General features: G+C 37.2%; 58 protein-coding genes, 2 tRNA genes, 2 rRNA genes and 1 riboswitch (1 of these 63 only partly in view). Of the genes, 13 read left to right on the forward strand and 49 right to left on the reverse strand.

What is annotated here, in order from left to right; translation table 11 throughout:
- Nucleotides 1–284 precede the first annotated feature (284 nt).
- Genes ilvD through ilvA form a run of 9 tightly spaced genes read left to right on the forward strand, consistent with a single transcriptional unit; the run spans nt 285 to nt 11124 of the window.
- Complete coding sequence (ilvD, locus tag CNQ82_RS09690; protein ID WP_123145092.1) at nt 285–1979, forward strand: dihydroxy-acid dehydratase; 1695 nt, start codon at nt 285–287, stop codon at nt 1977–1979.
- A 6-nt stretch (nt 1980–1985) separates the two neighbouring features.
- A complete protein-coding gene (gene ilvB / locus CNQ82_RS09695) occupies nt 1986–3746 on the forward strand; it encodes a biosynthetic-type acetolactate synthase large subunit (protein WP_123145093.1) in 1761 nt (586 codons plus the stop codon).
- Entirely contained in the window at nt 3743–4216 is a 474-nt protein-coding gene (gene ilvN / locus CNQ82_RS09700) for an acetolactate synthase small subunit (RefSeq protein ID WP_123145094.1), read from the forward strand. Before ilvB ends, ilvN begins: the two co-directional genes overlap by 4 nt.
- A 55-nt stretch (nt 4217–4271) precedes the next feature.
- Nucleotides 4272–5276: a ketol-acid reductoisomerase gene (ilvC, locus tag CNQ82_RS09705; protein ID WP_123145095.1), complete on the forward strand. Its 1005-nt coding sequence runs from the start codon at nt 4272–4274 to the stop codon at nt 5274–5276.
- A 22-nt stretch (nt 5277–5298) separates the two neighbouring features.
- Nucleotides 5299–6834 (forward strand): 2-isopropylmalate synthase, encoded by a 1536-nt coding sequence (locus CNQ82_RS09710; protein ID WP_123145668.1) that lies wholly within the window; start codon nt 5299–5301, stop codon nt 6832–6834.
- Nucleotides 6831–7871 carry a 3-isopropylmalate dehydrogenase gene (gene leuB / locus CNQ82_RS09715; RefSeq protein ID WP_123145096.1) on the forward strand — a complete coding sequence of 347 codons (1041 nt, stop codon included), beginning with the start codon at nt 6831–6833 and terminating at the stop codon, nt 7869–7871. The genes CNQ82_RS09710 and leuB overlap by 4 nt, the downstream gene beginning before the upstream one ends.
- A 14-nt stretch (nt 7872–7885) precedes the next feature.
- On the forward strand, nt 7886–9268 hold the full coding sequence (gene leuC / locus CNQ82_RS09720; protein WP_123145097.1) for a 3-isopropylmalate dehydratase large subunit: 1383 nt from the start codon (nt 7886–7888) through the stop codon (nt 9266–9268).
- On the forward strand, nt 9261–9836 hold the full coding sequence (gene leuD / locus CNQ82_RS09725; RefSeq protein ID WP_123145098.1) for a 3-isopropylmalate dehydratase small subunit: 576 nt from the start codon (nt 9261–9263) through the stop codon (nt 9834–9836). The genes leuC and leuD overlap by 8 nt, the downstream gene beginning before the upstream one ends.
- Before the next feature lie 19 nt (nt 9837–9855).
- Nucleotides 9856–11124 carry a threonine ammonia-lyase IlvA gene (ilvA, locus tag CNQ82_RS09730; RefSeq protein ID WP_123145099.1) on the forward strand — a complete coding sequence of 423 codons (1269 nt, stop codon included), beginning with the start codon at nt 9856–9858 and terminating at the stop codon, nt 11122–11124.
- A 222-nt stretch (nt 11125–11346) separates the two neighbouring features.
- On the opposite strand, the gene CNQ82_RS09735 is transcribed toward ilvA, so the two are convergent.
- The 20 genes from CNQ82_RS09735 to CNQ82_RS09830 form a co-directional block, all read right to left on the reverse strand.
- A 23S ribosomal RNA gene (locus CNQ82_RS09735) occupies nt 11347–14271 on the reverse strand.
- A 244-nt stretch (nt 14272–14515) separates the two neighbouring features.
- A 16S ribosomal RNA gene (locus tag CNQ82_RS09740) occupies nt 14516–16067 on the reverse strand.
- The 16S and 23S rRNA genes sit together here with 2 tRNA genes alongside, the layout of an rRNA operon.
- A gap of 126 nt (nt 16068–16193) precedes the next feature.
- Nucleotides 16194–16267: transfer RNA gene (locus tag CNQ82_RS09745), tRNA-Gly, on the reverse strand.
- Nucleotides 16268–16294: 27 nt separating this feature from the next.
- Nucleotides 16295–16377 (reverse strand) — tRNA-Leu (locus CNQ82_RS09750).
- 295 nt (nt 16378–16672) lie between these two features.
- On the reverse strand, nt 16673–17128 hold the full coding sequence (locus CNQ82_RS09755) for a SprT family protein (protein WP_123145669.1): 456 nt from the start codon (nt 17126–17128) through the stop codon (nt 16673–16675).
- Nucleotides 17129–17138: 10 nt separating this feature from the next.
- Complete coding sequence (locus CNQ82_RS09760; protein WP_123145100.1) at nt 17139–19289, reverse strand: Tex family protein; 2151 nt, start codon at nt 19287–19289, stop codon at nt 17139–17141.
- 96 nt (nt 19290–19385) lie between these two features.
- The gene (gene sigB, locus CNQ82_RS09765) at nt 19386–20156 is read right to left on the reverse strand and encodes an RNA polymerase sigma factor SigB (RefSeq protein ID WP_047133044.1); all 771 of its coding nucleotides are present in this window, start codon (nt 20154–20156) and stop codon (nt 19386–19388) included.
- Nucleotides 20131–20610: an anti-sigma B factor RsbW gene (gene rsbW, locus CNQ82_RS09770; protein ID WP_095104352.1), complete on the reverse strand. Its 480-nt coding sequence runs from the start codon at nt 20608–20610 to the stop codon at nt 20131–20133. The genes sigB and rsbW overlap by 26 nt, the downstream gene beginning before the upstream one ends.
- A 1-nt stretch (nt 20611) precedes the next feature.
- On the reverse strand, nt 20612–20938 hold the full coding sequence (locus CNQ82_RS09775) for an anti-sigma factor antagonist (protein ID WP_123145101.1): 327 nt from the start codon (nt 20936–20938) through the stop codon (nt 20612–20614).
- Between the two features lie 75 nt (nt 20939–21013).
- Nucleotides 21014–22015, reverse strand: a complete 1002-nt coding sequence (locus CNQ82_RS09780; protein ID WP_123145102.1) for a PP2C family protein-serine/threonine phosphatase — start codon at nt 22013–22015, stop codon at nt 21014–21016.
- A gap of 312 nt (nt 22016–22327) precedes the next feature.
- Nucleotides 22328–22678, reverse strand: a complete 351-nt coding sequence (locus tag CNQ82_RS09785; RefSeq protein ID WP_075140914.1) for a type II toxin-antitoxin system PemK/MazF family toxin — start codon at nt 22676–22678, stop codon at nt 22328–22330.
- Nucleotides 22675–22842 carry a type II toxin-antitoxin system antitoxin MazE gene (gene mazE, locus CNQ82_RS09790; RefSeq protein WP_015900820.1) on the reverse strand — a complete coding sequence of 56 codons (168 nt, stop codon included), beginning with the start codon at nt 22840–22842 and terminating at the stop codon, nt 22675–22677. The genes CNQ82_RS09785 and mazE overlap by 4 nt, the downstream gene beginning before the upstream one ends.
- A gap of 80 nt (nt 22843–22922) precedes the next feature.
- Nucleotides 22923–24077 carry an alanine racemase gene (alr, locus tag CNQ82_RS09795; RefSeq protein ID WP_123145103.1) on the reverse strand — a complete coding sequence of 385 codons (1155 nt, stop codon included), beginning with the start codon at nt 24075–24077 and terminating at the stop codon, nt 22923–22925.
- A gap of 62 nt (nt 24078–24139) precedes the next feature.
- Nucleotides 24140–24493: a holo-ACP synthase gene (gene acpS / locus CNQ82_RS09800; RefSeq protein WP_123145104.1), complete on the reverse strand. Its 354-nt coding sequence runs from the start codon at nt 24491–24493 to the stop codon at nt 24140–24142.
- Nucleotide 24494: 1 nt separating this feature from the next.
- Complete coding sequence (locus CNQ82_RS09805) at nt 24495–24995, reverse strand: PH domain-containing protein (RefSeq protein WP_240624880.1); 501 nt, start codon at nt 24993–24995, stop codon at nt 24495–24497.
- On the reverse strand, nt 24985–26466 hold the full coding sequence (locus tag CNQ82_RS09810) for a PH domain-containing protein (protein WP_123145105.1): 1482 nt from the start codon (nt 26464–26466) through the stop codon (nt 24985–24987). Before CNQ82_RS09810 ends, CNQ82_RS09805 begins: the two co-directional genes overlap by 11 nt.
- Nucleotides 26459–26929 carry a PH domain-containing protein gene (locus CNQ82_RS09815; RefSeq protein WP_123145106.1) on the reverse strand — a complete coding sequence of 157 codons (471 nt, stop codon included), beginning with the start codon at nt 26927–26929 and terminating at the stop codon, nt 26459–26461. The genes CNQ82_RS09810 and CNQ82_RS09815 overlap by 8 nt, the downstream gene beginning before the upstream one ends.
- Nucleotides 26930–27079: 150 nt before the next feature.
- A complete protein-coding gene (cshA, locus tag CNQ82_RS09820; protein ID WP_123145107.1) occupies nt 27080–28591 on the reverse strand; it encodes a degradosome RNA helicase CshA in 1512 nt (503 codons plus the stop codon).
- A 339-nt stretch (nt 28592–28930) separates the two neighbouring features.
- A complete protein-coding gene (locus tag CNQ82_RS09825; RefSeq protein ID WP_123145108.1) occupies nt 28931–30295 on the reverse strand; it encodes a UDP-N-acetylmuramoyl-tripeptide--D-alanyl-D-alanine ligase in 1365 nt (454 codons plus the stop codon).
- 12 nt (nt 30296–30307) lie between these two features.
- Complete coding sequence (locus CNQ82_RS09830) at nt 30308–31378, reverse strand: D-alanine--D-alanine ligase (protein WP_123145109.1); 1071 nt, start codon at nt 31376–31378, stop codon at nt 30308–30310.
- 257 nt (nt 31379–31635) lie between these two features.
- Here CNQ82_RS09830 and CNQ82_RS09835 point away from each other — a divergent pair, with 257 nt between their 5' ends.
- A complete protein-coding gene (locus CNQ82_RS09835) occupies nt 31636–32853 on the forward strand; it encodes an FtsW/RodA/SpoVE family cell cycle protein (RefSeq protein WP_123145110.1) in 1218 nt (405 codons plus the stop codon).
- Between the two features lie 71 nt (nt 32854–32924).
- Here CNQ82_RS09835 and CNQ82_RS13170 read toward each other — a convergent pair whose 3' ends face one another.
- The 5 genes from CNQ82_RS13170 to csoR form a co-directional block, all read right to left on the reverse strand.
- Nucleotides 32925–33065, reverse strand: coding sequence for an Lmo0850 family protein (locus CNQ82_RS13170; RefSeq protein WP_095104330.1), 141 nt, complete (start codon nt 33063–33065; stop codon nt 32925–32927).
- 75 nt (nt 33066–33140) lie between these two features.
- The gene (locus tag CNQ82_RS09840) at nt 33141–35339 is read right to left on the reverse strand and encodes a heavy metal translocating P-type ATPase (protein ID WP_123145111.1); all 2199 of its coding nucleotides are present in this window, start codon (nt 35337–35339) and stop codon (nt 33141–33143) included.
- 144 nt (nt 35340–35483) lie between these two features.
- The gene (locus CNQ82_RS09845) at nt 35484–35693 is read right to left on the reverse strand and encodes a copper ion binding protein (RefSeq protein ID WP_123145112.1); all 210 of its coding nucleotides are present in this window, start codon (nt 35691–35693) and stop codon (nt 35484–35486) included.
- 14 nt (nt 35694–35707) lie between these two features.
- Complete coding sequence (gene csoZ / locus CNQ82_RS09850) at nt 35708–35926, reverse strand: putative copper chaperone CsoZ (protein ID WP_240624881.1); 219 nt, start codon at nt 35924–35926, stop codon at nt 35708–35710.
- Nucleotides 35927–36220: a copper-sensing transcriptional repressor CsoR gene (gene csoR / locus CNQ82_RS09855; protein ID WP_095104322.1), complete on the reverse strand. Its 294-nt coding sequence runs from the start codon at nt 36218–36220 to the stop codon at nt 35927–35929.
- Nucleotides 36221–36383: 163 nt separating this feature from the next.
- On the opposite strand from csoR, the gene cls reads away from it, so the two are divergent.
- Both cls and CNQ82_RS09865 read left to right on the forward strand, forming a co-directional pair.
- Nucleotides 36384–37865 carry a cardiolipin synthase gene (cls, locus tag CNQ82_RS09860; RefSeq protein WP_123145114.1) on the forward strand — a complete coding sequence of 494 codons (1482 nt, stop codon included), beginning with the start codon at nt 36384–36386 and terminating at the stop codon, nt 37863–37865.
- Nucleotides 37866–37889: 24 nt separating this feature from the next.
- Nucleotides 37890–38537 (forward strand): HD domain-containing protein, encoded by a 648-nt coding sequence (locus tag CNQ82_RS09865; protein WP_420876455.1) that lies wholly within the window; start codon nt 37890–37892, stop codon nt 38535–38537.
- A 68-nt stretch (nt 38538–38605) separates the two neighbouring features.
- Here the strand turns inward: CNQ82_RS09865 and CNQ82_RS09870 are convergent, their stop codons facing one another.
- The 10 genes from CNQ82_RS09870 to CNQ82_RS09915 all read right to left on the reverse strand — a co-directional run bounded on the left by CNQ82_RS09870 (nt 38606) and on the right by CNQ82_RS09915 (nt 47080).
- Nucleotides 38606–39118, reverse strand: a complete 513-nt coding sequence (locus CNQ82_RS09870) for a GNAT family N-acetyltransferase (protein ID WP_123145115.1) — start codon at nt 39116–39118, stop codon at nt 38606–38608.
- Between the two features lie 114 nt (nt 39119–39232).
- The gene (gene yidC / locus CNQ82_RS09875; protein ID WP_123145116.1) at nt 39233–40108 is read right to left on the reverse strand and encodes a membrane protein insertase YidC; all 876 of its coding nucleotides are present in this window, start codon (nt 40106–40108) and stop codon (nt 39233–39235) included.
- A gap of 89 nt (nt 40109–40197) precedes the next feature.
- Nucleotides 40198–40836 (reverse strand): thiamine phosphate synthase, encoded by a 639-nt coding sequence (thiE, locus tag CNQ82_RS09880; protein WP_123145117.1) that lies wholly within the window; start codon nt 40834–40836, stop codon nt 40198–40200.
- Nucleotides 40837–41631, reverse strand: coding sequence for a hydroxyethylthiazole kinase (gene thiM / locus CNQ82_RS09885; protein ID WP_123145118.1), 795 nt, complete (start codon nt 41629–41631; stop codon nt 40837–40839).
- On the reverse strand, nt 41624–42445 hold the full coding sequence (gene thiD, locus CNQ82_RS09890) for a bifunctional hydroxymethylpyrimidine kinase/phosphomethylpyrimidine kinase (protein WP_123145119.1): 822 nt from the start codon (nt 42443–42445) through the stop codon (nt 41624–41626). Before thiD ends, thiM begins: the two co-directional genes overlap by 8 nt.
- Nucleotides 42442–43128, reverse strand: coding sequence for a thiaminase II (gene tenA, locus CNQ82_RS09895; protein WP_123145120.1), 687 nt, complete (start codon nt 43126–43128; stop codon nt 42442–42444). The genes thiD and tenA overlap by 4 nt, the downstream gene beginning before the upstream one ends.
- A gap of 66 nt (nt 43129–43194) precedes the next feature.
- Nucleotides 43195–43292, reverse strand: a riboswitch (TPP riboswitch).
- A gap of 113 nt (nt 43293–43405) precedes the next feature.
- Nucleotides 43406–44104 carry a transglycosylase family protein gene (locus CNQ82_RS09900; RefSeq protein ID WP_123145121.1) on the reverse strand — a complete coding sequence of 233 codons (699 nt, stop codon included), beginning with the start codon at nt 44102–44104 and terminating at the stop codon, nt 43406–43408.
- Between the two features lie 221 nt (nt 44105–44325).
- Nucleotides 44326–45024: an aggregation-promoting factor C-terminal-like domain-containing protein gene (locus CNQ82_RS09905; protein ID WP_123145122.1), complete on the reverse strand. Its 699-nt coding sequence runs from the start codon at nt 45022–45024 to the stop codon at nt 44326–44328.
- Between the two features lie 211 nt (nt 45025–45235).
- Nucleotides 45236–46006: a transglycosylase family protein gene (locus tag CNQ82_RS09910; protein ID WP_123145123.1), complete on the reverse strand. Its 771-nt coding sequence runs from the start codon at nt 46004–46006 to the stop codon at nt 45236–45238.
- A 636-nt stretch (nt 46007–46642) separates the two neighbouring features.
- Nucleotides 46643–47080 carry a single-stranded DNA-binding protein gene (locus CNQ82_RS09915; RefSeq protein ID WP_123145124.1) on the reverse strand — a complete coding sequence of 146 codons (438 nt, stop codon included), beginning with the start codon at nt 47078–47080 and terminating at the stop codon, nt 46643–46645.
- Nucleotides 47081–47269: 189 nt separating this feature from the next.
- Here CNQ82_RS09915 and CNQ82_RS09920 point away from each other — a divergent pair, with 189 nt between their 5' ends.
- Nucleotides 47270–47713 carry a YwpF family protein gene (locus tag CNQ82_RS09920; protein ID WP_095104284.1) on the forward strand — a complete coding sequence of 148 codons (444 nt, stop codon included), beginning with the start codon at nt 47270–47272 and terminating at the stop codon, nt 47711–47713.
- 51 nt (nt 47714–47764) lie between these two features.
- On the opposite strand, the gene fabZ is transcribed toward CNQ82_RS09920, so the two are convergent.
- The 14 genes from fabZ to wecB form a co-directional block, all read right to left on the reverse strand.
- The gene (gene fabZ, locus CNQ82_RS09925; RefSeq protein ID WP_123145125.1) at nt 47765–48202 is read right to left on the reverse strand and encodes a 3-hydroxyacyl-ACP dehydratase FabZ; all 438 of its coding nucleotides are present in this window, start codon (nt 48200–48202) and stop codon (nt 47765–47767) included.
- A 3-nt stretch (nt 48203–48205) separates the two neighbouring features.
- Complete coding sequence (locus CNQ82_RS09930) at nt 48206–48394, reverse strand: DNA-directed RNA polymerase subunit beta (protein WP_123145126.1); 189 nt, start codon at nt 48392–48394, stop codon at nt 48206–48208.
- Between the two features lie 10 nt (nt 48395–48404).
- Nucleotides 48405–49676, reverse strand: coding sequence for a UDP-N-acetylglucosamine 1-carboxyvinyltransferase (gene murA, locus CNQ82_RS09935; protein WP_123145127.1), 1272 nt, complete (start codon nt 49674–49676; stop codon nt 48405–48407).
- Nucleotides 49677–49789: 113 nt separating this feature from the next.
- Nucleotides 49790–50023 (reverse strand): DUF1146 family protein, encoded by a 234-nt coding sequence (locus CNQ82_RS09940; RefSeq protein ID WP_095104274.1) that lies wholly within the window; start codon nt 50021–50023, stop codon nt 49790–49792.
- 182 nt (nt 50024–50205) lie between these two features.
- Complete coding sequence (locus CNQ82_RS09945; RefSeq protein WP_095104272.1) at nt 50206–50610, reverse strand: F0F1 ATP synthase subunit epsilon; 405 nt, start codon at nt 50608–50610, stop codon at nt 50206–50208.
- A 20-nt stretch (nt 50611–50630) separates the two neighbouring features.
- On the reverse strand, nt 50631–52046 hold the full coding sequence (gene atpD, locus CNQ82_RS09950; protein ID WP_123145128.1) for a F0F1 ATP synthase subunit beta: 1416 nt from the start codon (nt 52044–52046) through the stop codon (nt 50631–50633).
- A gap of 22 nt (nt 52047–52068) precedes the next feature.
- The gene (gene atpG / locus CNQ82_RS09955; protein WP_123145129.1) at nt 52069–52932 is read right to left on the reverse strand and encodes an ATP synthase F1 subunit gamma; all 864 of its coding nucleotides are present in this window, start codon (nt 52930–52932) and stop codon (nt 52069–52071) included.
- A 35-nt stretch (nt 52933–52967) separates the two neighbouring features.
- Nucleotides 52968–54476 (reverse strand): F0F1 ATP synthase subunit alpha, encoded by a 1509-nt coding sequence (gene atpA / locus CNQ82_RS09960; RefSeq protein ID WP_123145130.1) that lies wholly within the window; start codon nt 54474–54476, stop codon nt 52968–52970.
- A 23-nt stretch (nt 54477–54499) separates the two neighbouring features.
- On the reverse strand, nt 54500–55039 hold the full coding sequence (locus tag CNQ82_RS09965) for a F0F1 ATP synthase subunit delta (RefSeq protein WP_123145131.1): 540 nt from the start codon (nt 55037–55039) through the stop codon (nt 54500–54502).
- Entirely contained in the window at nt 55039–55563 is a 525-nt protein-coding gene (locus CNQ82_RS09970) for a F0F1 ATP synthase subunit B (RefSeq protein WP_095104262.1), read from the reverse strand. The genes CNQ82_RS09965 and CNQ82_RS09970 overlap by 1 nt, the downstream gene beginning before the upstream one ends.
- A gap of 115 nt (nt 55564–55678) precedes the next feature.
- Nucleotides 55679–55891, reverse strand: a complete 213-nt coding sequence (gene atpE, locus CNQ82_RS09975) for a F0F1 ATP synthase subunit C (RefSeq protein WP_015900858.1) — start codon at nt 55889–55891, stop codon at nt 55679–55681.
- Nucleotides 55892–55934: 43 nt separating this feature from the next.
- The gene (atpB, locus tag CNQ82_RS09980) at nt 55935–56660 is read right to left on the reverse strand and encodes a F0F1 ATP synthase subunit A (RefSeq protein WP_095104260.1); all 726 of its coding nucleotides are present in this window, start codon (nt 56658–56660) and stop codon (nt 55935–55937) included.
- 33 nt (nt 56661–56693) lie between these two features.
- The gene (locus CNQ82_RS09985) at nt 56694–57044 is read right to left on the reverse strand and encodes an ATP synthase subunit I (protein WP_095104258.1); all 351 of its coding nucleotides are present in this window, start codon (nt 57042–57044) and stop codon (nt 56694–56696) included.
- Nucleotides 57045–57204: 160 nt separating this feature from the next.
- Nucleotides 57205–57671, reverse strand: partial view of a non-hydrolyzing UDP-N-acetylglucosamine 2-epimerase gene (gene wecB / locus CNQ82_RS09990; RefSeq protein WP_123145132.1) — the 3' portion only. It continues 685 nt past the right edge of the window; 467 of the gene's 1152 nt are visible here — the last part of the coding sequence; its start codon lies beyond the right edge, outside the window — the gene reads right to left on this strand; it ends in the stop codon at nt 57205–57207.

A 57671-nucleotide genomic window follows, 5' to 3' on the forward strand; every position in this document is an offset into this window, starting at 1 on the left:
ATCATATCTCGCATGTAGTAAATTAAATTTATCAAATTTTTAGACAATTCAAATTAATGATATAAACCATTCGAAAGGAGCAAATTAAAATGACTAATACCACATCAGTAAATACTCGACCGACAACAACAAATATTTTAGTCATTTTAATTATTTGCTAGGACTCGAACTTTAGTAATTGTAACTACTAAATGTTTAAGTCCTATTTCCGATTGAATGGGACTTATGAACGTCCCAATTATTGTTGGGACGTTTTTTTATTTGAATCTACGGGGGGAATCTTTGTGAGAAGCGACCAAATCAAAAAAGGAGATCAACAAGCTCCAGCAAGAAGTTTACTTCATGCTACAGGACAAATTAAAGAACCAACAGATATGAATAAGCCATTCGTTGCAATTTGCAACTCTTATATCGATATCGTTCCAGGACATGTTCATCTCAGAGAATTAGCGGATATCGCTAAGGAAGCCATTAGAGAAGCGGGTGCTATCCCCTTTGAATTCAATACAATCGGCGTAGATGACGGTATCGCTATGGGACACATCGGAATGCGTTATTCATTACCATCCAGAGAAATCATTGCAGATGCAGCTGAAACTGTCATCAATGCCCACTGGTTTGACGGTGTCTTCTACATTCCGAACTGCGACAAAATCACACCGGGCATGATAATGGCAGCAGTCAGAACGAACGTCCCTGCTATCTTCTGCTCAGGCGGACCTATGAAAGCAGGCTTATCTACACAAGGTAAAGCACTCACACTTTCATCCATGTTTGAAGCGGTCGGCGCATTTAAAGGTGGTTCTATGACACAAGAAGAATTCTTGGATATGGAACAAAATGCCTGCCCGACTTGCGGATCATGCGCCGGAATGTTTACCGCTAATTCAATGAACTGTTTAATGGAAGTGCTTGGACTAGCCTTACCATATAACGGTACAGCACTAGCGGTTTCAGACCAAAGACGTGAAATGATTCGACAAGCTGCTTTCCAATTAGTAGACAATATCAAGAATGATTTGAAACCAAGAGATATCGTGACGAGAGAAGCATTAGATGATGCCTTTGCTTTAGATATGGCAATGGGTGGTTCAACGAATACAGTATTGCATACGTTAGCCATCGCAAATGAGGCCGGTGTCGATTATGATTTACAACGTATCAATGAAATTGCAAAACGTACACCTTATCTTTCTAAAATAGCACCAAGCTCATCTTACTCTATGCATGATGTACATGAAGCTGGCGGCGTACCTGCTATCATCAATGAATTAATGAAAAAAGAAGGCACATTACATCCAGATAGAATCACAGCTACAGGAAAAACCTTACGAGAGAACAATGAAGGCAAAGAAATTAAAAATGAAGACGTTATCCATCCATTAGATAATCCTTATGATAAAGAAGGCGGACTATCAATCTTATACGGTAACTTAGCACCTAAAGGCGCAGTCATTAAAGTCGGCGGAGTTGATCCTGAAATCAAAGTCTTCAAAGGCAAAGCAATTTGTTTCGATTCACATGATGAAGCAGTCGAAGCTATCGATAATCATACTGTAAAAGAAGGACATGTCGTAGTTATCCGCTACGAAGGCCCTAAAGGCGGACCAGGAATGCCAGAGATGCTCGCTCCTACTTCATCCATCGTAGGACGCGGTCTCGGCAAAGATGTTGCTTTAATCACAGACGGCCGTTTCTCAGGTGCGACTCGCGGTATTGCTGTAGGACATGTTTCACCGGAAGCTGCTTCAGGCGGTCCAATCGGATTAATTCACGATGGAGACGATATTACTATCGACTTAACAAACAGAACATTAGATGTTGAAGTTTCAGATGAAGTATTAGAACAACGCAAAGCAGAAAGAAAACCATTTAAAGCGAAAGTTAAAACAGGTTATCTTGCACGTTACACAGCACTTGTAACCAGCGCCAATACAGGCGGCGTTATGAAAGTACCTGAATATTTAATCGAGGAGTGATGCTTTATGTCTAACCCACAAATGACAGAACATACAAATGATACACAAAGCACTCAAGCAGAACGACTGAACACTGAAACCGCACCTACTAAAAGAAGCGGTTCTGAGTTATTAGTCGAAGCGTTATTGAAGGAAGGAACTGAACAAATCTTCGGTTATCCAGGCGGTGCTGTTCTTCCTTTATACGATACATTTTATGATGGCAAAATCAGACATATCTTAACAAGACATGAGCAAGGCGCAGTACACGCTGCTGAAGGTTATGCTCGTGTTTCTGGCAAACCTGGTGTTGTGGTAGTAACTAGCGGTCCTGGTTCTACCAACGTTATCACTGGAATTGCAGATGCATACAGCGATTCATTACCGCTCGTGGTGTTTACAGGCCAAGTTGCTACGCCAGGTATCGGTAAAGATGCATTCCAAGAAGCGGATTTACTTTCAATGACTACACCGATTACTAAACACAACTTCCAAGTGAAACATCCAGATGAAATTCCAAGTGTAGTCCATCAAGCTTTCCATATTGCAAATACAGGGCGTAAAGGTCCTGTAGTCATTGACTTCCCTAAAGATGTAGGTATTTTGAAATCAGAAGCTGAGGTTACAGATGAACTTGATTTACCGGGCTATCATTTACCAGATGCGCCTGAACCTTCAGATATCGATTACGTATTAGCAAAATTAAAAGATGCCAAAAAACCAGTACTATTAGTCGGTGCCGGTGTCAGACATTCTCAATCAGGGCCGCAACTTACTGAATTTGCTGAAAGGCATCAAATTCCTGTAGTAACAACTTTACATGGTTTAGGTACAATTCCTTTTGAAAACCCCCTATTCTTAGGAATGGGCGGTATGCACGGATCATATGCAGCCAACATGGCATTATCAGATTGCGATTTATTGATTAACTTGGGTAGTCGTTTCGATGACAGACTCGCAAGTAACCCAAATGAATTTGCAAAGCATGCAACCATCGTACACGTAGATATCGATCCTTCTGAAATTGATAAAATCATCAAAACAGACTTAGGCATTGTAGCTGATTGCAAACTTGTCCTCGAATCATTCTTGCAGGACAGTAATCATTATACTGACCATGAAGCTTTTGTTGACTATTGCTTGAAAAATAAAAAAGACCATCCTTTCGCTTACACAGACGAAGAAGCTGATGTTTTTAATAAACCTCAAAAGGCGATTGAATATATCGGCGAACTCACAAATGGAGAAGCCATTGTGACAACAGATGTAGGTCAACATCAAATGTGGGCAGCTCAATTCTATCCATTTAAAGATCATAACCAATTTGTGACAAGCGGCGGATTAGGTACTATGGGATTCGGTATTCCGTCAGCAATCGGCGCTAAACTAGCATCACCAGATAAAACGGTTGTTTGTTTCGTCGGTGACGGCGGTTTCCAAATGACCAATCAAGAAATGGCCATCCTTAATGAATACGAATTAGACATCAAGATTGTACTCATCAACAACGGTACACTCGGCATGGTAAAGCAATGGCAAGATAAATTCTTTAATCAACGCTTTTCACATTCCGTATTCAACGGACAACCAGATTTCCAAAAATTATCTGAGGCCTATGGCGTTAAAAGTTTCTTAATAGATGATCCGGCACAATTAGAGTCAGAACTCGATGCAGCATTCGCCTATAAAGGCCCAGCACTCATTGAAGTCAGAATTTCACCGAAAGAACCTGTATTGCCTATGGTTCCTAGTGGAAAAGCTAACCACGAAATGGAGGGTGTACTATGAGACGCACATTCAAAACACAAGTATTAGATAAATCAGGTACTTTAAATCGTTTAACCAGTACGTTTTTACGCAGACAATTCAATATTGTAACGCTGAGTGTAACGCCAAGTACACAACCCGGCATTTCAGATTTGACTTTTGTAGCCGAACTTGATGAAGTCAACCATGTTCAATCTCTTATCCGTCATTTAGAGAAACAAGTGAATGTATTAACGGTACAAGACGTTACAGATACAAGTACTTATAGCGTAGAATTATTACTAGTCAAAGTAGCAACACCTTCTAATAACGAAGTTTTATACGATTTAATCCAAAACAGTGATGCGCTAGTGTCAGTATTGAAAGAAGAAGATGGATTTACCTACTTGCAAGCAGCAGGCAACGAAGCTTCTTTAAATCAATTGCTTGAACAACTATCATCATTAGAAATTGAACAAGTTTCTCGCACAGGAACTGCAGCATTACTATAATTTGAAAATTCAAAATATTAAAAATTAAAAACAACAAAACTTGGAGGAATTTATTATGACAACAGTTTATTATGACGAAACAGTAAAAGAAGATGCTTTAAAAGGTAAAAAAATTGCAGTAGTTGGTTATGGTTCACAAGGCCATGCTCATGCTCAAAACTTAAAAGACAATGGTTATGACGTCGTAATCGGTATTCGCCCAGGTAAATCTTTCGACAAAGCAAAGAAAGACGGCTTTGATGTATATCCAGTTGACGAAGCAGTGAAACAAGCAGACGTAGTAATGGTACTATTACCAGATGAAATTCAAGGCAAAGTATACGAAGAAGAAATCGCTCCTAATTTAGAAGCTGGCAACGCTTTAGCATTTGCTCATGGTTTCAACATTCACTTTGATGTTATCCAACCCCCAGCAGATGTTGATGTATTCTTAGTTGCTCCAAAAGGTCCAGGTCATTTGGTAAGACGTACGTTCACAGAAGGAAGCTCAGTACCTGCCCTATTCGGTGTTGAACAAGATGCAACTGGTAATGCTTTCAACTTAGCATTAAGTTACGCAAAAGGAATCGGTGCTACTAAAGCAGGTGTAATTGAAACAACATTCAAAGAAGAAACAGAAACTGATTTATTCGGTGAACAAGCTGTACTTTGCGGCGGTGTGACACGATTAATCCAAAGCGGATTCGAAACATTAGTTGAAGCGGGATATCAACCAGAATTAGCTTATTTCGAAGTATTACATGAAATGAAATTAATTGTTGATTTAATGTATGAAGGTGGAATGGAAACAATGCGTTATTCTATCTCTAATACAGCAGAATACGGCGACTATGTTTCTGGACCACGAGTTATTACTGACGATGTAAAACAAAATATGAAAGCAGTCTTGGAAGACATCCAAAACGGTAAATTCGCAAACAGCTTCATTGAAGATAATAAAAATGGTTTCAAAGAATTCCATAAACTACGTAAAGAAGCTCAAGATCATCAAATCCAAGAAGTTGGTAAAGAACTACGCGAAATGATGCCTTTCGTAGAAAATAAAACGATTGAAAACTAATTAAAAATTCAGGAGGTTGATTATTATGAGTCATATTCAAGTATTTGATACAACACTAAGAGATGGTGAGCAAACCCCAGGAGTCAGTTTTTCATTTGATGAAAGACTGACAATTGCCAAGCAATTAGAAAAATGGGGAGTAGATGTTATCGAAGCAGGTTTCCCCGCTTCAAGTCAAGGAAGCTTTGATTCTGTCAAAGCAATTTCAGAAACTTTAACAAAAACAGCTGTGATAGGTTTAGCACGTTGTAAAAAAAGTGATATTGATGCAGTATACGAAGCAACTAAAGATGCTAAATATCCTCAGTTACATGTTTTTATCGCATCTAGCGCTATTCACTTAGAACATAAACTTAAAATGACTCAAGAAGAAGTGCTCGAAAGTATTGCAGAAAATGTAAGCTACGGCAAATCTTTATTCGATGTAGTCCAATTTTCACCAGAAGATGCCACACGTACTGACTTAGATTTCTTAGTCAAATGTGTACAAACTGCGGTTGATGCTGGTGCATCGGTTATCAACATCCCTGATACAGTCGGGTACAGCTACCCTGCTGAATTTGGAAATATTTTTAAAGTACTGAATGAAAAAATCAAGTCTGATCATGAAGTTATTTATAGCGCACATTGCCATGACGATTTAGGCCTGGCAGTAGCAAATAGTATGGCTGCAATTGAAAATGGCGCAATGCGTGTGGAAGGCGCTGTTAACGGTATCGGTGAACGCGCTGGTAATACTGCCCTTGAGGAAGTTGCACTGGGTTTATATGTGCGTAAAGATCATTACGGCATCGAAACTAATTTGAAATTAGATGAAACAAAAGCAACATCTGATCTAGTTGCAAGCTTTGCTGGTATTCGCGTTCCTCGAAATAAAGCGGTCGTCGGACAAAATGCATTCAGTCATGAATCTGGAATCCATCAAGATGGTTTCCTTAAACACCCTGAAACTTATGAAATTATGACACCACAGCTTGTAGGTATTCAATCATCTGAATTGCCGCTAGGTAAATTGTCAGGTAAACACGCCTTTGCAGAGAAATTGAAACAATTAGGTTACGATATTTCTCCTGAAAAACAAGTGGAATTATTTAAACAGTTCAAATCAATTGCTGATAAGAAGAAAAATGTTTCAGACCACGATGTACATGCCCTTGTTCAAGGTCACACTCATGAAACAAATGCTGCTTATCAAGTAGAAACTTTGCAACTGCAATTTGTTTCTGAAGGCGTACAAAGTGCTGTAGTTGTATTGAAAGACCATGAAGGCAAAGAGTACCCTTCAGCAGCTATCGGCACAGGTTCAATCGTTGCAGTTTACAATGCTGTTGACCAAATTTTCAAAGCGCCATCTGAATTATTGAATTATCAAATTACGTCAGTAACTGAAGGTTCAGATGCTCAAGCACAAGTAAATGTTGAAATTCGTATCGACGGCCGTACATATTATGGTATCGGTGTCGATCACGATGTGTTGTTAGCATCATGTAAAGCCTATGTAGAAGCTAATTCAAATCATCTAGCTGAGATAGCACGAGAGGACGGCGTTGTTTCATGAGTTATCGCGTAACAGCTTTACCAGGAGATGGTATAGGTCCTGAAATCTTGTCAGGTACTTTAAAGATTTTAGAAAAACTCAGTAAGAAATACAATATTGATTATCAAATTGAAACACATGATTTTGGAGGAGCTGCCATAGATAACTATGGCGAGCCGCTTCCAAAAACCACATTAGAAGCCTGCGAGAAATCTGATGCTATTCTTTTAGGAGCGATTGGCGGTCCGAAATGGGATCAGCATCCTAAACGTCCAGAATCTGGTTTACTTGCACTACGAAAAAATCTGGAACTCTTTGCTAACTTGCGTCCTACTAAAGTGGTTGAAGGTGCAACTCGCTTTTCACCTTTAAAAGAGGAACGTGTTGCCGGAACAGATTTTGTCATTGTACGTGAATTAACTGGCGGACTTTACTTCGGTGAACCTAAGAAATTAGAAGAACAGCAAGCAATTGATTCATTAACTTATACTAAAGCAGAGATTGAGCGTATTGCTCATGCTGCCTTTCAATTAGCTGCAAGCAGAAATAATAAATTAACTTCTGTAGATAAAGAAAATGTCTTAGCCTCTAGTAAATTATGGCGTCAAACTATTAATGAAGTGGCTGAAGATTATCCAAGTGTAACCGTTGAACATTTACTAGTCGATGCATGTAGCATGCATCTTATAACACGACCTACTCAATTTGATGTCATTGTAACTGAAAATTTATTTGGGGACATTCTTAGTGATGAAGCTTCAGTAATTCCTGGCTCTCTAGGCCTCTCCCCTTCTGTCAGCTATGGACAAAGAGGTACTAAACTTTATGAGCCTATTCATGGTTCAGCACCGGATATTGCTAATCAAGATATTGCTAATCCAACAGGTATGATTTTGTCATTAGCAATGTGCTGTCGAGAAACATTTGAAAGTAATGCAGCGGCAGAAGAATTAGAAAATATTGTATATCGACTTATTAAAGATGGTGTGACCACTCCTGATTTAGGTGGAACAGCGCATACATCTGAAATTTTCAATCAAATTTTACAACAACTTTAAAGGATGTGATTAAGATGGGAGAAACTCTATTTGATAAAATCTGGAATAGACATGTGCTCACTGGCAAAGAAGGTGAACCACAATTATTATATATCGATCTGCATCTTATTCATGAGGTTACTTCGCCGCAAGCCTTTGAAGGATTAAGAATTCAGAAGCGGTCACTGCGCCGTCCTGATTTAACTTTTGCGACAATCGATCATAATGTGCCCACTGAAGATATTTTCAATATTAGAGATGAAATTGCTGCAACTCAAATTAAAACATTGCAAAATAATTGCGCTGAATTTGATGTGAAGCTATTTGATAACGGTACGGATCAACAAGGTATCGTACATATGGTAGGTCCTGAAATGGGTTTAACTCAACCTGGAAAAACGATTGTTTGTGGTGATTCTCATACTGCTACCCATGGTGCCTTTGGAGCTATTGCTTTCGGTATCGGTACTAGTGAAGTAGAGCATGTATTTGCCACACAATCTTTATGGCAGACTAAACCTAAAAATTTACTCATTGATATCAATGGAGAACTGCCTCAAGGCGTCTACGCTAAAGATATTATTCTATACCTGATTAACCAATATGGCGTTGACTTCGGTACTGGATATGCATTGGAGTTCGGAGGTTCTACAATGCGTAAACTGTCAATGGATGCAAGAATGACCATTTGTAACATGGCAATAGAAGCAGGAGCTAAGTATGGTCTCGTTCAACCTGATGAAACAACTTTTGAATATGTTAAAGATAGACCATATGCTGATTTGACACCAGAAAAATTGGAATATTGGAAAACGCTATATAGCGATGAAGATGCTCAATTTGATCGTGTCATCGAATTAGATGTTACCAATCTTGAACCACAAGTAACTTGGGGAACAAGTCCAGAAATGGGCGTAAGTTTCAATACTCCCTTCCCTACAATTGAAAATATAAATGATGAGCGTGCTTATCAATATATGGGGCTAAAGCCAGGTGAAAAAGCTGAAGATATCGAATTAGGATATGTTTTCTTAGGTTCATGTACGAATGCGCGTTTGTCAGATTTGGTTGAAGCAAGCAAATTTGTAAAAGGGCGTCAGGTACATCCTAATATCACTGCAATTGTCGTACCAGGCTCTAGAAGTGTAAAACATCAAGCTGAAGCACTAGGACTCGATAAAATCTTTAAAGAGGCTGGCTTCCAATGGCGTGAACCTGGATGCTCTATGTGTCTAGGAATGAATCCGGACCAAGTACCAGCTGGAGTACATTGTGCCTCAACGAGTAACCGTAATTTTGAAGGACGTCAAGGTAAAGGTGCAAGAACACATTTAGTATCCCCTGCTATGGCAGCAGCCGCTGCAATTGAAGGACGCTTCGTTGATGTCAGAAAATGGGAGGCAGTTGCACATGCTTAAAATTGAACCTATTACAGAATTTAAAGGCAAAGTCGGCGTACTCTTCAATGACAATATTGATACAGACCAGATTATACCTAAAGTCCATTTAAAAGGAGTTTCTAAAACTGGTTTAGGACCCTTTGCCTTTGATGAATGGCGTTATTTAGAAGATGGAAGTGAAAATCCAGATTTTGAATTGAATCAACCACAATATCGCGGTGCTTCAATTCTAATTACCGGTGATAACTTTGGATGCGGTTCAAGTCGTGAACACGCTGCTTGGGCTTTAAAGGACTATGGTATTCAAATTATTATTGCTGGCAGCTTCAGTGATATTTTCTATATGAATTGTACTAAAAACGCAATTTTACCTATTGCTTTAGATCGAAAAGAAAGAGAATACCTCTCAGAGTTTAAAAAACTAGAAATAGATTTACCTAATCAAAAAGTAATAACACCAGATAAAGAAATTCATTTTGATATTGATTCAACTTGGAAAAATAAACTTGTCCAAGGTTTAGACGATATTGCAGTTACACTGCAGTATGATGATGATATTAAAAATTACGAAGAATCATATCAATAATTACAAGGAGTGAGCGGAAATGACTGTACAAACTGCTGTATCAGCAAAAGATATAGAAGACGCTTTTTTAACTTTACAGCCGATTGTAAAACAAACACCTTTAGAAAGGGATCATTATTTATCTTTAAAATATGATTGTAATGTTTATTTAAAAAGAGAAGACTTGCAATGGGTAAGATCATTTAAATTGAGAGGCGCCTACAATGCTATAGAAGCATTGACAGACAATGAGAAAGCAAAAGGAATCACATGTGCAAGTGCAGGAAATCATGCACAGGGAGTTGCATTTACAGCTAAAAAACTTAATTTAAATGCTGTTATCTTTATGCCCGTCACTACCCCTCTTCAAAAAATTAATCAAGTTAAATTTTTTGGTGGAGAGAATGTTGAGATTATCCTTGTCGGTGATACATTCGATGATTGCTTGAAAGAAGCTTTAGAGTATACTGACGAACATAAAATGAACTTTATCGATCCTTTTGATAACGTTAATACTATTGCCGGTCAAGGTACAATTGCAGCTGAAATTTTAGACCAAGCAGAAGAAGAGAATATAGATATTGATTATCTTTATGCTGCTATCGGAGGCGGCGGTTTAATTTCAGGTGTAGGCACCTATTTTAAAGCAGAATCTCCACATACTAAAATTGTAGGTGTAGAACCACTAGGAGCTGCAAGTATGTTTACATCGGTAGTATTAGAAAAACACCGTGTTAAACTGCCGGCAATTGATAAATTTGTTGATGGGGCTTCTGTTGCGCAAGTAGGCAGAATTACTTATGATGTCGCTCAACAAGTCGTAGATGAATATCTGCAAATTGACGAAGGCGCGGTTTGTTCTACTATTTTAGATATGTATTCTAAACAAGCAATCATTGCAGAGCCTGCTGGTGCATTAAGTGTAGCTGCTTTAGAAGCTCACAAAGATGAAATTAAAGGTAAAACAGTAGTTTGTATTATTAGTGGCGGTAATAATGATATTAACCGTATGAAAGAAATTGAAGAACGTTCTCTTCTATATGAAGAAATGAAACATTATTTTATCTTTAACTTCCCTCAAAGACCTGGTGCTTTAAAAGAATTCGTTAATGATGTTTTAGGACCTAATGATGATATTACTAAATTCGAATATCTGAAGAAATCCTCTCAGAACACTGGTACAGTAATTATTGGTATTCAGTTAAAAAATCATAATGACTTAACGAGATTAAAGGAAAAAGTTAAAGAGTTCGATCCATCAAATATTTATATCAATGAAAATAAAATGCTTTATTCCTTACTGATATAATTAAAATTGAATATAAAGTATTGAAGCTGGATATCTTATACTATTCTTCTTGTAGTGTAAGATATCCAGCTTTCTCTTTTCTAGATACAAAAAGGCAATAAAAAAAGACCTCGAACTCGAGATCTCAATGCGGCTCATCGCATCCATTAAATATATAACTTACGATTATACATTCAAAACTAGATAGTAAGTAAATTAATTTGACCAATCAAAACTTGAAATTGGATTAAGTCTTCGATCGATTAGTATTCGTCAGCTCCACATATCGCTATGCTTCCACCCCGAACCTATTAACCTCATCATCTTTGAGGGATCTTATAACCGAAGTTGGGAAATCTCATCTTGAGGGGGGCTTCATGCTTAGATGCTTTCAGCACTTATCCCGTCCATACATAGCTACCCAGCGATGCCGTTGGCACGACAACTGGTACACCAGAGGTATGTCCATCCCGGTCCTCTCGTACTAAGGACAGCTCCTCTCAAATTTCCTGCGCCCACGACGGATAGGGACCGAACTGTCTCACGACGTTCTGAACCCAGCTCGCGTACCGCTTTAATGGGCGAACAGCCCAACCCTTGGGACCGACTACAGCCCCAGGATGCGATGAGCCGACATCGAGGTGCCAAACCTCCCCGTCGATGTGAACTCTTGGGGGAGATAAGCCTGTTATCCCCGGGGTAGCTTTTATCCGTTGAGCGATGGCCCTTCCATGCGGAACCACCGGATCACTAAGTCCGTCTTTCGACCCTGCTCGACTTGTAGGTCTCGCAGTCAAGCTCCCTTATGCCTTTACACTCTATGAATGATTTCCAACCATTCTGAGGGAACCTTTGAGCGCCTCCGTTACACTTTAGGAGGCGACCGCCCCAGTCAAACTGCCCGCCTGACACTGTCTCCCGCCATGATCAATGGCGCGGGTTAGAAATCCAACACAGCTAGGGTAGTATCCCACCAACGCCTCCATGTAAGCTGGCGCTCACGTTTCCAAGGCTCCTACCTATCCTGTACAAGCTGTGCCGAATTTCAATATCAGGCTACAGTAAAGCTCCACGGGGTCTTTCCGTCCTGTCGCGGGTAACCTGCATCTTCACAGGTACTATGATTTCACCGAGTCTCTCGTTGAGACAGTGCCCAAATCGTTACGCCTTTCGTGCGGGTCGGAACTTACCCGACAAGGAATTTCGCTACCTTAGGACCGTTATAGTTACGGCCGCCGTTTACTGGGGCTTCGATTCGTAGCTTCGCAGAAGCTAACCACTCCTCTTAACCTTCCAGCACCGGGCAGGCGTCAGCCCCTATACATCACCTTACGGTTTAGCAGAGACCTGTGTTTTTGATAAACAGTCGCTTGGGCCTATTCACTGCGGCTCTTCAGAGCGTAAACCCTAAAGAGCACCCCTTCTCCCGAAGTTACGGGGTCATTTTGCCGAGTTCCTTAACGAGAGTTCTCTCGCTCACCTTAGAATTCTCATCTTGACTACCTGTGTCGGTTTGCGGTACGGGCGCCAAATCTCTAGCTAGAGGCTTTTCTCGACAGTGTGAAATCAACGACTCGAGGAAAACATGTTTCCTCTCCCCATCACAGCTTGACCTTATGAATGGCGGATTTGCCTACCATTCAGTCTTACTGCTTGGACGTGCACTCCAACAGCACGCTTCGCCTATCCTACTGTGTCCCCCCATCGCTTAAAACGATTATTGGCGGTACAGGAATATCAACCTGTTATCCATCGCCTACGCCTGTCGGCCTCGGCTTAGGACCCGACTAACCCAGAGCGGACGAGCCTTCCTCTGGAAACCTTAGTCAATCGGTGGATGGGATTCTCACCCATCTTTCGCTACTCACACCGGCATTCTCACTTCTAAGCGCTCCACATGTCCTTGCGATCATGCTTCGACGCCCTTAGAACGCTCTCCTACCACTGTCCGAAGGACAGTCCACAGCTTCGGTAATATGTTTAGCCCCGGTACATTTTCGGCGCAGTGTCACTCGACTAGTGAGCTATTACGCACTCTTTAAATGATGGCTGCTTCTAAGCCAACATCCTAGTTGTCTGGGCAATACCACATCCTTTGCCACTTAACATATATTTTGGGACCTTAGCTGGTGGTCTGGGCTGTTTCCCTTTCGAACATGGACCTTATCACCCACGTTCTGACTCCCAAGTTAAATTGATTGGCATTCGGAGTTTGTCTGAATTCGGTAACCCGAGAGGGGCCCCTCGTCCAAACAGTGCTCTACCTCCAACAATCATCACTTGAGGCTAGCCCTAAAGCTATTTCGGAGAGAACCAGCTATCTCCAGGTTCGATTGGAATTTCTCCGCTACCCTCAGTTCATCCGCTCACTTTTCAACGTAAGTCGGTTCGGTCCTCCATTCAGTGTTACCTGAACTTCAACCTGACCAAGGGTAGATCACCTGGTTTCGGGTCTACGACCAAATACTCAACGCCCTGTTCAGACTCGCTTTCGCTGCGGCTCCGCATTCGCTGCTTAACCTTGCATCAGATCGTAACTCGCCGGTTCATTCTACAAAAGGCACGCCATCACCCATTAACGGGCTCTGACTACTTGTAAGCACACGGTTTCAAGTTCTCTTTCACTCCCCTTCCGGGGTACTTTTCACCTTTCCCTCACGGTACTGGTTCACTATCGGTCACTAGAGAGTATTTAGCCTTGGGAGATGGTCCTCCCGGATTCCGACGGAATTTCACGTGCTCCGTCGTACTCAGGGTCCACTCAGGAGAGAATTGACTTTCGACTACAGGACTCTTACCTTCTCTGGTTCGACTTTCCAGTACGATTCGTCTAATCAATTCTTTTGTAACTCCGTAGAGAGTGTCCTACAACCCCAATGAGCAAGCTCATTGGTTTGGGCTCTTCCCGTTTCGCTCGCCGCTACTCAGGGAATCGAGTTTTCTTTCTCTTCCTGCGGGTACTAAGATGTTTCAGTTCTCCGCGTCTGCCTTCGGACATGCTATGTATTCACATGTCGATAACACAACATAACTTGTGCTGGGTTCCCCCATTCGGAAATCTCTGGATCAACGCTTACTTACAGCTACCCAAAGCATATCGTCGTTAGTAACGTCCTTCATCAGCTTCTAGTGCCAAGGCATCCACCGTGCGCCCTTAATAACTTAATCACGTTATTAATTATGTGAGTAATCTTCTTTGCCGTAGGCAAAGAAGATTACTAGCGATTTATTTAAATGAATAAAGCTTTTAAAACTCTAATTCACTCGGTTTTGCTTGGTAAAATCTATTTTTACTTACTTATCTAGTTTTCAATGTACAATCATGAATACTCGGATGAGCATTCAAAACTGAATACAATATGTCACGTTATTCCATCAGTTTCTATTGAAACTGTTCCGTATATATCCTTAGAAAGGAGGTGATCCAGCCGCACCTTCCGATACGGCTACCTTGTTACGACTTCACCCCAATCATTCGTCCCACCTTCGACGGCTAGCTCCTAAAAGGTTACTCCACCGGCTTCGGGTGTTACGAACTCTCGTGGTGTGACGGGCGGTGTGTACAAGACCCGGGAACGTATTCACCGTAGCATGCTGATCTACGATTACTAGCGATTCCAGCTTCATGTAGTCGAGTTGCAGACTACAATCCGAACTGAGAACAGCTTTATGGGATTTGCTTGACCTCGCGGTTTCGCTGCCCTTTGTACTGTCCATTGTAGCACGTGTGTAGCCCAAATCATAAGGGGCATGATGATTTGACGTCATCCCCACCTTCCTCCGGTTTGTCACCGGCAGTCAACTTAGAGTGCCCAACTTAATGCTGGCAACTAAGCTTAAGGGTTGCGCTCGTTGCGGGACTTAACCCAACATCTCACGACACGAGCTGACGACAACCATGCACCACCTGTCACTTTGTCCCCCGAAGGGGAAGACTCTATCTCTAGAGCGGTCAAAGGATGTCAAGATTTGGTAAGGTTCTTCGCGTTGCTTCGAATTAAACCACATGCTCCACCGCTTGTGCGGGTCCCCGTCAATTCCTTTGAGTTTCAGCCTTGCGGCCGTACTCCCCAGGCGGAGTGCTTAATGCGTTAGCTGCAGCACTAAGGGGCGGAAACCCCCTAACACTTAGCACTCATCGTTTACGGCGTGGACTACCAGGGTATCTAATCCTGTTTGATCCCCACGCTTTCGCACATCAGCGTCAGTTGCAGACCAGAAAGTCGCCTTCGCCACTGGTGTTCCTCCATATCTCTGCGCATTTCACCGCTACACATGGAATTCCACTTTCCTCTTCTGCACTCAAGTTTTCCAGTTTCCAATGACCCTCCACGGTTGAGCCGTGGGCTTTCACATCAGACTTAAAAAACCGCCTACGCGCGCTTTACGCCCAATAATTCCGGATAACGCTTGCCACCTACGTATTACCGCGGCTGCTGGCACGTAGTTAGCCGTGGCTTTCTGATTAGGTACCGTCAAGGTGCGCATAGTTACCTACGCACTTGTTCTTCCCTAATAACAGAGTTTTACGATCCGAAGACCTTCATCACTCACGCGGCGTTGCTCCGTCAGGCTTTCGCCCATTGCGGAAGATTCCCTACTGCTGCCTCCCGTAGGAGTCTGGACCGTGTCTCAGTTCCAGTGTGGCCGATCACCCTCTCAGGTCGGCTACGTATCGTTGCCTTGGTAAGCCGTTACCTTACCAACTAGCTAATACGGCGCGGGTCCATCTATAAGTGACAGCAAAACCGTCTTTCATTGCGGAACCATGCGATTCCGCATATTATCCGGCATTAGCCCCGGTTTCCCGGAGTTATTCCAGTCTTATAGGTAGGTTACCCACGTGTTACTCACCCGTCCGCCGCTAACATCAGAGAAGCAAGCTCCTCGTCTGTTCGCTCGACTTGCATGTATTAGGCACGCCGCCAGCGTTCATCCTGAGCCAGGATCAAACTCTCCATAAAAGTTTATGATTTGTTTGACTAGCTCATAAAAAACTAATTTGTTTTAAAACGTCTAAGACGTTTGTTAATTGGAATTAACGTTGACATATTGTCATTCAGTTTTCAATGTTCATTTAAAATATTCAATGGAGCGGGTGATGGGAATCGAACCCACAACATCAGCTTGGAAGGCTGAGGTTTTGCCATTAAACTACACCCGCAGATGCGTCGTACTTAATGATATTTGATGCGGCCGAGAGGACTTGAACCTCCACGGGATCTCTCCCACTAGGCCCTCAACCTAGCGCGTCTGCCATTCCGCCACGACCGCTTGGGTTTACTAATCATTAAGTAAATTTTAATTTCGCAACGTATTTCATTGTAACACCTTTGTAATACATTGTCAATACTTTTTTAAAACTTTTTATAAGTATTTAAAATTTGTTTCAAAATCTTAATCCCTTTTTTAGGACATTAACTATCTTATAACATATAGAATTCAATGTCAATACTTTTACTCATCTTTTTCGAAGTATTTTTAAAAGATATTTCTAGTAAGATAAATAATGAAAAAAAGAATCTGTAATACTTAGTTGTTTCCTGTATCACAGATTCAATATTATATACTATTTGATTTGTTGATGCAAGCGCAATCTTCCTTTGCACTTCCCACATACCATTCTCCTAGTATTTACTTTTTTGATTCTCTTAAATGTAGAACCACAACCAAGACACTTATAAATATAATTAGCGCGTTCATCATAACTTTCAACAGCTTTACAGAATCTTGGGGCACCTACCTTTTTACTTAACATTTTAAAATCATAATCTTTATGTTGGTAGCCCTTCCCTTGAAGGTGAAGATGATAATGGCATAATTCATGTTTAATAATGTCTTCTAAAGCTGCTTTACCAAATTTTTCAAATTGTTTCGGATTTATTTCTATATCATGGGACTTTAATAAATACCGTCCGCCTGTGGTTCTCAGTCTTGGATTAAAATAAGCATTATGTTTAAATAGCAATCCAAATTCATTTTCTGAAATGCTCTCAGTCATTATTTGTAACTTAGCATTATCCATAATTTCCTTATTATTCATTTGGGTTAATCATTGTCAACGAAACTTTATTTTTTTGTACATCTGCGCTCAATACCCAAACATCGACAATATCTCCTACATTCACAATGTCCATTGGATTTTTAACAAAGCGTTTAGATAGTTGCGAAACATGAACCAGACCATCTTGTTTTACGCCAATGTCTACGAAAGCACCAAAATCAACAACGTTTCTTACTGTACCGCTTAGTTTCATACCTTTTGTTAAATCTTCAATTGAAAGAACATTGGATTTTAATATCGGTGTTTCGTATTCATCGCGCGGATCTCTGTTCGGGGCAACTAGAGCAGTAACAATATCTTCTAATGTCGGTACACCAACGTTTAATTTTTCCGCAGTAGCCTGTATATCTAAATCACTCAGTTTATCTTTCAATGTTTTACTGCCGATATCTGCTTCTGTCAGTCCTTCTTCTTCCAACAATTGATAAGCAACTTGATAACTTTCTGGATGAATTGCTGTGTTATCAAGCGGTTCCTTACCGTTAACAATTCGAAGGAATCCTATACTTTGTTCAAATGTCTTCGGACCTAGTCGTTTAACTTTACTAATTTGTTTATGATGCGTCAAAGCACCGTTTTCTTCTCGATAGTTTATAATATTTTGAGCAATTTGAGGAGATAGACCTGCTACATGTTGTAAAAGCGATTGTGAAGCAGTATTAACATCAACGCCCACTTGGTTTACAGCTGTCTCAACCACGAAATTCAAAGCATTTTCAAGTGACTTCTGATTAACATCATGTTGATATTGTCCGACACCAATTGATTTAGGATCTATTTTTACCAGTTCACTTAAAGGATCTTGCACACGGCGTCCAATAGAGACAGCACTTCTCTCTTCTACTTGAAAATCAGGAAATTCAGAACGTGCTACTTCCGAAGCAGAATATACTGAAGCACCCGCTTCATTCACAATAATAAATTGAACGTCCAGTTTATGTTTCTGAATCAAGTCAGCAATGAATTGTTCTGTTTCCCGACTTGCTGTACCGTTACCAATTGCGATTAAACTCACATCATAGTCGTTGATAAATTGTAGTAGAATCTGTTCTGCTTCCTTAGTTTTCGATACTGGCGGATGAGGATACATCACACCTTTTGCCAAAAATGAACCAAAAGGATTAATCACTGCAAGTTTACAACCTGTTCGAAAGGCTGGATCCACTCCTAAAATTTGTTTTCCTTTTAGAGGTGGTTGTAGTAATAGGTGTTTTAAATTTACGCTGAAAACTTCAATCGCGTGTGTTTCTGCTTGCTCGGTTAAGTCTGAACGTATTTCTCTTTCAATAGATGGCATGATTAAACGTTTCAAGCTATCTTTTATCGCTTGTTTGATATAACCTGTACCAGCATGATGTCCTTTCACTTCTTGTTGTTCAATTTGTTTTTCAAGTCTATTGGTGTCTATTTCAATTTTAATCGTTAATACTTTCTCTTTTTCGCCACGGTTCATAGCCAAAATTCTATGATTAGCTACCTTATTAACTGGTTCTGAAAAATCATAATACATTTCAAATATATGTTTTTCATCTTCTGCTTTTTTCTTTTTCTGAGTCGTAATAAGTCCTCTTTTTAAGGTTTCACTTAATATTTTATTGCGATATTGCGGATTGTCTGAAATCCACTCAGCAATAATATCTTGTGCACCTGCTAAAGCTTCTTGTGGTGTTGCAACTTCTTCATTAAGAAATTGTGTGGCATAGTCTTCAGGCTCTGCATCAATCTTTTCTTGTTTCAACCACTTAGCTAACGGTTCAAGCCCTTTTCTTTTAGCTTCCGTTGCACGTGTTTTCTTTTTCTGCTTATAAGGTCTATATAAATCTTCCACCCGTTGTAATTTTGTTTGTTTCAAAATATCGGATTTCAATTCATTTGTGAGCATGCCTTGTTGTTCAATATTATGTATCACTTCATCTTTTCTTTTTTGTAACTGTTCCATGTAGTGATACTCATCAGCAATCTTTTTAATTTCAACTTCGTCTAATCCGCCAGTGCGTTCTTTACGATAACGTGCAATAAAGGGCACTGTGTTATTTTCTTCTAATAAAGAAAGCACGGCTGTAATTTGTTTCTTTGAGAAATCATATTGTTGTTCTATCGTCTGAATTAATTGTGAATCCAATACGTACACCCCTAATTTTTTATTACCTTAATTTTATCACAAAAACAAATTGGGACTGAAATACCTTAATTGTATTTCAATCCCAATTGATTTAACTCACTTTTTTGCTGCTTGTTGCAGCTTTTTAATTGCATTACGTTGCAATCGAGACACATGCATTTGACTTAAACCGATACGTTCTCCTGTTTCTTTCTGACTTAATCCTTCTATAAATGTACATTGAATAATTTCTCTTTCTCTGTCAGTCAAAATAGGTAAGATTCTTTCTAGAATCATACGTTTTTCAGTTAAATCGTAACCGCCTTCTTGTTCGCCCATTATATCTAATAATGTTACGGTTGAACCATCTTTATCCGCTTCAATAGAGTGATCTACACTCAAGGCATTATAACTTTGCCCCATTTCCATCGCTTCTAATACTTCTTCGTCCGTTACTTCTAGTCTTTCAGCAATTTCGCTAATTGATGGCGAACGTTCAAGTTCGTTGGTTAATTCATCTGTCGTTTTCTTAATTCTTGGTCCAATTTCTTTAATTCTTCTTGGAACATGAACACTCCAAGTCTTATCTCTTAAATATCGTTTTATTTCACCTATTACAGTCGGCACCAAGAACGCTTCGAACTTTCTGCCAAAGTTAATGTCGAAACGATTAATTGCTCCGATTAACCCTACCATGCCGACTTGTACTAAATCTTCATGATGTGATTGCCCCTTGGAATATTTAAATGCTAAAGATTCAATCAGCTTTTGATAATGTTTAACGAGCTTATCTTGGGCGCCTGTATTTTCATCATTTTGATGTTGTCTGATCCACTCATTGATTTGTTCAGGTGAAATATCGTTAACTGATTTCGACTCTTTCGCCATTATTTCGCACCTGCTCTTTTTTTATATACTTAATCATACTTATCGTTACGCCATTATCTTTGTTGACTTTAACTTCATCCATTAATGATTCAATTAAGAATAATCCTAAGCCGCCTTCTCTTAAGAAATCGATATTTTCGTTTTCTTGGTAAGGACCTAATTCTTTTTTCTTCTCTTCGTAGTCGAAACTTTGACCTTGATCTGAAACAACTACTCTAATTTTATCCTCAAAAATTTCAAAACACAAATAAATAGAAGCGTCGACATCTTCGCCTTTATAAGCATGTTTGACAGCATTTGTTACCGCTTCGCTTACAGCAATCTTTGCATCTTCAATATCATCGTACGAAGCACCCGCGCGCGAAAAAACACCGGATAAGGTTAAACGAATCAAGCTGACATATTCCGCCTCTGCTGGCAACTTCATTTCAATTACATTCCGCTTGGCTTGCATGTCATTCTACCTCCGTTCCTTCGTTTACGTGCATCAAATCACTTAAACCAGTGATTTCGAATAATCGGCCGATACGATCTGAAGCGCCTATAATATATAACTCTTTATTATTTTGGTTCAAGGCTTTCAATGTACCTACAAACAAACCTAATCCCGTAGAATCCATATAACTTACATTTGCTAAATTAACGTGGACATCATGTGTGCCCTCTTGTTTAATTGGAGTTAATACTTTTTCCAAATCTGGAACCGTATATACATCTAATTCTCCTCCAACTTTGATTTCATAGTAGTCATCATGTTTTTGTGTCTCTATATTTAAGTTCATTAAGTGTTACACTCCAGTCTGTTCATATTTCAATCACTCTTATACCCGTTCAAGTAAAGTGTTAATCATAAATTATTAATTTACACGCTTAATAATTAATATCGTCAAGTCATCACGTTTTCCAGATTTCTGAATACCTAACAATTCTTCATACAAGAGTTGCACAATATCTTGAGGATGAAGATCTTTATATTTATGTATGAAATCTAACAGGTAATTTATATCAATAAACTTCCCGTTTTCATCGCGAATTTCAGTAACTCCATCTGTAAAAATAATAATTAAGTCATTTAAATAAATAGGAATTTCTTGTTGTTTATAACGCTCGAGCTGTTTGACACCAAGTACACGACCTCTAACAGTTATTTCTTCAAATTCATCTTGTTCGGCACGAAAAACAAAGCCAGGTTCGTGCCCTGCAGAACTGCAATACAATAGATGATTCATTTCCTCATAAAGACCATAGAACATCGTCACAAACATATCTTGGTTTACGTTTTTTTCAACAACGCGGTTCAATCGCTTTAATCCATCACTCGGCAATTGAGAATGTCCATATGAATCCATGCCGAATTTAATCATACTCATAGCCAAAGCAGCAGGGATACCTTTCCCTATAACATCCGCCACTGCAAAGCTCATCGTTCCGTCTTTATGATCAATTAGATTAAAGTAATCTCCGCTTACCTTTTGAGCAGCCACAGAAATCACACCAATTTGAATACTATCAAATTGCGGTATCTCAGTTTGCAACATTGTTTGCTGCAAGCGAGAAGCTAAATCCATTTCTTTATCATGATAATAAAGCTTATCAACTAATTCTTGATAGTCCTCGTAACTATATCCGTAAGTCTGTGCAATTACTTTTAAAATTTCTAGCGACATCAGGACTTGATCTCTTGTTAAGTCTAATTCTACGGCGCATTCTTTATGAATATCCAGTACATCTTCAGCATGAATGTTCTTTTCAAGGATTTCTTGTCCGAAATCTTTGAATTGGTTAAGCACAGCTTGTTTATTGTAGGACTCTACATATAATTGCATCATTCGCAAATATTTACCTTTAAATTCTTTCATCTGTATCGTCCTTCTTTCTTTTCCTTTTTAACTTGATAAAGAGCGTAGAGGCCGTGACTACCTATGCATTTGCTGAAAATGTCCGGCTTCTTTTTTTCTATGTAAAAAGAGGCAGAAATGAACCTCAGCATTTCAAGGAACGCAATATTACACTATACGAATAGTCAAGCAATAAAGCTATACGTGTACCCTAAGCTGATTTTATTTCTTAGCCTCTTTAAACGTTAATTTCACTTGTACATTTTTATAAATAAGAACAAGATTCTAAAATACTATTTTAAATTTGTTAAAATCATTTACACTCTTTAACTTTTAATTGCGATGTGTCAAGCCTAAGCTGATTTGAATCGCATTATCAATTTCTTTCATCTTTTCGTCTGATAAATATGTCAGTTTTTCTTTTAGACGTTTCTTGTCGACTGTTCTAATTTGTTCAAGTAAAATAACTGAATCTTTGTCCAGTTTATATTTACTCTTCTCGATTTCAACATGAGTTGGAATTTTCGCTTTATTAATCCGACCTGTTATTGCAGCTACAATAACAGTCGGGCTATACTTATTTCCAGTGTCATTTTGTATAATTACAACAGGTCTAACTCCCCCTTGTTCAGAACCTTGCACTGGTGATAAATCAGCTAAGTAAACATCGCCTCTCCTCATCATTCATCCTTGTCGAAAGCTAGGTATGATTCGTTGCAATCACAGGCTTCACATTCTACTGAAAATGCCTCCGTTGCGAGGGAGAGATTTAAGTCAGCCATCTGTGCGTAGCCTTCTTTCAGTGACTGTTCTAAACTATAACTTCTATTCTGATTAAAAGTTGACATCGGTAAGACCTCCAAGAATTAAAGAAATACTAAATTAATATTTAAGCTTATAATAACAAATTTCAAAATTCTTGACTATACTATTTTTGTAATTCGTTGACAATATCAAATTCTTTTTCTGGTTCATAAATTCTCGGAACACGTCTTCCGATACGACATAACACTTCATAATTAATGGTTTGCTGTTGTTTTGCAAATGAGTTTAAAGATTGGGGACCGTTGTGATTTCGGTTCAATAAAGTCACTTTGTCTCCGATATTAAAGCTTTCATTCTCAGGTAAAGCAATCATCATTTGATCCATACACACTCGTCCAATTATCGTACATTGATGGCTATTTACTTCTACCGGCATACCTTGCATCATTCTTGGGAATCCGTCAGCATAACCTATAGGCAAAATGGCAATCTTTTCCACTTGAGAGGCCGTATAAGTAGAGCCATAACTTACAGTGTCGCCTACATTTAATTGCTTGATATCCATGATTTCAGTTCCCCATTCGGCACACGGATAAAGCTCAGCATTGGTTTGTTCCTCAACATATTCAGACGGATAATATCCGTATAATGAAATCCCTGGGCGTACCATATTGCAGATTGGAGCATCGAACAAAATAGTAGCCGCTGAGTTCTGCGAATGAATGTAAGGAGGATGCGGAATCGAGTTTACCCATTTTTCAAAAATTGCATATTGCTCTGCTGTATGAGGACTCTCTTCGTCTGCTTGTGCAAAATGCGTAAATACACCTTCAAAAATTAAATGACGATGCTCTTTAATCATCTCTACTACTTTTTGATAATCTTCTGCTGATTTCACCCCTAAACGTCCCATACCTGTATCTAATTTCACATGCAGCCATAAATCTTTTTCTAAGTCTTCATCGAGAAATTTAACAGCTTCTTCTAACCATGCTAAAGAAGGCACTGTGAGCGCGACACGGTGTTGAATTGCCTTATTAATATCTTTAGGCAACACAACTCCTAAAATTAATATTTTAGTGTCAATACCATGCATTCTTAATTCTATAGCTTCATCTAACGTAGCTACCGCAAAAAACTCTGCGCCATTCTTTTTTAAAAAATGACCAACATTTACACTGCCCATTCCATAGGCATTTGCTTTAATTACTGGCATTACTATTTTATTTGGTTGTAGTTTTCCTAGCACTTGGTAGTTTTTTAAAATTGCATCTAAATCTACCTTAAGATACGTAGGCCGATAAAATTTATCCGCCATAATTACAACTCCTCGTATAATAAATTTATATTTCAGTTTAATCTAACAGTACTCCTATTATATTACATTTTTTCAAGTATGACTTGACTCGTAGCATAATTTTCAGTGTGCGAGATGCTCACATGAACTTTAAATCCTTCAAACTTTATAAATGGTCGGCCAAACTCATCATTTTGGCAATTAATATCTTGAAAACTGATTCGTTTTCCTAAACCTGTGCCGAGTGCTTTGCTGAATGCTTCTTTGCAAGCAAAGCGTCCAGCCAAGAACTCAGCGCGGCGTTGTTCATGAGAAAAACCATCAAATTTAATGCGTTCATCATCACTCAAAATTCTTTCTGGCAATTTTGGTTGCCTTTGTAGTAAGGATTTGATTCTATCAATTTCAATCAAATCTATTCCAATTCCATATATCAATCTATTCACCTGATTCCGTTTCTTCACTGATTTGTTGAGAACTATGTTTGATGTGATTCATAATTTCTTTTGCTTTCCTCTTATCAATCAATATAATCTCAGAATTACCTCCGGCAGTAGAAAGCTTCAAAGTAGCAAGTTCTACTTTGCGCATGAGCCAACCTTCTTCTATATCTACATTTTGAATGCGAAACAATGGAATTTGCAAATGTTTTACAAACCACATGCCTTCTTGCACAGTGACAAAATGTGAGTGCAGGAGATAACCGTGTTGGCGATACATTAACCAAGGACGCAGAATACAATCTATTACAATTAATATTCCTACCAGCACCACTGCAATCACACAGATTATTTTGAAGGCTGTCCCCTCTTGCCAATGTAGCCAGAAATAATTGATGATTAAAGCAGCTGCTAAACATAACGCAACAATGACAGTACGGATAATTCCTTCGATAAGCAAAACTTTCTTACCATTAGAGGACATACGATTAAGCTTCATGGTGCGCCTCCTTCAAATACCATAATTTTAATTCCTCAGCTGTCTCAGCTTTTACAAAACGCAACCCTATATCCAAGCTCCCAGCACCTTTTGCAGTAGAAAAATTAAAATGGGCCAATCCCGCTTTTCTCAAAAAGGGATTTTGTCTTTTTTCGAAGCCGATCAACTTATCTTTCATCGCATAGTAATATCTAGTGCGAATTAATTGAGAATATTTAACTACTAATTCATCTGAAGAAAGCAGCATTCCTGAATTTTTGACCATAATCACACTATTGATGACTGTAAGAATAATCAACAATATGGCAGGTACAAGCACCCAGATGTTCCACAAATAACTTCCTATGATACCGCCCACAATAAATATTCCAGCTAGAATTTGAGCATTACGTCTGATTCCGCCTTTAGGCAAACCTGTTTCAACTGCAGGGAATTTTAGAGATGGCACTAAATAGTCTAGCATTTCATAGGCTTTTTCCCGCTTCATAAAAGGCAGTATCACGACTACTCCTGATGCTGACTCGCTTTCTGGAGCACTAGCACCATCACTTGTGATGACAAAATATATTGAAGTATATCCTAGCATGCGTCGAATGAATGACTGCTTTTCAATCACTGCTTGGATACGTTTAGTCGGCACGGTCAAACTTTTTACGTTCAGTAATCCATGTTTTATTTCCAGTTGATGATTTTCTTCTGTCAACGTATAACCAAAGTATCTTGTAAATTCAATTATCACGCCAATTATATATGCAATAATTAAAATTGAAACAATTATCATTGCAGTGACTAAATAAGCAGCTTTAGCAATGTTTTGAAATTGATGAAAGATACTATCCCAAGGAATGACACTTTGAAGACTGCCAAGAATAGGAGATAGCGTTAAAATTGCAAGCACAATTGATCCGCTAGTAAACGACATAAGCACCAATTCTTTTAGATTCAATTTAAAAATAGTTTTTTGAGATGTCGTTTCTGTTTGTACCTCTTGGTCAGAAGCTTCCGTCTTTTCATCAGTCAAATCAACAGAATTTTGAACTTGTTTAATCGATTGTTCAATCCATTGACTTTGTTTCTTAGATACAATTTCGAGTTTAATACTATTACTAGGTACTTTGATTTCAAGAATAACGCCGCCAAATAATCTGTTCACCACATCTTGCGAAGTATCGATTGATTGAATACGTTGAATATCTATTTCTTTACGTTTTTTATTGAAAATTCCATAAGTGAGAATAAAGTGATGCCCTTCTATCCAGTACCTTGTGGTAAACACCTTTGTTGCATTAATGATAAAAGAAAATGAAAAGAGGATGAGCAAAAAAGCAGGCCAAATATATTGTTTACTATCTTTATAATCAAAATCTTGGATGTTGAAGAAAAATAAAATGATAACAATGAAATTTTGCTTAATCGTTTTAATTAAGCCTGATATGTAGGAAATTGGATGTAATTTTTGTGCCTCAAACATCTGTATCCACCTTTTCTAGAAAATTCATACAATGTCTTTCTAATTCTTTAGTCTTATCCATATGCATTAATGGAAGTTCAATTTCCTCTCCTGCTGTTACAATTGAATTTCTACATAACCCAAATCGATTAAGTAATGGTCCTGTTTTTCTTTTTAAAAACTGAATACGTTCCAATTTTACAATTACTTCCTTTTGGAAAAAGAAAGTATGCAACTTCGTCACATAATTATCCGCAACGATATAATATCTATGTTTCAGCAAGATCCAAGGCTGTACTACATAAAATAATAGCTGAACAGCTAAGAGTGCTCCAACAATCAACACAATCCATATTGGCCAAGCTAAATAATTTGCGATTACAATAATACCTGAAGCAATCATTATCTCTATTACAAATGCAATAGAAAATCTTATGTAATAATAAATCAATGCATTTCTAGGACTTTGTTGTCGAAGTTCCATCAAGTTGTTCGCTCCTTACTTTCTATAATCAAGTCTCGTCTCACTATATAACTATAAGAATACCAGATATAAAGCTTTTTATAAATTTATTTAAATATAAAAAAAACACTGTTTCAATTTTATGAAACAGTGTGCGTCGTTAAAACCTGATTATTTCTGCATATCTGCAAACGTACGACCTTTAATCGGTTTTTTATCATTTTTAAATTTCTTATTATTGTTGTGTTTACCGCCTTTATTTCCTTTACTGCGACGGTTTTTATTGTCAAATTTATTATTTGAACGTTTATTTGGTTTACCACCTCTGCGTGGACCTTTAGAATTATGACGACCACCTTTACGAGCAAGTGGTTTTTCAAATGTTAATTGAACTTCTACTTCATCATTTGCTTCTACTAATTCTTGTAATAAAGCAGATACAAGTTCTACATCATTATATTCATTCAATAATTGAGATGAGATATTTTGTAAGCGTTCTGAATGTTCTTGAGACATCCATTTTTCAACTTTTTCTTTAATATCATTTTCACGTGCTCTTAAAACTTCTTTGCGATGCGGAGGACGCAATGCTCTCATACGGCGGTCATTTGTTTGTTCGATTTGACGGATATAATCCATTTCAATCGGATTAACGAAAGTGACTGCGATACCTTTTTTGCCCGCACGGCCTGTACGTCCGATACGGTGAGTATAACTTTCAGTATCTTGAGGAATATCAAAGTTATAAACATGACTGACACCTGAAATATCTAGTCCACGTGCTGCCACATCAGTAGCAACTAAAATATCGATTTGATCATTTTTAAATTTCTTCAATACTTCTAAACGTTTCGCTTGTGTGATATCACCATGCAAGCCCTCTGCTTTATAACCTTTAGAAATGAGTGCACTTGTCAACTCATCTACACGGCGTTTTGTACGACCGAAGACAATCGCCAATTCAGGTTGATGTACATCTAAGAAATTAGTAAATGTCTCAAATTTTTCAAGTTCTTTCACAATTGTATAATACTCATCAATTTGAGGATCTGACATTTCGTTATTCATTGTTTTTACAATTTTAGGTGATTTCATAAATTGTTGTACTAAAGTTTGGATAGCTTTAGGCATTGTAGCTGAGAACAACATTGTTTGACGTTGTTCTGATGGAAGATGATCCATGATGAATCTCATATCATCGATGAATCCCATATTCATCATTTCGTCCGCTTCATCAATAATCAATGTTTTAATATCATTGGTTTTCAATGTACGACGATTTAAGTGGTCGATTACACGTCCTGGAGTGCCCACTACGATTTGAGGACCTTTTTTCAAGGCTTTGATTTGACGTCCAATCGGCATTCCCCCGAATACTGTTGCCACTTGAACGCGTTGACCGCGACTAAATGCTCTCAATTGTTCAGCAACTTGCATTGCTAGTTCACGAGTTGGTGCTAAGATTAAGGCTTGAACGCCTTCTTTATCTACTACTTTTTCTATTAATGGGATACCAAATGCTCCAGTTTTACCAGTACCAGTTTGTGCTTGCCCCAAAATATCTAATCCGTTTAATGCAAAAGGAATACTGTCATTTTGGATTGGAGTCGGTTCTGCGAAACCCATATTACCAAGCGTTTCAGCTGTTTTATCTGAAACACCTAAATCTTTAAATTTTTGCAAATTAATTCTCCTTTATATATGGTCGAGACGACTTTGATGATTGTGTGCTCTCTCATTCGGTCGATATACATCATCTATACGCTTATTTTCATCTAAAAAAATGATAAAAAATGAGCAGGTAAATTTCAAATATTTTCGTTACTTTAATGAGACTTCTCGTAACGACGAGCACCCGCCCCCACCTTGTCTTTAATTTTCATCAACTTCTATATAATACCACCTAGCGCCTATTATAGCAACGAAGCAATTTTCAGTGTTAATATAAAAAAGTTAGTAAAATGATAAGAATTCTTGTAGTTAAGGTCATTATCATCTTACTAACTTATATTTATAAATATATTATTTATTGTTAATTAAAGCATCAGCAATATCTTCTAATTTCATGCCTCGTGATCCTTTAATTAAAATTTTATCTTCGGGTTGAGCTTTTTCGATAATAAAGTGAATTAAATCCTCTTTATCATCAAAATGCTGTGCTTCATTCACATTGTCTTTACCTTCTTCAAAAATATGAGCAGCCTCTTTACCATAAGTCAACAGAATATCGATGCCCTTATTTTCTAAATATGTTCCAACAGAAGCATGCATATCGGCACTATTTTCACCTAATTCTAAAACATCAGCAAGGATTAGAATTTTACGTCCTTCCATGGCTGCTAAAGTATCGATTGCTGCTTTCATACTCGTAGGACTGGCATTATAAGCGTCATTAATCACTGATATATCAGAGTCAGTACGATGCAGTTCCATACGCATGCCTGTTAATTTTACTTTCGCTATATTATCTTGGATCTCAGTATATGATAAACCTAATAGCTTCCCAACTGTGATAGCAATAGCTGCATTTCTCATATTATGTGTACCTAGAATCGGTATTTGATAGTGCTCGCTAGCGTTTAAACTAAATGCAATACCCATAGCATCATGTTGCTCTACACTGCATACTACATCGTTATCCTGCGCTAAACCTATACTGATAGCTTCTGTATCATTTAAAGTTTCGACATGCGGTTTTAATAACGGTTCATCGCCATCAAAAATAAAGACACCGTCGGGCTTTAATCCTGATACAATTTCAAATTTCGCACGGGCTATTCCTTCTCTCGAACCTAAATCTTGCATATGAGATTCACCGATATTTGTAATCACTGCAATATCTGGTTGTGCAATCTCTGAAAGCAATTCAATCTCATGAAAACCTGACATTCCCATTTCTAAAATTGAAATGTCTGTATCTTCATCTAATTGTAAAATTGTCAGCGGCATACCTATTTCATTATTATAGTTGCCTTGTGTTTTCTTTACTTTAAAAGCAGGTTTCAAGACACTTTCAATCATATCTTTAGTCGTCGTTTTACCGTTTGAACCCGTAACTGCGATGACTTTAGGATTGACATGTTTTAAATAAGCTTTTGCTAATTCCTGTAAAGCTAACATAGTGTCATTCACCCAAATAATAGGGCCTTCTACTTCGTGGTCAGGCTTTGCATTATATTGGTAAAAAGCTGCACCCGCTCCATCTTTCAAAGCTTGCGCCACAAAACGATGACCATCCGTATTTTCACCTTTAAAAGGTACAAATAAATTATTGTCGTCGATTTCTCTAGAATCAATCGACACACCGTGTATACTCTGGTCTAAATAACGTTCATCGATTTCACAAGGAATCCATTCTTTGATTTGTTTTAAAGTTACATCAATCATAACAGCACTACCTTAATCAATTTTATATTTGTTCTTTTGTTTTTCAGCATGTTTTTCTTTAGCCAGATTTATCAATTTAGTAATTAAATCTGCATAGGACAGTCCCATGTTTTCCCATAAACTTGGATACATACTATATTGTGTGAAACCAGGCATAGCATTCGTTTCATTAATAAAAATTTGATTGTCTTCAGTAACAAAGAAATCCGCACGTAATAGTCCCGCACAATCGGTAGCTTTAAATGCTTCTGCTGCCATATTCCGTAAAGTTGTCTGCACCTCAGAATCTAATTCTGCTGGAATAGACAATCTTACTTTGCCATCTAAATATTTTGATTTGTAGTCATAGAAAGCTACGTCCTTCACTACTTCTCCTGGTTGAGTAGTTTCAGGATAGTCATTTCCTAGCACCGCAACTTCAATTTCTCTCGCTTCAATACCTTGTTCTATAACGAGTTTTCTATCAAACTGGAATGCTTCTTCAATACCAGCTTTCAATTCTTCTTCGCCGTTACATTTACTGATACCCACGCTAGATCCTAAATTGGCTGGTTTTACGAAAACTGGAAATTCCAATTTGTCTTTAACGAGTTTTAAGATATTACTTTGATATTTTTCATATTCACTACGTAAAAAGCTGACATAAGGAAGTTGTGGCAATCCTCTGTGAGCAAATAACTGTTTCATTACGAGTTTATCCATCGTGCTAGATGCTGCTAATACACCATTGCCGACGTAAGGTAAATCTAAAACTTCAAACAATCCTTGAATTGTTCCATCCTCACCATTTGGCCCGTGTAATAATGGGAATACTGCTGCATATGGCTGACCAGAACTGCTGTTAGTAAGTAAATTAGAAATTTCGCCTTCTTCTACTTCAGCAAGACGTAAACTATCTATCTCTTTTACTTCCTCAGTAATGTCTTCTTTTTTCTTCCAAGCACCATCATTTGTAATGTAGATGATGTCGACTTGGTAATCATCTTTATTGATTGCATTTAATACATTTTGCGCAGTTAAAATAGACACATCGTGTTCTGCGCTCTTTCCACCATAAATGATGCATATATTTTCTTTAGCCATATTCTTTCCTCCAAACGCATTATTAAACTTTATTTTATCACGATTTTAAGTTAGATTGCATGTGATAGCTAAGTAAATTCTAACTCTGCATATTTTAAACTTAAGCAAATGATATATAGTACAGCTTAAATAACAAATATGCTATAGTTTGAATTACAGTGATTTTTTAAATTTTTCCACAGTAACGATACTATCTTTTTAAATAAAGGTATATACTAAAGAAAAAAGAAATAGCAATATAAAAGGGGAACTTATCGATGAAAGCTCAACGTCAAAAACCCAGCAAATCATGGCTGCGGCGTATCGATTGGGTACTGATTATCATTTTAGCTATAATGGCCACTATCAGCGTTTTGTTTATTCATTCTGCGATGGGCGGCGGCCAATACAGCTCTAATTTCAGCATCCGTCAAATTCTATATTACATATTAGGCGGCATCATAGCTTTGGCAATCATGTTGATTTCACCAAAACGTATTATGAAATATACTTATACATTGTATTTCATTGTATGTATCTTATTGATAGGTTTATTGATTATTCCGGAAACGCCGATTACACCTATTATTAATGGTGCAAAAAGTTGGTACAGTTTCGGCCCTATCAGTATACAACCATCCGAGTTCATGAAAATCATCTTGATCTTAGCCTTAGCCAAAATTGTCTCTAAACACAATAAATACACCTTCAATAAATCATTAGAATCAGACTTTAAGCTCTTTATGAAGATTTTATTAGTTTCAGCATTACCGATGGGTCTTATCTTATTGCAAAATGACTTAGGAACTACATTAGTGTGCTTAGCAATTATCGTAGGAATTTTGATTGTCAGCGGTATCACTTGGAAGATATTGGCACCTATTTTCTTAACGATTATGTTTGTGGGCGGTTTCTTTATTTTATCAATTATTTACAAACCTTCTTTGATAGAAAGCGGCTTTGGTATTAAGACTTACCAATTAGGACGTATTGCTTCTTGGCTTGATCCTTATGCATACAGCTCTGGAGATGGTTATCACTTAACTGAATCGTTAAAGGCAATTGGTTCAGGGCAATTATTCGGTAAAGGGTTGAATCATGGTGAAGTTTATATTCCAGAAAACCACACTGACTTTATTTTCTCGGTGATTGGAGAAGAATTCGGTTTTCTTGGTGCCGTAGTCATAATTATTATTTTCTTAGTTTTACTTTTCCATCTTGTAAGATTAGCAAGTAAAACAGATAACATTTATAACAAAACTTATATTATCGGATTTGTATCATTGATTTTATTCCATGCCGTACAGAATATGGGAATGACTATTCAGTTGTTACCTATTACAGGTATCCCGCTTCCATTCATCAGTTACGGAGGAAGTTCGTTATGGAGTTTAATGGTGGGCATCGGAATCGTCCTTTCTATTTATTATCATCAGCCAACTCCTTATCAACCTGACCTCTTACGGTCAAAACCCGCTAAATCTCATAGCAACTAAAAAACAGGTTATCGGAAAAACACTCATTAGAATGTTTTCTGATAACCTGTTTTGCATCTGTTGAAATAACTTTATTTCAACTTTGATGTAGCCACGGATGTGTTGGGTAATGTATGCATGATCTCTAAGCGTGATTTGGTTTTCTTAATGTTGACACCGAGCGAAGACAATAATTGAACGACATTACGTAATTTATCTGTATTCTTATTCATTATGTTCACCCCATCTTCGAATTACTTATATATAAGTTACTTTTATTCTACCCTAAAAAATATTCATTTACTACATTATTTTTGTAAATTTTTCTGGTATTTAACTTTTTGAAGACGTAAAGCATTGAGTACTACAGATACTGAACTGAATGCCATAGCTGTGCCTGCAATCCAAGGCGCAAGCAAACCAAATGCTGCTACTGGAATACCGATTGCATTATAACAAAATGCAAAGAATAGATTTTCTTTAATATTTTTCAATGTTTTCTTACTCATATCTAATGCTGTATCAACTTTCTGAATATCTCCGCCGACAATCATAATGTCGCCCGCTTCTATTGCAATATCTGATCCGGTGCCCATAGCGACTCCGATATTACTTTTAGCTAGTGCTGGCGCATCATTAATACCGTCACCTACCATCATGACGTTCTTACCTTCATCTTGTAATTGGCCGATTTGGTTAGATTTATCATCTGGTTTAATGCCGGCAATAACATGCGATATGCCTAATTCTTTCGCAATTGATTCAGCTGTTGTCTGTGTATCTCCGCTCAACATAATGATTTCGTATTCATCACGCAAGCGATAAATTAAATCCTTGGCTGCTGCTTTAGGTTCATCCCGTAAAGCAACCATGCCCGCAAATTGCTTATCTATTGTGGCTAATACCACGGTTGCACCTTGATGCTGCATGGATTGAATATCTTGTTCAAGCGCATCATCCCATTGCTCTAATACCGGTTTAATAAAACTAATAGAGCCAATTTTAATACTTTGTCCATTAATTTTCCCGCTAATACCATTACCTGCATGCGTTTGATAATCCTCCACAGGGAGTACAGCTGTATCTGCATAGTATTCAGTAATAGCTTGTGAAAGCGGATGTTCTGATTGCTGCTCTAAACTTTTCATCAATACACCGAGCTGTTGGTTATCTGTATTATCTATCACTTTATAAACGCTTGGATGACCTTCTGTTAAAGTACCTGTCTTATCAAATACAATCGTATCAACGTTTTGCGTTTGTTCTAATGCTTCTGATGATTTAAACAACACACCGAGTTCAGCTGCACGCCCAGATCCCGCCATAATTGATGTCGGTGTCGCTAGTCCGAGTGCACAAGGACAAGCAATCACAATTACTGCGATGAACACTTCTAGACTTGATTGGAAATTAAGCGGCGTCACTAAACTGAACCAAACAATAAATACAACTAAAGCAATCATTAAAACGGTCGGTACGAAAATACCTGAAATCTTATCTGCTAAGCGTTGAATATTAGGTTTTTCACCCTGTGCTTCTTCCACAATGCGAATAATTTGGTTTAATACTAAGTCATCTCCTGTTTGTGTTACTCTAACTTTAATAAAGTTGCCGTGGTTCAAAGTAGCACCGATAACTTTATCTCCTTCTTCTTTATCGACGGGTATACTTTCACCTGTCAACATCGATTCATCTACACTGGTTGCACCTGCTATAATTTCGCCGTCTAAGGGAATATACTCGCCATTTTTAACTAGCAAGATATCTCCTTTTTTTACTTGATCAACAGGCATTTCAACTGTTTCGCCATTCTTTTCTACACGTGCTTCTTTCACTTGTAATGATAATAATTTATTAATAGCATCACTTGCATGCCCTTTCGCTTTAGCTTCAAAATACTTGCCTAGTAATATGAGAGTAATAAGCACTGCACTCGTTTCAAAATAGAGAGGGATATGGAGTTCGCCATAGTGAATTACAGCTAAATAAATACTGTAGAAGTAAGCAGCTGAAGTACCTAATGCGACAAGCACATCCATATTTGCACTTTTATTTCTTAAAGCGCCATAAGCGCCTTTATAGAACTGCCATCCTAAAATAAATTGGACAGGTGTCGCTAAAATAAATTGAAATAGTGGGTGCGTCATGAAATGAGGAAGCGGCAGAAAACTTAAAAAGCTGAAATGCCCTACCATTGTATAAATTAATGGCAAGGATAAAATTAATGAAATAATAAATTTATATTTCTGCTTATCCAATTCCTTTTTCTTTCTCTGTTGAGTTTCTTCAGGTGTTTCAATCGCAATAGGTTCATAACCTAGGTTCTTTACTTTTTCAAAAATTTCATTGAGATCAATATCTTGATTGTTAAAGTCCACAGCCGCCTTTTCAGTTACTAGATTAACGTTTGCACTATCTACACCTTCAGTTCTATTCAATACACGTTCAATTCTTGCTGAACATGCAGCACAAGTCATGCCTGAAATTTTAAATTCAGCCTTTTCCATATATTCCACTCCTATACCCTATAAAGGTATATTTTTTTCTAAAAATAAGGGAGTGGTCGGAAATAAATAATTTATTTCGGCATCCACTCCGGCTAAGCTATCTAAATTAAAAAAGTATTAGATAAATACATTTCCTAATTCAAATTATTTTACAACATCGTATCCTGCATCGTAAATTGCTTTTTCAACTTCAGATAATACTTGATCTTCTCCATTGAATTTCACATCAACAGTATCATTATCAGGAGTAGCATTGACACTCTCTACCCCATCGATTTTACCGACAGCTGTTTCAACTGCTGATTTACAATGTTCACAACTCATACCTTCAACTTTTAATTGTTTCTCTTCCATTTATAAACACTCCTTTAATTTAATATTTGATAACCTGCATCATAAATTTCTTTTTCAAGATTATTTAAATTGACAGGTGTTTCATAACTAATACGAATTTCGTTGGAATCCATATCTACTTGTACCGCAGAAACACCAGTCATTTCGCTAAGATGTTGGTGTAATTTATGTTGTGCTTCTTCAGTTTCTAAACCATCAATTTTTATAATACTAGTTTGCATGACAGCCTCCATCTAATCTTTAATCAATTTTTGTACAGTTACTAATAATTCTTCCATCGCTTCCTCTGCATGACCGTCATCTACTTTATGCATAATACAGCCTTTCATATGATGATCGAGCAGCTTAACTGCCACACTATTTAAGGCTGAGCGTGTAGCACGTATTTGCGTGAGTACATCATCACAATAAACATCTTCATCAATCATCCGATTAATTGCTCTTACTTGACCTTCAATTCGATTGAGACGTGCTTTTAAGTTAGATTTAATTTGTTCAGAATGATGCGCTTTGTCATTTTCAGTCATCTTTAAACCTCCGCCCGATTACTTTCAATACTATAATATACCCTACTAAGGTATACGTCAAACTATACCTATTCCGATTTAGCTGTGTTACAATTAAAAGCATTAATACCAATATTAACCGGGTAGAAACTCGTTGTTGATGGACAATATGGAGGTTCAGAACATGTATTATCTAGACATGCTGTTACAGCAAACTAACCTGGTTTTCAATATTATATTAATTGCATTATTTATTTTGAACTTATTTTTCAGTTTTACAATTGTGTTTTTAGAACGCAGATCACCTGGATCTATATGGGCTTGGTTACTTGTTTTAGCATTTCTGCCTATTATAGGTTTTATCGTCTATCTTCTTTTTGGCCGACAAATCCAACGAGAACATATATTCAAAATTAATGAAGAAGATAAAACAGGTTTAGAAATGATTGTGCAAGAACAAGCTGAAGCATTAAAAAATGATGAGTTTTCAAAAGGGAACCATGTCATTGTAAAATATAAATCCATGGTTCAGATGTTGCTTTACAATAACTCGGCTTTCTTAACAACTGATAATGCACTTACCATTTATAACGATGGTAAGGAAAAGTTCGATGCTTTAATTCAAGATATTGAAAACGCTCAAGACTATATTCATATTCAATATTACATTTTTCGTAACGACACCTTAGGCAAACGTATATTGCAAGCACTTGAAGATAAGTTAGAAGAAGGACTCGAAGTCAAAATGCTCTATGATGATATGGGTTCCAGAAGTTTAACTTTAAAGGATTTTGATGATTTCAGAAAAAAAGGCGGGCAAGTAGAATCCTTCTTTCCTTCTAAGTTGCCTTTAATTAACTTCCGTCTTAATTATCGCAATCACCGTAAAATTGTAGTGATTGACGGAGTTATCGGGTATGTCGGCGGTTTCAATGTCGGAAATGAATATTTAGGTTTATCGAAAAAATTCGGCTATTGGCGAGATACACATCTGCGCATTGTCGGAGACGCTGTAAATGCCTTGCAGCTCCGATTTATTTTAGACTGGAATTCTCAAGCCAAACGTCATAATATCGCTTATTCAGATCGCTATTTTCCAGATATCGATACTGGAGAATCTACAGGAATACAAATTGCATCCAGTGGACCTGATGAGGATTGGGAACAAATTAAATATGGTTATTTAAAAATGATTACTTCAGCTAAAAGATATATTAAAATTCAAACACCTTATTTTATTCCCGATCAAGGATTCTTAGATGCTGTATCGATTGCTGCATTAGGCGGCGTTGATGTTACAATTATGGTTCCTTGTAAACCGGATCACCCATTTGTTTATTGGGCAACACAAAAGAATGTAGCATCATTGCTCGCATCCGGCGTTAAAATTTATCACTACGAAAATGGCTTCTTACATTCTAAGATGATGATCATAGATGACGAAGTCGCAAGTGTTGGGACGACTAATATGGATCATCGTAGTTTCACGCTTAATTTTGAAGTGAACGCATTTATCTATGATCAATCTACAGCGATACAGTTGAGCGAGCAATTTAACGAAGATTTGAAACTAAGCAGTAAATTTACTATGGAAAAATATAAAAATCGCAGTTTGTGGATAAAATTTAAAGAAGCTATTTCTTATTTGATTTCCCCTATTCTGTAAGCATTTTAAGGAGTATGATTTTTTGTGAATCAATATCAGCATATAAAAGAAGCAGAAAAATATATGAGAACACACCATAGTGAAGATTCAACAGGACATGACATTCAACATGTCATGCGTGTAGTGAAAATGGCTTTATTTATTGCAGAGCAAGAAGGTAGCGGTAATCCGTATATCATTCAAATGGCCGCTTTATTACATGACACGGTAGATTCTAAACTGACTAATGAAGATGAAGCTTATGAGAAGCTCGAAAATTTCTTAGATCAGATTGATGTAGATAATCAAATGAAACATAAAATTTTAGAAATCATAAAATATATGAGTTATCGTAACGGTGCTAATAACAATAGAGCCATGTCCCAAGAAGGTTATATTGTAAGAGATGCTGACCGCTTAGATGCTATTGGCGCTATTGGTATCGCAAGAACTTTCCAATTTGCCGGTCATTTCAATGAGCCCATGTGGTCAGGAGAAATTCCAGATAGTATTTCAAGCGATTGTGATTTAAATGATTACTCTCCTTCGGCTATTAAACATTTCTATGACAAGCTATTTAAATTAAAAGACTTGATGCACACTGAAACGGCGCAAGCCATTGCTCAAGAGCGTCATCAATTTATGGAATATTTCGTAGCGCAATTCTTTAAAGAATGGGATTTTATGAACTAAAAAAGACTGGAAACTTTGTCATCTATAGCGATTTAGCTATGGTGACAAGTCTTCCAGTCTTTTTATTATTACTTTAAATTCTGAGCCATAATAATGTCTGTTTGAATTTCGTCTCCCATTTTAAATTCGTGCTCTGTGACTTTTTTATATCCGAAGTGTTCATAGAATTTGATAGCATTTTCATTTTTCTCCCATACTCCAAGCCAAATGCTTTGCTTACCTTCTTCCACAGCAAAGTTGATTGCAAAGTTCATGAGCTTTTTACCATAACCATGATGTTGGTAATTCTTTAAAATATATAACCTTTCAACTTCTAATGCATCTGAAGCAATATCTTCAGTTTGAGCTGCTCCAACATTTAATTTCAGATAACCCACAATTTTATCATTGTCATACAAAAAATAAAAATACGAGTTAGGATGTTCGACTTCACGTTGCAACTTATCATAAGTAAATGCATTATTAAGATAATCTTTTAACTTATCTGGATGGTTCATTTCTCTGAAAGTATCATCAAATGTTCTAAAGCTGATTGTCTGTAATTCTTTAATATCATCAGTTGTCACTCTTACAATTTTCATTTTCTGGACCCTCCTGTATTAATTACCCTTTGAATTCTTATTCCCTATTTTCAATTTAAATAAAGAAAAATCAGTCGCAACTTTTCGGTTACAACTGATCTTCTTCTCTCAAATCTATTTTTTCTTTTTATTTTTCTTAGAAACGACTTGGGTGTTTTTCGTTTTACCATTACCCGATTTGCCATGTTCTTTCTCATAAGCCGCAATCATTGGTGCAACTTCTTCCTTTGCCTTCTTAGAGTAATAACTATTTGCAACATATGTTTGAACTACTAAGAATGCGGCGCTGACTGACCAATATAGACCAAGTGCAGCAGCTGAACTTAATGAAACCCAGATAATCATGATTGGCGAAATAATAATCATCATGTAACTCATTTGTTTTTGTTCAGGCGGCATACTGAAAGTTGAAACATAAGCTTGTATAAAGTAAAGCACACCGGCAATAATCGTAATCCAAATATCTGGTTTGGATAAGTTAAACCATAAGAAATGAGAATGCTCTGTAATTCCTCCTGGAGAAGGATATTTCAATACAAAGAATAATCCCATGATGATAGGCATTTGAATCAATACTGGCAAGCAACCTAACATGCTTTGCATCGGATTCATATCATATTTCTTATAAACTTCCATCATCTCTTGGTTAGCTGCCATTTTATCTTCTTGTGTACGAGCGCGTTGCACTTTTTCTTTAACCGCGTCCATATCTGGTTTGGCGATAATCATCTTTTCACGCATCATGTGGCTGTTCTTATAGTTTGATAACATAAATGGCAATACAATGATACGAATAGCAAGTACTAACACAATAATCGCTAAACCATAATCATTATTAAAATGAGACCCTAGCCAATGAATTATGTTATCCATATTTTTTACAAACGTATTATAAAAGAAGCCTGTACGATTCTCAGGTTTAGAGTAATCACAACCAGCAAGAAAAACCATAATCCCTAAAAGCAAAGGCAATAATGCTTTTTTCTTCATTTTTCCACCTCTATTGGTATTATTCACATAAAGATAATTTTACCATAACCCAATAGCAGTAGAAAACAAAAAATTTGTGAAATCCTTAACTATTTAAAATATTGTAAGAAATTTTGTACGGTTTCGGTAACGTTGGAACTTCTTGCAATAGCTGAAATGACTGATACACCATCAGCAGAGGTCTTAGCAACTTCTTGTACATTAACTAGAGAAATGCCTCCAATTGCGACAATAGGTAAAGCACCAACTTCCCTACGTAACGTTTCAATCATTTCAGGACCTACAGGTGCACTGGCGTCGTCTTTAGAAGGCGTACTGAAAATAGGTCCTACACCTATATAATCCACATGAGTTAAATCCGATTGACTTAATTCTTCTAAGTTGCCCACACTCAAACCGATTATTTTGCCATTAAAACGCTTAATGAAAGCGTCTACCGTTTCATCATCTTGCCCTACATGCACCCCATCTGCATCGATTGCTTCAGCTAATTCAACATCATCATTCACAATAAAGGGTACATCGTAAGCACTACAAAGTGTTTGCAATTCTTCAGCTAAGGCTACTTTCTCTTTTCCAGTTTTCGCACCTGGTCCTTTTTCACGAAATTGAAATAGTGTAATACCGCCCTCAAGTGCTTCTGTCAGTACTTCTTTAATTGTTCGACCCTCAGGTATATCTTGAGTTCCGCAAATAAAATAGACCTTTAAATCATCTGCTTTAAACACTTATTCCACCTCTTCAACATGACGGTTTTCATTCACAGCATCTGTGTCAATACGATAAAGCGCGTCAATAAAGTGCGTTAAGAAAGTACCTGGACCTTTACTGTCACTTAATTGTTCTGCTCGCTCAGCCGCAATATTATAAACAGAGACCGCTTCAACTAATGTTTCAATTGAAGGATGTGTGTCACGGAACAAGAAGGCTCCCACAACTGCACCTAATAAGCAGCCTGCCCCAGTGATTTTAGCAAGGAAATGCGAACCGTTTTGCAATTTAACGACTTTATCATCTTGGACGATAACATCTGATTCTCCAGTTAAAATAATCGCTGTTTGATATTCTTGGTAAGCTTTCTTAGCGATATCCACAATATCAAGATTATCAGCACTATCTGTACCTTTCATAGTTGCTGAATCATCAATTAATGCTAAAATTTCTGAAGCATTCCCTTTAATAACAGTCGGCTTAACTTGTTTTAAAAAGTTTTTACAGAAATCTTTACGATACTGTGACGCCCCTACTGCTACTGGGTCAAAGACTAAAGGTGTATCCGTTTCATTAGCAATCTTGCCGTTAGTCAACATCGCATGCTCATGCTCTTTAGTTAAAGTACCAATATTGATTAAGACACTGCCTGCTACCGGATAGAAATCCTTTGCCTCTTGAGGTGCTTCACTCATTGCTGGACTTGCCCCTAAACTTAATAAACCATTGGCTGAAAAATTCTTAACCACATCATTGGTATAACAAATTACTAATGGATGTTCTGATCTAATTTGATTTAATACATTACTCATCATCTAGTCCTACTTTCTTCATATACGCGAAATGGTTCACAGGTCCTCTGCCTTGGCCGATTTCCGGTGTATATTTAATACTTAAAGCAATAAAATCTTTAGCTTTTTTAACTGCATCATAAATCGATTTACCTTTTGCTAATTCAGCTGTGATAACCGCTGAGAAGGTACAGCCAGTTCCATGTGTGTGCTTAGTATCATAACGTTCACTTTCGAAAACTTCTAAACCATCTTTTGTAAAAAGATAATCCTTCGCAATGGCTTTATCCTCAATGTGCCCGCCTTTAATAACTACACCTTTACAACCGATGTCATTGATAAAGATGTCTCCAGCTTTTTTAATTGCGTCTTCAGTATCTAATTTGAAACCTACTATTTCTTCAGCTTCTGGTAAATTCGGCGTAGCCACATCAGCTAACGGCAACAAGATTTCTTGCAATGCATGTTTACCTGCATCATCCATTAAAGAATCACCGCTTTTAGCAAGCATAACAGGGTCGATTACATAAGGGATTTCTGGATGCTTTTCTAAATATTCTCGAATCAGTTCCATCATTTCTTTGGTTGCAATCATTCCAGTCTTAATAGCTTGAGGTAATTCATCATCAAACACACTATCAAGCTGTTCTTTAATCCATGATACGTCTAAATTATGAATATGTTGTACACCTTTGGTATTTTGCGCCACAATACTGGTAATTGCAGCCATTCCATACACACCGCATGCATGAAACGATTTCAAATCTGCCATTACGCCTGCCCCGCCTGTTGGATCTGTACCTGCAATGGTTAAAGCTATTTTAGGTTTATTCATACTCTTTCTCCTCCAAATTGCCATTTTTCACTTGTATAAGCCATATTGAAAAAGTTCAATTCATGAACTGTACTTTGTAAATAATTCTCTCTTACTTCCTTTTTCTCCGCTTCTGACATATGAGCAGTGAGTTGGTTCATTAAATCATCTAGTACGTCAATTAATGGGTCCATTTCAGTATTATAAAATTCAAACCATTTTGCTAAAATAGAATCTTTATTTAATTCTGGGTCTTTCATTGCGCGTTTGGCAATCATTGCATATACGTAAGGACAAGGTGCCATTGCAGCAATCGCATATGCAGCATTTTCATGCGCATAGACGTTATAGTACATATGTTTAATATAATGGTCCCCACTAGGTGGCCAAACCTTTTTTTGAACAATTTCGTTGTAATTTTCACCAATATAATCAGCCATAAATTCATGCGCTTCTACTTCACCATTTACAATAAATTGAATTTGATCAACTAGAAAACGTACGCTATTTAAATCTGGCATTTTAGGGATTAATAGTGCATATATATTCGCAAACTCTCTTAAATAAGATGCATCGGCACGCAAATATTGACGTAATGCTTCTTTCTCAATATTACCTTTTAATAATTCTTGAATGAAATGGTCTTGATAAATTTCATCAATAATAGGTTGTGCGTCTCTTTCTAATGATTCAGCAAAATTCATTTCTAAATCCTCCCAATAAAAAAACTGCAAACCTTCGCAGGAATGCAGTAAAATATTAGAATCTTTATTCTTAATATACTACTTTCCTACGTTGGTACGAACCAAATCAGGTTATAAGGGTCTAGTACAACTATCTCAGCCATAAGGCGCCCCTAGCAGTTCTATATAATTTAATGATTAATACAGTTTAAATGTATCAAACCCCTTAATGTTATGCAATATTAAAGAATTGAAAAAGAAAAAAGCCGAGACAAAAGTCCCGACTGTAGTTTAAATATTAATATGCCCAGTGTCCTGCACCGTTACCATTATCCCATAAAGTTAATGCTGCTTGGTCTTGAATATATTCTGGATCACTAGCTGGGTTTACACCTTTCCAACCTGCTGGTGCTACTGCATCCCATGTAGTTTGTAAGAATTGATATTTCCCTGCTGCACCTGAGTCAGGGTTAACAGCATGGATATCACCACGTGATTCACGGTATACAATTGCTTGTAGTGCTGCAGGAATGTTGCTAGATCCGCCTGAATATGATTGAGCTGGTGCACTATAGCTTGTTGATTGAGTGTTGTAGCTGTAATTTGAATTATTGTTATAAGATTGTGATTGCATATTATAAGAATATGATTGTGTTTGTTGTTTTGCTACTGGTGCAGCTTGTTGTTGAGCTGGTGCTGCTTGGCTAGTAGTTACGTGAGTTGGTTGCTGAACAGTTCCAGCTGCTGCATAACTCCATTCCCAGTATGTACCATTTGATTCAAAATGGAAGTCATAACCTTTGTATTCGAAATTAAATTCATATGCACCCTCTTGTACTGGATGTTGATTTAATTTTGCAGGATTATTTAATGCAGTTTCTGCTAATTTAGTTTGTTCTGCTGTATTTAACTCAGCTGCATCAGCGTTGTGTGATGCTACTCCTGTTGCTAAAAATGCTGCTGCCGCTACTGATGATGTTACTAATAGTTTCTTCATTTAATAAAAATCCTCCTATAAGGTAAAAACTTTATATGATTAATTTGCTGTACTTATAATAGCATCTAATACGATAACATAGGTTACAACAATATAAATAGTTTGTTTCATAAGTTACATATGTATTACAAAAAAGCGGATTCTGCTCTTAAAATAAGAACGGAGTCCGCTTTTTGGATGTAAAACGTTAAATTAAATTTATTAATTAAAGCGTTATCGGCTTACCACCAACCGTGAGATGCGCGGAAAGAAGTTGCATTTGCAAGTGAACCATAACGAGAGTTTGCATAGTTAATCATGCCTTTAGTTTGATCTGCAACTGATCCAGTTCCCCAACCTTCTTTAGTTTGTCCAAGACCCATATATCCGTTTGGACTAACTGCATTCGGGTTACCGCCTGATTCAGGCATTACAATTGTATTCCACATAGCTTCAGTACCGCCTGCAGCTAAGAATTGAGCTTTAGTTGATCCACCAGTTGAAACTGCTGAAGTGTTATAGCTGCGAGCTGGAGCACTATAGCTTTGTTGTACTGGAGCACTGTAATTGCTGTAGCTAGTTGTTGATTGAGTTTGATATGTTTGTTGTGCTACTGGAGCAGATTGTTGTTGAACTGGTGCTGCTTGTGTAGTTGTTTCTTGAGTTGGTTGAGTTGCTCCACCATTTGAACCAGTGTAACTCCAACTGAAGTTAGAACCATCTGATTCGAAGTGATATTCGTTACCATTATATACGAAATCTATGTTATAAGCGCCTGCTTGTACTGGAGCTTGGTTTAATTGTTGTGGGTTATTTTGAGCTGTTTCAGCTAATTGTTGTTCTGATTGGCTTACTTCTGCTGCATGAGCGTTATGTGAAGCTGCTCCTGTGGCTAAGAATGCGGCAGTGGCTACTGATGATACTACTAATAATTTTTTCATTTGAAAATAAATCCTCCTATAAGGTAAAAAGTTTATATGATTAATTTGCTGTATTCATAATAGCACCAAAAAACTTATCATAGGTTACAACAATATAAATAGTATGTATCAAATTTTACATGAATATTACAATAAAAAAGCGAACTACCATTCAGAGAATGATAATCCGCTAACAGATTTATTGTTATTTCAAAATATATTTATTTCTAAATTATGCAGTTACCCATTGGCTTGGACCAGCTGTGTCATATAATTTTTGAGCTGCTGCATCTTGTACTGCTTCTGGAGCTTCAGCTGCTGGTCTACCTTGATATTCTGCAGGAGCTACTGAATCCCAAGTAGTTTGTAAGAATTGGAATTTACCTGAAGCACCTGATGATGGGTTAGTTGCATGAATGTCGCCACCTGATTCACGTTGAGCAATTGCTTGTAAGTGGCTGTTGATACTGCTTGAACCAGAGTCAGCTGATTGTTGCGCTGGCGCTGATTGTTGCGCTGGTTGTTGAGTTGATTGTTGTTGAGTTTGTGCTGGTGCTTGTTGTTGTGTAGTTTCTTGAGCTGGTTGTTGTTGAGTTTGTGCTGGTGCTTGTTGTTGTGCAGTTTCTTGAGCTGGTTGTTGTTGAGTTTGTGTTTGAGCTGGTTGTTGAGTTTGCTCTTGTGCTGGTGCTTGTTGAGCTGCTGGTGCTTGTTGTTGTGTAGTTTGTTGTGCTGGTGCTTGTTGAGCTGCACCGTTTGCATTATAACTCCAGCTCCAGTTAGTACCATCTGAGTTAAAGTTGAAGTTGTAACCAGAGTTGTCAAAGCCAATATTATAAGCGCCTTCTTGTACAGGTGCTTGGTTTAATTGTTGTGGATTATTTAAAGCTGTTTGAGCTAAGTGATCTTGATTTACATTGTTATCTTCGGCTGCATGTGCGTTCGCGCCTACTCCTACTGCAAATAATGCTGCTGATGCTGATGAAGCTACTAATAATTTTTTCATTTCCAAAAATCCTCCTATAAGGTAATTGTTTTTTTCGCGTGATTAATATCATCAATTTGCAGTTATAACTATATCATCTGAAAACAGGGTGCAGGTTACAGCGAAATAAAAAAAACAAGTGCTCTTTTACGCTTAAATTACGCATTTTCAATTTAATTAGGTGGCTAACGGTGTATTTATAGACTTTCATGACAGTGTTTAATAGTAGAAACAACTTTGTAACTATGTAATATACATGTAATTATTCAGATAATTAAATTGCGATTTAGTTCAATTTTACACCGAAAATTCCCTCTTGATTTACTGAATTAGGAATGTCAATTCCAAAAAAATTACGAAATGAGGCTAAGACATAATAAAATTGTCTCAGCCTCACCATAAATGGACAGCTATTAGAATATAAAATAGCTTTGTTGGGCTGCAGGAGCTAAGACAAAATAATTTACTCAAAAAATTATTTCTGTCAAGCTCCCACATCCTAAATGAGTATTTTTTATAAATTGAGAATTAGAAAGAATGAATGATTGTGATTGAAAATATCTACAATGAGATTTAGAAAGAACTACACATGAATAAGTGAATATGTTTAGAGTTTATGCTTAAGAATTTGGGATAATTCATTTAGATAGGATGTTGCTATTGGTTTTGTGTCTGAGGATTTTGAGTGGCAGTGGATAACTGATTTTCTTGAAAGGCAGGGCTTCCTTCTAGGTTTTCAGTTATATTTGAGTAATTTGAAGTGGAATTTTCATTAGAATTTGGACTCGATATGAACTTAATAGTTTCAACTATAAGTTCAGTTATAAAATGAGTTTGCTTATCTTTTTCATACTTATATGAACGCATGTGTCCAGTTATTCCTACTAGCGATCCTTTTTTAGTGTATTGAGCTATATTTTTTGCTGTTTTACCGAAAGCTTTACAAAAGATATAATCAACTGCTTGTTGATTCTGACCTTGATAGCTGTAATTTCTTTCAGTTGCTACACTAAAACTGGCAATATCACTATCCTCCTTTTGTGCTAGTTGAGGATTTCTGGTTAGACGTCCAACAATGACGATTTTGTTTAACAAAGTTTCACCTCCTATATTTAATATCATATTCACTTTACTTTAGATAGTCAAAGTACGAAAATTAAATAGTTAAAGGGTATTAATACATATTTTTTGCATATCGACTGAAATTTTTGGAGTTTTTGAGCTATACTAGTATTAGTATTTTAATTTTTTGCAGAATTTAAAAAAGATTGGAGTGACTTCCTAATGAAAACATTTAAAGCAGTCAGATTCCAAATTGTCACTGAAAATGGTGGAGTAATTGAATACGAGCTCTATGACGGTGTAATTATTAATAAAGAACAAAGTGGCACAGGCTGGTTATTAGAAATAGTTATTTCTGACAACCACTACGATATGATGAAAGAATATATGGACAATGAAGCTTTACTTGATATTCGTGTAGTCATTACCCGACCATCTAATGATCCTGCACTCTTTGATGCCACAATTAAAAATATCTCTTTATATGAAAACGAAAAAATGTCCGTCATCTTTGATTGTCATGTCTATACACTCAGACAAGTCTATGCTGAAAATTTGTTGGCACAACTTGTAGATGAAGGTTTAGAAGGCGAAGAATTGAAAAAATCATTTAATAGAATGATGCAATCTAAACCGCGCCTTAAAGACGAACGTAAAGAAGAATAGAAAAAAGCGTTATACTTATCATTCTTTTAATGAAAGTATAACGCTCTTTTTTTATACGTCTTGGATTGCAAAAGTTAATTCACAACTACAAGCAAGTTGACCATCAACTGTGGCTTTAGCTGTTCCTTTACCGATTGGTCCACGCATTTTAGTGATTTCTACTTCTAAAGTTAATGTATCACCAGGTGTCACTTGTCTCTTAAAGCGACATTTGTCAATTCCTGCAAATAAAGCGATTTTACCTTTATTCTGATCACTATTCAATAATGCTACAGCGCCTGTTTGAGCAAGCGCTTCTGTAATTAAAACGCCAGGCATTACTGCATAATCAGGAAAATGACCTTGGAAAAATGGTTCATTCCCAGAAACTTGTTTAATTGCAACGCAACGCTGTCCTTCTTCATATTCAACTACTCTATCAATAAGTAAAAATGGTTGTCTATGAGGGATAATTTCTTTAATTTGATTATAGTCAAAAATTGTTTCCATTTGTTAACCTCCAAAAAGCTGTTTAAAGTGCTTCCATGTATGAAAATCAAAAAATTCTAAAGGGTTTTGATGATTGAGCAGATAACCAATTAAAATTCCTATTAAGAACATTATTATCATCAATATAACGACAATTATTATACCAAATCCTAAAGGAATTCGTGTCAATTTATAAAATATCGGCTTCTTCATCAAGTATCTCCTATTCTGTTATACGTTCGATATCAGCACCGAGTGATTTTAATTTACCATTAAAGTCTACATATCCTCGGTCCAAGTGTTTTAATTCTGAAACTTCTGTTGTACCTTCAGCAACTAATCCAGCTAAGATTAATGCAGCTCCGGCACGTAAATCAGTAGCTTTTACTTGAGCCCCTTGCAAATTACTTTTACCTGTAATTTTAGCATTTCTGCCTTCTACATTGATTTGCGCATTCATACGTTTGAACTCAGCTACGTGCATAAAACGATTTTCGAAGACTGTTTCTGTAATCACTTTGTGGCCTTCAGCAGTTAAGAGTAAAGCCATAATTTGTGATTGCATATCTGTTGGGAAACCAGGATGAGGTAAAGTTTTGACATCGACAGGTTTCAATTCACCTTCTGCAGATACACGAATACCGTCTTCTTTATATTCCAAATTAACACCCATTTCTTCCAATTTATACAGAAGACTCGTCATATGTTCTTTAATTGCACCTCGTACAAACACATCTCCACGTGTTATAGCGCCGGCAATAATTAATGTTCCTGCTTCAATACGATCAGGGATAATTGAATGTTCTACACCGTGAAGTTCCTTTACACCATTAATAGTAATCGTGTCTGTACCTGCTCCCGTAACATTACCGCCCATTTCATTAATATAATTAGCAAGGTCTACAATTTCTGGCTCACGTGCTACATTTTCCAACACGGTTTTTCCTTCGGCTAAAGCAGCTGCCATAATTATATTTTGTGTAGCGCCGACACTTGGAAAATCTAAATGAATATTTGTACCTTTTAATCCATTTTCTGTGTCTGCAAAAATGAAACCATTCTCTAAATGAATGTCAGCTCCGAGTGCTTCAAAACCTTTTATATGTTGTTCAATAGGTCTGCTTCCAATTGCACAACCACCTGGTAATGCAACTTTAGCGTGACCTAGACGTGCTAATAAAGGCCCCATTACTAAAATGCTTGCACGCATCTTACTTACATATTCATAAGGGGCCTCAAAGTTTAATTGGTTTGTAGCATCAACAGTTACGCTATTATTTTCTTTGTTGTACTTAATATCAGCGTTTAATGTTGATAATACATTATTAATTGTCACTACATCACTTAATTCTGGAACATTATGTAAGGTACTAGTTCCTTTTGAAGCTAGTAACGATGCAGTCAAAACTGGCAATACCGCATTCTTTGCTCCTTCGACTTGAACTTCTCCTTCAAGACGATTGCCGCCTTTAATTACAATTCTGTCTCTAGTCATTATTACTCCTCCACTTTTTAACTCCTCTGAACATCCTCAATTCAGTCATATTTCTCTCATTATTACTATACTTACATTATATATGGAATTACTTTAGTTTTACACTTAAGCGCTTATTTTCCCAAATACTTCAACTGTGTTGAAAATTGCAACAAGTCGATTATAAAGTTGCTGACCCCTGCTCCTATTACAATAGCTAAAAAAATAAGCAAAACTTGTACTTGTGCAGGGTAGCCTTTTTTAAAGAATTGATCTAATCTCAATGCGTTGAGCGCCCAAAAAGCCACACATATACAAACGACATGTAATATTAAGTGCGCTATCGCAAACTGCCCTAAATAATCCATAATTTTTTGTACTCCTCAAATGTTTACTGACTAACATTGTACATTATATTGACTCGAATTCATACAATCTTGAATATAATAACTGAAATTCTACAATTTATTTACAATGCTAATTAACTAAAGAAATAAAAAAATAGGATATACCTCAAATTGAGATATATCCTATAGTTTATGGTGAGTTATTATTTTAATTCCGAAACTTTAAGACGGTTTTCAGCACGTTCTAAAGCTCGTTTTGCTCTGTTAATGTCAGTATCTTCGTCATTGTTATTCAAATGTGATTCTGCTCGTTCTTTAGCCGATTCAGCACGTCTGACATCAATATCTTCAGCTTTTTCTGCTGTTTGTACAATTATTGACGTTTTTTCTTGTCTGATTTCTACGAATCCATCACTTACAGCAATGTATTCAATCCCATCTGTATAATGTACTTTAACATAACCTGTTTGAATTGCTGTTACAGTCGGAATATGTCCGTACATAACACCCATGTCGCCGCCGACTGTTTGTAGAACAGTAATTTCAACATTATCTTGGTTATAAACAGAACCATTAGGAGTAACAATATTAACGTTCATTGTGTTCATTAAACTTTACCTCCTAATTTTTAAACTTCAACACCCATGTCTTTAGCTTTCTCTAATACATCGTCCATGCTGCCGACTAAACGGAATGCATCTTCAGGAATGTGATCATATTTACCTTCTAAGATATCTTTGAAGTCTTCAACTGTACGTTTAACAGATACATAAGAACCTTTTTGACCAGTAAATTGTTCTGCTACGTGGAAGTTTTGAGATAAGAAGAATTGAATACGTCTTGCGCGTTCAACTGTACTTTTATCTTCATCAGATAATTCATCCATACCTAAGATTGCGATGATATCTTGTAATTCTCTGTATTTTTGCAATGTAGCTTGTACACGACGAGCAACATCGTAATGTTCTTGTCCAACAATTGATGGTTCAAGTGCTCTTGAAGTAGATGCTAATGGATCCACAGCTGGGTAAATACCCATTTCTGTTAATTTACGTTCCAAGTTAGTTGTTGAGTCTAAGTGAGCAAATGCAGTTGCTGGCGCTGGGTCAGTATAGTCATCGGCAGGTACGAATACCGCTTGGATTGACGTGATAGAACCTTTCATAGTTGATGTGATTCTTTCTTGTAATTGACCCATTTCAGTAGCAAGTGTTGGTTGGTAACCAACGGCTGAAGGCATACGGCCAAGCAATGCAGATACTTCTGAACCTGCTTGTGTGAAACGGAAGATGTTATCGATGAATAATAATACATCTTGACCTTTCGCATCACGGAAATATTCAGCCATTGTCAAACCAGATAATGCTACACGCATACGTGCGCCAGGCGGCTCGTTCATTTGACCAAATACCATTGCTGTTTTCTTGATTACGCCACTATCGCTCATTTCAAAGTACAAGTCATTACCTTCACGTGTACGTTCACCAACACCGGCGAATACTGAAATACCACCGTGTTCTTGAGCAATGTTATTAATTAATTCTTGAATTAATACAGTTTTACCAACACCGGCACCACCGAATAGTCCAACTTTACCACCTTTGATATATGGTGCTAATAAATCTACAACTTTGATACCAGTTTCTAGAATTTCAACTTTAGTTGATAATTCATCAAATGGTGGTGGTTGTCTATGAATTGGTTCACGTGGTACTGATTCTGGAATTGGACCTGCATTATCAATCGGATCACCTAAAACATTAAATACTCTTCCTAATGTATCATCTCCGACTGGAACACTGATTGGACGACCTGTATCTTGTACATCGTCACCACGTTTGATTCCGTCTGTAGAGTCCATTGCGATAGTTCTGACAACATCATCGCCTAATTCAAGTGCTACTTCTAATGTAAGAGATTCAGTAGTGCCATCTTTTTTAGGTACATCAAGCACTAATGCGTTATTAATCTTAGGTAATTCGTCATGATTAAATCTTACATCGATAACTGGACCCATGATTTGTGTTACGCGGCCTACACCCATTCTTTATTTCCTCCTTTAAAAACTATTCAAGAGCAGTTGCGCCGCCGACAATCTCTGTAATTTGTTGAGTGATTGCAGCTTGACGTGCTCGGTTATATTGTAATGATAAATCGTCAATAAGGTCGCTCGCATTGTCAGAAGCATTTTTCATAGCAGTCATACGCATTGCATGTTCACTTGCTTTAGCGTTTAAGATTGTGCCATAAATCAAGCCTTCTACATATTGCGGCAAAATAATATTTAAGATTGATTCTTTATCAGGTTCAAATTCATATGAAGACATTTGTCCATGACCTGAACTTGCATTTTCTTTACTTAATGGTAATACTCTTTTTGCAGTCGGTTTGCTTTCAAGAACATTGACGAATTTATTATAGTAAATATTCAATTCATCAATATCGCCGTTTTCATACATATCAATCGCTTTTTTAGTTACAGGTTCAATTGATTTGAAAGTTGGCTGATCTGGTACATCAGGCAATGCATATTCTACATCAATACTTCTATTCTTAAAGAAGTCGATACCTACTTTACCTAATACTAGCAATTTATAATCACCAGGATTTTCGCCGCGTTCTTGAATATCTTGCAACACTTTACGTAAGATATTCGCGTTGTATGCTCCTGCCAATCCACGGTCACTGGAAATAACCAAGTAGCCGCGTTTTTTCACAGGACGTTCAACTAACATCGGATGATTGGAAGTTGTTTGGCCTGCTACAGCAGTGATGGCATTTTGCAATTTATCCATATAAGGTTTGAACTGATTGGTATTACGTTGTGCTTTGTTCAATTTTGAACTCGCAACCATGTTCATTGCCTTAGTGATTTGATTCATCTTTTTCGTCGACTTGATTCTTGAATCAATATCCTTTAGAGATCCCATTATTTCACCACCTTATTTAATACTTCGCTTCTTTATTATTCAGATACGCTAAAGCTACGTTTGAAGTTTTCAATCGCTTGGTTCATTGCTTCTTTATCAGGCAATGTACCTTTGTCTTTGATTTCATCTAATAATTCTGATGCATTGTTTTTAGCCCAGTTGAATAATTCATTTTCAAAACGAATAACATCTTCAACAGGAATGTCATCTAAGAATCCATTAACCAATGCATAGATAATTAATACTTCATTTTCGACTGGAAGCGGTGCACCTTGAGGTTGTTTTAAAACTTCTACTGTACGTTTACCGCGTTCAAGTTTTTTAGCTGTAAATTCATCTAAATCAGAACCAAATTGAGCAAATGATTCTAATTCACGATAAGAAGCTAAGTCTAAACGTAATGTACCTGCAACTTTTTTCATTGCTTTGATTTGAGCTGAACCACCTACACGTGATACAGAGAAACCAGCGTTGATTGCTGGACGAACACCTGAGAAGAATAAGTCTGATTCTAAGAAGATTTGTCCGTCAGTAATTGAGATAACGTTTGTAGGTACATAAGCTGAGATATCTCCTGCTTGAGTTTCGATAATAGGCAATGCTGTAATTGAACCGCCGCCTAATTCATCGTTAAGTTTTGCAGCACGTTCTAATAATCTACTATGTAGATAGAAAACGTCACCAGGATAAGCTTCACGGCCTGGAGGTCTGCGAAGTAATAATGAAAGTTCACGATAAGCCGCAGCTTGTTTAGTTAAATCATCATACACGATTAAAACTTGTTTACCATTGAACATGAACTCTTCACCCATTGATACACCTGCATATGGTGCGATGTATAATAATGGTGCTGGGTCAGCTGCTGATGCAGTTACTACGATTGTGTAGTCTAACGCACCGCTTTGTCTTAATTTTTCAACAGTTGCACGAACTGTAGATTCTTTTTGACCAATTGCTACATAGATACAAATCATATCTTGATCTGCTTGGTTCAAAATTGTATCAATAGCGATAGTAGTTTTACCTGTTTGGCGGTCACCGATGATTAACTCACGTTGACCACGACCGATTGGAACTAAAGCATCAATGGCTTTAATACCAGTTTGTAAAGGTTCATCTACTGATTGTCTCGCCATAACACCAGTTGCTTTTTCTTCAACTGGACGTGTTTTATCAGTTTTAATCGGGCCTTGTCCATCTAGTGGTTGACCTAATGGGTTAACGACACGTCCGATAAGTTCATCTCCTACAGGTACTTCCATGATACGACCTGTACGTTTAACTTCGTCGCCCTCTTTAATATCTGTATATGGTCCTAAAATAACGATACCAACGTTTGATTCTTCTAGGTTTTGAGCTAAGCCAAGCACACCATTGTGGAACTCTACTAACTCACCAGCCATAACGTCGTTTAATCCGTGAACTAATGCAATACCATCACCAATCTGAATTACAGTACCGACATCAGTTACAGACATCTCTGACTCATAATTTTCGATTTGTGAGCGAAGTAATGCACTAATTTCTTCAGCTTTTATGGCCATCTATGTCACTCCTCTTTAATTAATTATTTCGTTCTGATAAATTTTCTTTCAATTTGAGCAAGATCATTTTGAATGCTTCCATCAAAGACTTTTGTACCTACTTTGGCTCTTATGCCGCCAATAAGAGATTGATTAATTACATTTGTAATAATTAATTTTGACAATCCTGTTCGTTGAATTAATGCTTCACCGACTTTATCCAATTCTTCTTGAGATAGTTCGTGAACAGATTCAACTGTGGCAAAGTCTTGATTGTAATATTGATTGTAAAGACCTTCAAATGCTTTGAATACTTCTGGCAAAATAGATAAATGACGATTTTCAGCCATAACATACAGCATATTCATCAAATATTGATTAACACCTTTGAAAGATGTTTCTACTAAGCCTTTACGGCTAGTAGCAATATTTTTAGGGTCTGAATCAAAAGCTTTCAATTTATCTTGATTAGGAACCGCTGCTTCATCAACTGCAGCAAATTCTTCGTACATTAAATCTAAAACATCTTTGTCGAGTGACGTTTCATACAGCGCTTGGGCATATTTTTTAGCAACAACTGCCATTATTTATCCCCTACCTCTTTAATGTACTTGTCGATCAATTCTTTTTGATCTTTCTCTGAAATGTCTTTTTGTAAAATTTTAGACGCAATCAGAACTGACAACTTAGAAACTTCATCGTTGATTTCAGAGATTGCACGTTCTTTTTGGCTGTTGATTTCACTTTGAGCAGTTTCAATCATGCCATTTGCACGTTGGTTAGCTTCATGAATAATTTGTTCATGTTGATCACGTGCTTGCACTTTTGCTTCTTCTAAGATTTTTTGAACCTCGTTTTGAGTTTCTCTTAGAGTTTGTCTGTTTTCTTCTTCAAGTTTTTGAGCGTTTATTTTAGCTTGTTCTGCATCATCGATATCTTTGTTGATATCTTGTTCACGTTTATCCATCACTGATTTCAGTGGACCCCACGCGAACTTTTTAAGCAATGCTAATAGGATTAAGAAAGTAATTAAAGTTACTAATGCTGAACCCCATTCAACACCGCCGCCTGCAGCACCAAGAACTAAATTATTTGTAGTCGCAGTCACAGTACTTGGACACTCCTTTCATTCAAAGTCCTCTATTGGCATATAGTGTTAATCTATTACGAAAGAAATGGCGAAAGCCGATTGTTGACTTCGCCGCTTGCCTTGATTGTATTTATTACTGGAATAAAACAATGAATGAAATTACAAGACCAAGGATAGGTAATGCCTCAACTAAACCGATACCGATGAACATGATTGACATTAATTGACCACGTGCTTCTGGTTGACGTGCTACACCTTCAACTGTTCTAGATACAATAAGACCGTTACCAATACCTGCACCAAGTGCTGATAAACCAATTGCGATTGCCGCTGCGATTAAATTCATATTAAAAAATCCTCCTAAATGTGTTTAAAATATTTAAATAAAACTAGTGATCGTCCGCAATTTTATGGGACATATAAACCATGGACAGCATGATAAAGATATATGCTTGGATTGTACCGATAAAGATAGAGAATCCTTGCCAAGCGATCAAGCCAGGCACACCGATAATCCAACCCCATGCTGCATGACCGATTATCAAGGATGATAATAAGCCGATTAAAATCTCACCTGCATAAATGTTACCGTATAAACGTAAGCCGAGTGTCAATGTATTTGTAAATTCTTCAAATATATTGACAGGTGTTAATGCAAGGAATGGTTGGCCATAGCCTTTGAAGTAGTTTCCAGCTCCACGCATTTTAATACCATAATAATGCGTCAACAGAATAATCATAACCGCTAAAGTTAATGTAACAGTAGCGTCTGCTGTCGGAGATTTCCACCACAATGTATGGTCAATAACAATTGCGAAAGGCAATCCGAGCATGTTACCGATGAAGATAAACATAATCAACGTAACTGCTAAGAAATGGAATTGTCCACCCTTTTTCCAAGCTAAGTTACTTTCGATAATGCCTCTAACAAAGTCAAAAATCCACTCGATAAAGTTTTGTTTGCCGGTCGGACGTTTCTGCAAGTTACGTGTACAAGCTATAGCTATCACTAAAACAATAAGCGAAGTAATGATTACCATTAATATACTTGCTAAGTTGAATTTAATATCCAAACCAAACAAATCCCAAGTAACTACAGGGCTTTTATGTTGCATATAATACTCACCTCTTTCATCCGTTGATTTGTATTACATTTTGTGAAGAAATGGTCGTAAGATGATCAAAATATATGAAATCATCAAACCAATCATTACACCAATAATATTCACTTGGTTTTTAAAGAAAAGCCAGGTGCAGCAGGCTAGAAAAGCAACAAGATATCGCCAAAAACCACCTGTTGATACCTGAGACGTCTCCTCTTTCTGCGCCTTAGATAAATATAATTCAAAGATGTATGTATTGATTAAAGAACCAAATGAACCGATAATAAGACCAATAATGAAAGGCTTTGGTATTATTAGTGCAATAATAACCAATACTGACAACCAATAAATGTAATATTGAAGATATTTCTTGAAAATAATGTTGAACTGCTTCATTTATTGTGCCTCATTTCACATGGAAATACGAATCATCTGAAAACCATTTCATCCATACAGTTTTAATCATAATATAGCACTCTTGTGCGTGTCAATTACATTCAAAATAAGCAATTCTTATGTTTACTAATTGTCACAAATTAGACACAAAATCCATATTTTATTCAAAATTGTCTTTATTTTCGCCAAAATCACTCGGTTTCTCATCAGTTAAATTAAAATAGTACTTAATATTGTCACAAATGCGTTCAGACGCACGACCATCGCCATATGGGTTAGCTGTTTCGCTCATTTCTCTATACTTTATATCATCTTTCAACAATAATTCAGTTGCTTGGTAGATATCCGCTTCTTCTGTCCCAATTAATTTAAGTGTTCCTGCTTTCACGCCTTCAGGTCTCTCAGTTGTATCTCGTAACACGAGTACAGGTTTACCTAATGAAGGTGCTTCTTCTTGAATACCTCCAGAGTCAGTAAGAATTAAGTGAGATTGATGGGCGAAATTATGAAAATCAATGACTTCCAACGGTTCGATCAACTCAATACGTTCATGACCACCTAGATATTTGCGTGCAATTTCTCTGACTTTAGGATTCTTATGCATTGGATATACGACGACGACATTTT

The organism is Staphylococcus debuckii (assembly GCF_003718735.1).
Classification (GTDB): Bacteria; Bacillota; Bacilli; order Staphylococcales; family Staphylococcaceae; genus Staphylococcus; species Staphylococcus debuckii.

Coding starts and splice junctions, on each gene's coding strand:
- ilvB (WP_123145093.1), top strand. CDS start 1,986: ATGTCTAACCCACAAATGACAGAACATACAAATGATACACAAAGCACT.
- ilvN (WP_123145094.1), top strand. CDS start 3,743: ATGAGACGCACATTCAAAACACAAGTATTAGATAAATCAGGTACTTTA.
- ilvC (WP_123145095.1), top strand. CDS start 4,272: ATGACAACAGTTTATTATGACGAAACAGTAAAAGAAGATGCTTTAAAA.
- leuB (WP_123145096.1), top strand. CDS start 6,831: ATGAGTTATCGCGTAACAGCTTTACCAGGAGATGGTATAGGTCCTGAA.
- leuC (WP_123145097.1), top strand. CDS start 7,886: ATGGGAGAAACTCTATTTGATAAAATCTGGAATAGACATGTGCTCACT.
- leuD (WP_123145098.1), top strand. CDS start 9,261: ATGCTTAAAATTGAACCTATTACAGAATTTAAAGGCAAAGTCGGCGTA.
- ilvA (WP_123145099.1), top strand. CDS start 9,856: ATGACTGTACAAACTGCTGTATCAGCAAAAGATATAGAAGACGCTTTT.
- CNQ82_RS09755 (WP_123145669.1), bottom strand. CDS start 17,128: ATGGATAATGCTAAGTTACAAATAATGACTGAGAGCATTTCAGAAAAT.
- sigB (WP_047133044.1), bottom strand. CDS start 20,156: ATGGCGAAAGAGTCGAAATCAGTTAACGATATTTCACCTGAACAAATC.
- rsbW (WP_095104352.1), bottom strand. CDS start 20,610: ATGCAAGCCAAGCGGAATGTAATTGAAATGAAGTTGCCAGCAGAGGCG.
- CNQ82_RS09775 (WP_123145101.1), bottom strand. CDS start 20,938: ATGAACTTAAATATAGAGACACAAAAACATGATGACTACTATGAAATC.
- CNQ82_RS09780 (WP_123145102.1), bottom strand. CDS start 22,015: ATGAAAGAATTTAAAGGTAAATATTTGCGAATGATGCAATTATATGTA.
- CNQ82_RS09785 (WP_075140914.1), bottom strand. CDS start 22,678: ATGATGAGGAGAGGCGATGTTTACTTAGCTGATTTATCACCAGTGCAA.
- mazE (WP_015900820.1), bottom strand. CDS start 22,842: ATGTCAACTTTTAATCAGAATAGAAGTTATAGTTTAGAACAGTCACTG.
- alr (WP_123145103.1), bottom strand. CDS start 24,077: ATGGCGGATAAATTTTATCGGCCTACGTATCTTAAGGTAGATTTAGAT.
- CNQ82_RS09805 (WP_240624880.1), bottom strand. CDS start 24,995: ATGAAGCTTAATCGTATGTCCTCTAATGGTAAGAAAGTTTTGCTTATC.
- CNQ82_RS09810 (WP_123145105.1), bottom strand. CDS start 26,466: ATGTTTGAGGCACAAAAATTACATCCAATTTCCTACATATCAGGCTTA.
- CNQ82_RS09815 (WP_123145106.1), bottom strand. CDS start 26,929: ATGGAACTTCGACAACAAAGTCCTAGAAATGCATTGATTTATTATTAC.
- CNQ82_RS09825 (WP_123145108.1), bottom strand. CDS start 30,295: ATGATTGATGTAACTTTAAAACAAATCAAAGAATGGATTCCTTGTGAA.
- CNQ82_RS09830 (WP_123145109.1), bottom strand. CDS start 31,378: ATGGCTAAAGAAAATATATGCATCATTTATGGTGGAAAGAGCGCAGAA.
- CNQ82_RS09835 (WP_123145110.1), top strand. CDS start 31,636: ATGAAAGCTCAACGTCAAAAACCCAGCAAATCATGGCTGCGGCGTATC.
- CNQ82_RS13170 (WP_095104330.1), bottom strand. CDS start 33,065: ATGAATAAGAATACAGATAAATTACGTAATGTCGTTCAATTATTGTCT.
- CNQ82_RS09840 (WP_123145111.1), bottom strand. CDS start 35,339: ATGGAAAAGGCTGAATTTAAAATTTCAGGCATGACTTGTGCTGCATGT.
- CNQ82_RS09845 (WP_123145112.1), bottom strand. CDS start 35,693: ATGGAAGAGAAACAATTAAAAGTTGAAGGTATGAGTTGTGAACATTGT.
- csoZ (WP_240624881.1), bottom strand. CDS start 35,926: ATGGAGGCTGTCATGCAAACTAGTATTATAAAAATTGATGGTTTAGAA.
- csoR (WP_095104322.1), bottom strand. CDS start 36,220: ATGACTGAAAATGACAAAGCGCATCATTCTGAACAAATTAAATCTAAC.
- cls (WP_123145114.1), top strand. CDS start 36,384: ATGTATTATCTAGACATGCTGTTACAGCAAACTAACCTGGTTTTCAAT.
- CNQ82_RS09870 (WP_123145115.1), bottom strand. CDS start 39,118: ATGAAAATTGTAAGAGTGACAACTGATGATATTAAAGAATTACAGACA.
- yidC (WP_123145116.1), bottom strand. CDS start 40,108: ATGAAGAAAAAAGCATTATTGCCTTTGCTTTTAGGGATTATGGTTTTT.
- thiM (WP_123145118.1), bottom strand. CDS start 41,631: ATGAGTAATGTATTAAATCAAATTAGATCAGAACATCCATTAGTAATT.
- thiD (WP_123145119.1), bottom strand. CDS start 42,445: ATGAATAAACCTAAAATAGCTTTAACCATTGCAGGTACAGATCCAACA.
- tenA (WP_123145120.1), bottom strand. CDS start 43,128: ATGAATTTTGCTGAATCATTAGAAAGAGACGCACAACCTATTATTGAT.
- CNQ82_RS09900 (WP_123145121.1), bottom strand. CDS start 44,104: ATGAAGAAACTATTAGTAACATCATCAGTAGCGGCAGCAGCATTTTTA.
- CNQ82_RS09905 (WP_123145122.1), bottom strand. CDS start 45,024: ATGAAAAAATTATTAGTAGTATCATCAGTAGCCACTGCCGCATTCTTA.
- CNQ82_RS09910 (WP_123145123.1), bottom strand. CDS start 46,006: ATGAAAAAATTATTAGTAGCTTCATCAGCATCAGCAGCATTATTTGCA.
- CNQ82_RS09920 (WP_095104284.1), top strand. CDS start 47,270: ATGAAAACATTTAAAGCAGTCAGATTCCAAATTGTCACTGAAAATGGT.
- fabZ (WP_123145125.1), bottom strand. CDS start 48,202: ATGGAAACAATTTTTGACTATAATCAAATTAAAGAAATTATCCCTCAT.
- CNQ82_RS09930 (WP_123145126.1), bottom strand. CDS start 48,394: ATGAAGAAGCCGATATTTTATAAATTGACACGAATTCCTTTAGGATTT.
- murA (WP_123145127.1), bottom strand. CDS start 49,676: ATGACTAGAGACAGAATTGTAATTAAAGGCGGCAATCGTCTTGAAGGA.
- CNQ82_RS09940 (WP_095104274.1), bottom strand. CDS start 50,023: ATGGATTATTTAGGGCAGTTTGCGATAGCGCACTTAATATTACATGTC.
- CNQ82_RS09945 (WP_095104272.1), bottom strand. CDS start 50,610: ATGAACACAATGAACGTTAATATTGTTACTCCTAATGGTTCTGTTTAT.
- atpD (WP_123145128.1), bottom strand. CDS start 52,046: ATGGGTGTAGGCCGCGTAACACAAATCATGGGTCCAGTTATCGATGTA.
- atpG (WP_123145129.1), bottom strand. CDS start 52,932: ATGGGATCTCTAAAGGATATTGATTCAAGAATCAAGTCGACGAAAAAG.
- atpA (WP_123145130.1), bottom strand. CDS start 54,476: ATGGCCATAAAAGCTGAAGAAATTAGTGCATTACTTCGCTCACAAATC.
- CNQ82_RS09965 (WP_123145131.1), bottom strand. CDS start 55,039: ATGGCAGTTGTTGCTAAAAAATATGCCCAAGCGCTGTATGAAACGTCA.
- atpE (WP_015900858.1), bottom strand. CDS start 55,891: ATGAATTTAATCGCAGCGGCAATCGCAATTGGTTTATCAGCACTTGGT.
- atpB (WP_095104260.1), bottom strand. CDS start 56,660: ATGCAACATAAAAGCCCTGTAGTTACTTGGGATTTGTTTGGTTTGGAT.
- CNQ82_RS09985 (WP_095104258.1), bottom strand. CDS start 57,044: ATGAAGCAGTTCAACATTATTTTCAAGAAATATCTTCAATATTACATT.